Origin of the sequence: Actinomadura oligospora ATCC 43269 (genome assembly GCF_000518265.1) — a bacterium.
GTDB classification, from domain to species: domain Bacteria; phylum Actinomycetota; class Actinomycetes; order Streptosporangiales; family Streptosporangiaceae; genus Spirillospora; species Spirillospora oligospora.
Genome location: NZ_JADG01000013.1, coordinates 112,092 through 169,762, shown reverse-complemented (window position 1 = coordinate 169,762; position 57,671 = coordinate 112,092). Strand labels below are relative to the sequence as shown.

Genomic DNA, 57,671 nt, shown 5'->3' with positions numbered 1-57,671 from the left:
GCGTCGGCGCCGCGCGCAGGATCGCGCCGAGCGACTCGGCCATCTCGATGCGCGCGAGCGGCGCGCCCAGGCAGTAGTGGATGCCCAGGCCGAAGCTGATGTGCGGGTTCGGGTCGCGGCCCAGGTCGAGGGTGTCCGGGTCGTCGAAGACCTCGGGGTCGCGGTTCGCCGACGCGAACTGGAGGGCGACCTCCTGCCCACGCGGGATGGTCACACCGCCGACCTCGACGTCCTCGAGCACCCAGCGCTCGAACATCGGCGCGGGACCGTCGAAGCGCATCAGCTCCTCGACCGCGGTCGGGATGAGCGCGTGGTCGGCGCGCAGCCGCGCCAGCTCTCCGGGGTTGCGGAACAGCGACCACCAGCCGTTGCCGGTCGCGTTCACGGTCGCCTCGTGCCCGGCATTCAGCAGCAGGACGCAGGTGCCGATCAGCTCGTCCTCGGTGAGCCGGTCCCCTTCGTCGGCGACGCGCGCGAGCGCCGAGATCAGGTCGTCGCGCGGCTCCGCTGCGCGCGCACGCGCGAGCTCACGCAGATAGTCGGAGAAGTCGTTCGCGGCCTGGACGGCTTTCCGCTGCACCTCGTCCGGCGGGTTGAGCTCGTACATCCCGCAGATGTCCGCCGACCAGGGACGCAGCAGACCGCGGTCCTCCTCAGGGACGCCCAGCATCTCGGCGATCACGGTCACCGGCAGCGGCTCGGCCAGGTCGGCGAGCAGGTCGCCGCCGCCGCGCGCGACCAGATCGGCGGCCAGCTCCTCGGCCAGGCGGCGGATCGTCGGCCGCAGGCCCTCGACCATCCGGGCCGTGAACGCCTTGGACACCAGGCGGCGCAGCCGGGTGTGCGTGGGCGGCTCGACATCCAGCATCCCGGCGCGGACCAGGTCCCAGAACGGCTTCAGGAAGTCCGGCTCAGGCTGCTGCCCGAACTCCTCGTGCGTTCCGGTGTGCAGGTAGGAGCGGCCGAGACGGCGGTCCCGCAGCAGCGCGTCCACGTCGGCGTAGCGGCTGACCAGCCACTGGTCGGTCGCCGCGTCGAAGAACACGGGATGCTCCGCCCGCAACCGCTCGTACACCGGGTACGGGTTCGCGACGAACTCCACCGACCACGGGTCATAGAACATCTCACTCACGCTGGAACAATACGTCCACTTCAGCGGTGCTGGTCGGCGCGTCAGGCGCGCTGGTTCCGGCGGGTGGCCCAGTGGGTCGTGTCGCCGGACGCCGCGCGGGCGCTCCGGGCGCGCAGCGCCGTCGACTCGACGATCGCGCGCGCCTCCCCCAGGTCGCGGTCGGCCGCGGCCACCTGGACGAGTCCGGGCGGCGCGTCCACGTGGACGGTGCCGAGCTTCAGCAGCCGCTGGACCGGGTTCACCGTGAGCCGGACGCTCTGCGCGCGCGCATGAGCGATGATGTCCGTCCGGCGGCAGAGCCAGCCGTGCCTGGCGACGAAGATGACGTCGTCGGTTCCGGCGCCGTCCGCCCGGTCGACGGTCATTCCCCGCTGGGACGCGGGCAGCAGCGGGACGGCGTCGAAGTTCGTCCCCGGGAAGACCAGCGCGACCAGTTGCGCAACGACCGCCCTGGGCGCCGCGGGGAGCAGCGTGGACGACAGCGCCTGCCGCTCGCCCGCGTAACCCGCGACCGTGACGTCCAGCCGCGCCCAGCCCAGCCCGCGCCACACCGACGGCTCGACCACGCTGACCGCCTGCACGCGCCCCGGCGGGACGGTCTGCATCCGCGTCTCCAGCAACCCGTACCGGAGCCGCACGCCGTCCGGGGACACCGCGACCGTGAAGTTCGCGTACATCACCATCGGCGCGATCACCGCGCGGATCAGGCCGAGCAGCGCCGGAAGCGCCACCGCCAGCATCGCCGCCTCCTGGAAGGCGATCAGGAACACCAGCGAGGCGATCATCAGCAGGAACGTCGCGATCACCGGCAGCCGCAGCATCAGCCCGGCCAGCAGCGTCCCGAACGGCATCCGGTAGACGGGGCGCTCGGGCGCCTCCGGCGTCTGGCCCGGCAGCCCGGCTGCGCGCGCGAGCAGCTCGGCGCGCAGGTCGCCCGCGGCGCGGCGGCCGAGGTAGCGGAACGCGATCTCGCTCTGCCCGCCGCCCGCCAGCTCGACCCGGACCTCGGCGAGCGAGAACACCCGCGTGACCAGCGGACGGACGACGTCGATCGCCTGGATCCGGGACACCGGGATCCGCCGGACGCGCCGCCGCAGCAGCCCGTTCTCGACGACCAGGTCGTCCTCGTCGATCCGGAAGCGCAGCCCCAGCCAGCTCCACAGGCCCGTGCCCACCGCGCCCACGCCGACGACCAGCGAGACGATCAGGAACCGGAGCAGCACGACCGGGCTGAGCGACAGGGCCGCCCCGTCCTCCGTCCGCGTCATCAGCAGCGGGAACCCGAGCAGGACGAAGTAGACGATCATGATGGTGAAGGCGCGCAGCGGCGCGGTCGCCCAGTGCACCCGGTGCGTCCCCACCGAGAACCGGACGGGCGGCGGAGGCGGAGGCGGCGCGTACCCGTAGGGCGCCATCGGGTATCCCGGATACGCGTGCGGCGGCCCGTAGGGCGGACGCGGCGCATACCCCGGCCGAGGCGGATACCCGGCGGCCGGATAGACCGGCGGCATCCCGTACCCGGGACGCGGCGGCCCGTAGGGTATGGGCCCGGCAGGTGGCTGCATCCCGTACGGAGGCATGAACGTGGGCCGTGCCCGCGGCCCACCGGGCGGCGCGAACCCCGCCTGAGGCGTCCCCTGTGGCCCAGGAACCGCGAACCCAGGCGCCTGAGGCCCAGAGCCATAAGCCGCAGGAGGAGCTTGAGCCGCAGAAACCTGAGGCGCATGAGCTTGAGGGGCTGAAGCTTGGGGGCCCAGCCCCTGAGGGCCTGGAGCCTGCGAGCCGGGGGTTCGAGCCTCGGGCTGAGGCCCGGCGGCCTGCGCGCCCGGTCCCTGGGGACCGGAGGCGGGAGGCGCGTCCTGGGGGGTTCTGTCGGCGGGCGGCTCCTGGGGCGCGGTCACAGGCCCATGCTCCGTTCCTCGCCCTTGCGGGCGAGCCGGTCGCGGAGCAGGGCGGCCTCGGCGGCCGGGAGGCCCGGGATCACGGCGTCGGTCGCGGCGGCGGCCGTGTGCAGCCGGACGGTCGCAACGCCCATCCAGCGCTCCAGCAGGCCCGCCGTGACGTCCACGAACTGCATCCGCCCGTACGGGACGACGATCAGGCGGCGCACGAACACCCCGCTCGTCACGATCAGGTCGTCGCCACGTTCGGCGTACCCGTGCGCCCGGTACGCCACCTCGACGACGATCCAGGACACCACGAGGACGGCCAGCACGCCCGCGACCCACAGCAGCGCCGCGACCGTCCCGCCGCCGCGCCAGAGCAGGAACGCGCCGATCGCGGCGATCGGGATCGCTCTGACGAGCGCGGCGATCCGCCGATGCCACGGGTAGCGCGGCGAGATCCGGGACCACGCGAGCCCCGCGCCGGGCTCGAAGGCGTCCGCCGCCGGATACCCGGCCGCGCCCTCCTGCTGTTCAGCCACCGGATACAACGCGGCACCTCCGGCACCATTCGAAGGCGTCCCACCCTGGGGAGGCCGTCCGCCGTACGCGCCCTCACCGGCCTGCCCGAACGGCGCGGACGGGCCGGGCGGAGCGCCCTGCACCTGCTGCGCGGACGGCACGGGCGGCGCGCCCTGCGAACCGGGCGGCACACCGTGCGCATTCTGCGCGGGCAACACATTGTGCCCGTTCCTCGCACCTGCCGCGTCCGGGACAAGCGGGTCGGGACCGGGCGGCGGAACATCCCGCGGGCCGGACGGTTCGCCGGATGTCGGCTCTTCGTGGTGGCTTGGGTTCATTGCCCCCTAGTCAACCGGAAAGCGCACCCCCACCGCGAGCCACGCACCCCCAACACCCCGCACCACCACAAGCCACGCGCACCCACGCCACCGAGAGCCACGAACGCCCGCCGCCACGCCCCTTGCGAGCCGCTGCCCCCGCGCCACCGGGAGCCACGCACGCTCGTCGCCACACCCCTCACAAGCCAACGGCTCCCGCCCTCCCGCGTCTCATCCCCGCGTCCGGATTCGGCGCGTTCGGGTCCGGCGCGAAGGCGGCAGCCGTGGCACGATGAGGACCGTGACCACGCAGAGGACCGTCGGGATCGGGGCGGGCGCCAAGGAGCTGGCCACCGAGGACATGATCCTCAACATCGGCCCGCAGCATCCCTCCACGCACGGGGTGCTGCGCCTGCGCCTCACCCTGGACGGCGAGCGGATCGTCGCGGCCGAGCCGATCATCGGCTACATGCACCGCGGCGCGGAGAAGCTGTTCGAGGTCCGCGACTTCCGGCAGATCATCGTGCTGGCGAACCGGCACGACTGGCTCTCGGCGTTCTCGTCCGAGCTCGGCGTCGTGCTCGCCGTCGAGCGGATGCTCGGCATGGAGGTCCCGCGGCGCGCGGTCTGGGCGCGGACGCTGCTCGCCGAGCTGAACCGCGTCCTCAACCACCTGATGTTCCTCGGCTCCTACCCCCTCGAGGTGGGCGCGATCACGCCGATCTTCTACGCGTTCCGCGAGCGCGAGACGCTGCAGCACGTGATGGAGGAGATCTCCGGCGGGCGCATGCACTACATGTTCAACCGCGTCGGCGGCCTGAAGGAGGAGCTGCCCGCGGGCTGGACGACCCGGGCCCGCACCGCCGTCGCGGACGTCCGGACACGGATGTCCGACCTCTCCGACCTGATCCTGGGCAACGAGATCTTCCGCGCCCGCACCCGCGGCGTCGGGACGATCACCCGCGAGCAGGTCCTCCAGTTCGGCCTGTCCGGCCCGATCGCGCGCGCCGCGGGCGTGGACTTCGACCTGCGCCGGGACGAGCCGTACCTCGCCTACGACGAGCTGCCCGTCCGCGTCGTGACCCGCTCCGAGGGCGACTGCCTGGCCCGCTTCGAGTGCCTGCTCGACCAGGTGCACGCCTCGCTCGACCTCGCCGACGCCTGCCTGGACCGGCTCACCGACCTCCCCCCGGGCCCGATCAACCAGCGCCTCCCGAAGGTCCTGAAGGTCCCCGAGGGCCACACCTACGCCTGGACGGAGAACCCGCTCGGCCTCAACGGCTACTTCCTCGTCTCGCACGGCGAGAAGACGCCGTGGCGGCTGAAACTGCGCTCCGCCTCGTTCAACAACATCCAGGTGCTCGCCGAACTCCTGCCCGGCTGCCTGGTCGCGGACATGATCGCGATCCTCGGCTCAATGTTCTTCGTCGTCGGCGACATCGACAAGTAACCCGCCAACACCACACACCGCAGCTCAACCTCGACACCCCGCAACGCCCACCACGCTAATCCTCGTCACCCCGCCGGTGCCCCCTCCCCGCCCGCTTCCGAACCTGGCGAACGCGGATCGGCAACGACGCCGACGACCAGCGCGCCAACCCTCGCCCTCCATCGGTGCGGCCTTTCCAGCCGCTGCCAGACTGCGGAAAGCGGGTTGGGGACGGCCGCCCGCTGTCGACCGGTGGAACTCGGGGTTGGCGACGGCCGGGGGGGGACGACGGGGGTCAGGCGCGGGAGACGCCGTGGTCGCGGTGCTCCTCGTCCGGGTCCTTGGGGACGCGACAGGCGTACTCAAGGAAGAAGGCCGCGCCGACCAGGACCAGCGCGGCGAGGAAGGTGCCGATGCTGACGAAGAAGTCGTGGCGCGGGGTGGCCTTGTCGAGGTTGTCGCCGAGGCTGAGCGTGAAGCCGCCGAAGATGCCCGCGAGGACGGCGGCGGCATGGGCGCTGGCCTTGCCGAGCGCGGCCATCCGGGCAGCGACGATCGGCTCGACCGGCTTCAGGTTGCTGCCCGGTTTGCGGCGGATGCGGCGCAGCAGGTTCACGCCGGTGAACGCCTCACCGAGGGCGAGGAGCAGCAGCGTCGGGACGGCCGTCCACGGCAGCACCGGCAGCGAAACGTAGGCGGCGCGCAGCACCACCCAGGTGATCGCCGCAGGGACGACCACGAGGATGGCGAGCACAGCGGGACGGGACGGTCTCATGCAGGCGGCTGCAGGCTCAGATCGTCCCGGCGGCGCGCCGCGTCCGGGCCCCCCGTGCGCATCGCCTCCGCGGCGAGGTCGCCCACCCGGCCGTGGCCCGGCAGCAGCACGTCCGGCTCGATGTCGGCCCACGGCACCAGCACGAACGCCCGCTGGTGGGCGCGCGGGTGCGGGAGCGTGAGGTTCGGGTCGTCCATCTCGACGTCCCCGAAAATCACGATGTCGATGTCCAGGGTGCGCGGCCCCCACCGGACCTCGCGGACGCGGCGCATCGAGTTCTCGATGTTGAGGACCCGCTCGAGCAGGTTCTCCGGAGGCAGCCGGGTGTCGGCCACCAGCACGATGTTCAGGTAGTCGCCCTGCTCGGGGATCTCCTCACCGGGCGGGGCGTACGGCGCGGTCTCGTAGACCGGGGACAGGGCGACGAAGTCGAGTCCGGGCGCGTCGAACAGCGTGTCGACGGCCTCCTGGAGGTTGTCCAGGCGGTCGCCGAGGTTGCTGCCCAGCGAGAGGACGACGCGGTGCGTCACGAGCATGTGGCCGCCCGTGGCGGTCCGGTCGGGCATCTGGTCCGGTCGGTGGTCGGACGCTGTCATGGGCGACTCCTCCTGATCCTCACGGCGACGTCCGCGAAGGGGTGCGGCACCGGAGCGGCGGGTTTGTGCACGGTGACGTCGGCCTCGGCGACGTGCGGGTCCTCCAGACAGATCTTCGCGAGACGGTCGGCGAGCGTTTCGATCAGGTTGACGGGCTCCCCCTCGACCACGGCCACCAGCCTGCTCGCGAGTGATCCGTAGTCGACGGTACGCGAGAGGTCGTCGCCCTCTGCGGCCGGGCGGGTGTCCAGCCCCAGGGAGACGTCCACCACGAACTCCTGCCCCAGCTCACGCTCGGCGGGAAGGCATCCGTGACGGCCGCGGGCACGCAGCCCGCGCAGTTCGATCCGGTCCAGGCTCATTCTTCCTCTGCGGTGCTCAGGATGGGTGAACCGTGGTGGAGCAGCAGACGCCATCGCTCCCCGTCACGGACGAACACCTTGCTGGCGACGATGCTTCCTCCGGCGAGGAATCCCGCCTCGGTGTCCTCGTCCGCGGTGAGCACGTTCTCCTTGCACGTCACCACGGCCTGGTCGCCGTAAACGTCGATCTCCACGTCCGTCAGGACGAACTGGATGTAGGAGGTGTTCGCCATGATCAGCGCCCAGGAGCGCAGCACCTCGTCCCGGCCGCGCAGCATCGGCCAGCCCGGATGCACGCACACCAGAGCCCCGGCATGCTCGCCGTCCGCCCACACCTGCGACATCTGGTCGAAATCGCCGACCTCGAACGCGGTGTAGAACTCGGCGTTCGCCTCTTCGACCGCCTTGACGGCCCGCGTGTCCCCGCTCACCCGCGCCCCAAGCCGTCCACCCGCCCAAACCCGCCGCCGGAGAAGCGCCCGCCCCCAGCCCCACGGCCTCCTCCGAACCCGCCGCCGCCTCCGGAGACGGCCGATGCCTCGGGGCCGCCGCCTCCGAAAGCTCCGCCGGCCCCGCGCCGACTGTCGCCCCCGGAATCGCCGCGCCCTTCGGCAACGCCACCAGAGCCACGGCTGCCTTCGGAAGCCCCGCCCCTCTTGGAGCCGCCGCTCCCGGAAGCGCCGCTGCTCCCAGCGCCGCCACTTCCAGGAAGGCCGCTGCTCCTGGAGACGCCGCCGTCTCCAGGAAGGTCGCCGCCTTCCCAAGCGCGGTCGCCGCCTACGGAGAAGCTGCGCCCACCGCCTTCGTGACCGTCATCCACGCCACCATCGGGAACGGCATGCCCGCCTCTGCTCCGAGCGTCCTGCCCGTCGCCGGGAGCGGCCTGGCCGCCTCCTGCCGGGGCATCCTGCGCGGCAGCCGCGTGCCCACCACCCGACGGCGCGGAAGGGGCGGCGTGGGCGGTGATCGCGGCGGCCATGCGGACGGCGTCGGCGTTCGCGCGGACGCGGTGCACGCGGATGCACCAGGCGCCCGCCGCCGCGGCGAGCGCGGTGATCGCGACCGTGGCGTCGTCACGCTCGCGGACGGGACGGGGCGTGCCGTCCGGCGCGGCGAGGGCGCGGCCCACGAAACGTTTGCGGGACGCCCCGAACAGCACCGGGTAGCCGGTGCCGACGAGCGCGTCCATGTGCGCGAGCAGCGCCCAGTCGTGCTCGGCGTTCTTGGCGAAGCCCAACCCCGGGTCAAGGACGATCATGGACGGGTCGACGCCCTCGGCGAGCACCGCGTCCACCCGGCGCAGCAGCTCCTCGCGGACCTCGGTGACCACGTCGTCGTAGACGGCCCGGTCGTTCATCTCGGCGCTGTGACCGCGCCAGTGCATCACCACGTACGGCACCCGCGCCTGCGCGACCAGCCGGGTCATCGCCGGGTCGGCGAGCCCGCCGCTGACGTCGTTGACCAGCCGCGCCCCGGCCTCGACGGCGGCCTCGGCGACCTCGGCGCGCATGGTGTCGACGCTGACCGGGACGCCCGCCTCCGACAGCGCCGCGATCACCGGGACGACCCGGCGCAACTCCTCCTCGCGGGAGACGCGCTGCGCGCCCGGCCGGGTGGACTCACCGCCCACGTCCACCACGTCGGCGCCCTCGGCGACCAGCTCGAGCCCGTGCCGGATCGCCTTGTCGGCGTCAAACCAGTCGCCACCGTCCGAGAACGAGTCGGGTGTGACGTTCACCACACCCATGACGAGGCATCGCCCTGGCGCGGGCAGCCCCGGAACGACGGCACTGGTCATGTCCCCAACCCTATGCCCTCTTCCGGACACCCCCCGACCCCCGCCCCAACCTGTGGACAACCCGAAAGCGCCCGGCCTCCCAAGGGAAACCGGGCGCTCACAACGCGGGTTACGGCCCACGAAAAAAGCCTCGGCCGACATGGTCGAAAATCATGTCGGCCGAGGCGAACACTCAAGCCGATCCACCCGGCCCGAAGGCCGAGCCGCCCCGGCCGCGAGCCGGGACCATGGCCCGCGGACAGGCGGAAGGAGATCAGGTCAGGCCGGACGGCCCAGGATGAGGCTCATCGCCTCGGAGCGGGTCTGCGCGTACTCGCGGAAGTCGCCGCGGACGGCCGAGGTGACCGTCTTCGCACCGGGCTTGCGCACCCCGCGCATGGTCATGCACAGGTGCTCGGCCTCGATCACCACGATGACCCCGCGCGGCTCCAGGATCTCCATGATCGCGTCCGCGACCTGGCTGGTCAGCCGCTCCTGCACCTGCGGACGCCGGGCGTACACGTCCACCAGGCGCGCGAGCTTCGAGAGCCCCGTGATCTGGCCGGACTTGTTCGGCGTGTACCCCACGTGCGCGAGCCCGTGGAAGGGCACCAGGTGGTGCTCGCAGGTCGAGTAGACCTCGATGTCCTTGACCAGGACCATCTCGTCGTGGTCGGCCTCGAAGATCTTGTTCAGCGCGTCCTCCGGCTTCTGCCGGAGGCCCGCGAACTGCTCGGCGTACGCGCGCGCGACGCGGGCCGGGGTGTCACGGAGGCCGTCGCGGTCCGGGTCCTCCCCGATCGCGAACAGGATCTCGCGGACGGCCCGCTCGATACGCGCGTTGTCGAAACCGGTCGCGCGGTCGGCCAAGCCCTCCTCCAACGGCGACTCGGCGTCGCCGTTGGAGGAGAACCCGGTCGGGAACTGCTTGTCGGACAAGGCGATCAGCTCTCGCCCTGGTTCGGGTCGGACGGCTGCGCGACGGTGTCGCCCGCGCCGGAGCCCTGCCCGTTGTTCTGCGCCAGGTCGGCCGGAATGTCCTGCGGACCCATGAGCGCGAGCTCCTTGGGCGTCAGCACGGGCGGACGGTCCGACGGGAGGCGCTTGCCGTATCCGGTGTAGGAGTTCTGGTGCGGACGCTTCTGGATCGGGGCGAAGATGCGCAGCACCTCCTCCTTGGAGAGCGTCTCCTTCTCCATGAGGTTGACGACCAGGTCGTCCAGGACCTCCCGGTACTCGACCAGGATCTCCCAGGCGGTGTCGTGCGCGGTCTCGATGTACCGGCGCACCTCGTCGTCGATCGCGGACGCGATGTCCTCGGAGTAGTCGCGCTCGTGGCCCACGTCGCGGCCGAGGAAGACCTCGCCCTGACCGGTGCCGAACTTGCGCGCGCCGAGGCGCTCGCTCATGCCGTACTCGGTCACCATGTTGCGCGCGATCGAGGTGGCCTTCTCGATGTCGTTGGCCGCGCCCGTGGTCGGCTCGTGGAACACCAGCTCCTCGGCCGTCCGGCCGCCCAGCAGCATCGCCAGCTGGTCGGTCATCTCGGACCGGGTGCTGAGGAACTTGTCCTCCATCGGGAGGGTCATCGTGTAGCCGAGGGCCCGGCCGCGCGGCAGGATCGTCACCTTGTGCACGGGGTCGGCGTTCGGCAACGCGTGCGCCACGAGCGCGTGACCGCCCTCGTGGTAGGCGATGACCTTCTTCTCCTTCTCCGACATGACCCGGGTCTTGCGCTCCGGCCCGGCCATCACGCGGTCGATCGACTCCTCGAGGGTCTCCATGTCGATCAGCTTGCGGTCGAAGCGCGCGGTGAGCAGCGCGCCCTCGTTGATGACGTTGGCCAGGTCGGCGCCGGTGAAGCCCGGGGTGCGGCGCGCGATGACGTCGAGGTCGACGTCCGGGGCGAACGGCTTGCCCCGCCCGTGCACGCGCAGGATCCCCTTGCGGCCCTCGAGGTCGGGACGGTCGACGGTGACCTGCCGGTCGAACCGGCCCGGACGCAGGAGCGCCGGGTCCAGGATGTCCGGACGGTTGGTCGCGGCGATCAGGATGACGCCGCCCTTGACGTCGAAGCCGTCCATCTCGACGAGCAGCTGGTTCAGCGTCTGCTCGCGCTCGTCGTGGCCGCCGCCCAGGCCCGCACCACGGTGCCGGCCGACGGCGTCGATCTCGTCGATGAAGATGATGGACGGGGCGTTGGCCTTCGCCTGCTCGAACAGGTCGCGCACACGCGAGGCGCCGACACCGACGAACATCTCGACGAAGTCCGAACCGGAGATCGAGTAGAACGGCACGCCCGCCTCGCCCGCGACCGCGCGCGCGAGGAGCGTCTTGCCGGTTCCGGGCGGGCCGAACAGCAGCACGCCCTTGGGGATCTTGGCGCCGATGGCCTGGAACTTGGCCGGGTTCTGCAGGAAGTCCTTGATCTCGGTGAGCTCCTCCAGGGCCTCATCGGCCCCGGCGACGTCCGAGAAGGTGGTCTTCGGCGTGTCCTTGGTGATCAGCTTCGCCTTGGACTTGCCGAAGTTCATGACCCGGCTGCCGCCGCCCTGCATCTGGTTCATGATGAACAGGAAGATCAGCACGATGACCACGATGGGCAGCAGGCTGAACAACAGGTTCAGGATGAAGCTCTGCTTGGGGACGTCGACGGTGTAGCCGCCGTTCAGCGACCCGGAGTCGACCTGCTTCTGCAGCATGTTCTGGAGCTGGAGGCCCTGGCCGTCCACCCAGGACGCCTGCTGCCGCTTGTCACCGTCCTTGAGGGTGACCTCGATCCGCTGGTCCTTGTCGATGATCTTGGCGGACTTCACCTGCCCCGCGTTGATCTCCTGGACCACCTTGGAGGTGTCGACCTTCTCGAACGAGCGGCCGGGGTTGACGCCCCACATGACCAGGGCGACCAAGAGGCAGAACAGCAGGATCCACAGCAGCGGCCCGCGAAAATAGCGCTTCACGTCCATTTATCCGGTAACCCCTCCGGGCCCCGTCCCTCCTGACATTGCGATCCTCACCCGTTCCCGCGGGGACGGGCGCCCTCGCGAACCGGCTCCGAGCCGGGCGGGCGCTCACCATCGGCGAAACCCGCCGGTGCGGTCACCCTCACACACTCCCACGCCCGAAGGCTCGGGACACTGACGGTACACCGCGGAACACAGGGGACGCAGCCAGCGCCGATCCCCTGATCCCTTCGATATACCCGTCAACAAAGTCCACAACGTCCCGGGCGGCCCGCTTGTTCCAGACCGCTCGTCCGGCGGGTCAGTCCCCCGTGCCTCCATAGACATGCGGGGCCAGGGTGCCGACAAACGGCAGGTTCCGATACTTCTCCGAATAGTCCAGCCCGTAACCGACGACGAACTCGTTCGGGATGTCGAAGCCGAGGTAGCGGCAGTCGATCTCGGTGCGGACGGCCTCCGGCTTGCGCAGCAGCGCGCAGATCTCCAGCGACGCGGGCCCGCGTGAACGCAGGTTGCTGATCAGCCAGGACAGCGTCAGCCCCGAGTCGATGATGTCCTCGACGATCAGCACGTGCCGGTCGAGGATGTCGGTGTCGAGGTCCTTGAGGATCCGCACCACGCCGGACGACTTGGTGCCCGATCCGTAGGACGAGACCGCCATCCAGTCCATCGACGCGGGCGTGTGCAGGGCGCGCGCCAGGTCGGCCATGATCATCACAGCGCCCTTGAGCACGCCCACGAGCAGCAGGTCCTTGCCCGCGTAGTCGCCGTCGATCTGCGCGGCCAGCTCCCTGACCTTGGCCTGGAGGTCGTCCTCCGGGATCAGCACCTTGGAAAGGTCGGCGCCCAGGTCCTTCTCGTCCACAACCCCACCCTCATCGAGACGGTCACCCACGCGCACACGGAACGTGCGCGCACGTGTACGGCGCGGCGTCACGCCCGGCCGAACAGCAGCCTCCCATACCGCCGGTACGCGCGGATCCCCCCGGGGAGATCGACGTGCCGCTGCCCGCGCCAGCCCGTGACCAGCCGGTCCACATCATCAACGTGGACGGCCGCGAGCGTACCCGCTGGGCTGCCCGCCTCGATCGCCGCCGCCCGCAGGACGCGCGTGCGCACCGCCCGGTTCAGCCCTTCGAGAACCTCGACCGAAAGACCGTCCTCCCCGGGGACACATGCGCGCGCGAGAGCCTCGGCGGCGAGATCGTCCAGAGCGTCGGCGTCATCGCGCAGGAGCCGGGCCGTCCGCGCGAGCGCCTCGGCGACACCGGGCCCGAGAGTCCGCTCCAGGACGGGCAGCGCCTCCCGCCGGACGCGCACGCGCGCGTAGGACGGATCGTCGTTGTGCGGGTCGTCCCAGGGCTCCAGGCCGAGGGCCTCGCACGCGCGGCGCGTGGTGGCACGGTCCAGCTCGAGCAGTGGCCGTTCGTAACGAACCTCACACTGGCCGTAATGATCCCGTTCGTGTGACCCCTGACCGTTGTGGGCCTGCTTGTCGCGATCCAGGTGTCGCACGAAGGACGACGGCATTCCGGCCAGGGACCGCGCCCCTGACCCGCGCGCGAGCCCGAGCAGGACGGTCTCGGCCTGATCGTCACGCGTGTGACCGAGGAACACCGCGCCCGCGCGCAGCCGCCGCGCCGCCTGGTCGAGCGCCTCGTACCGGGCGACACGTGCCGCGTTCTCAGGCCCGCCCTCGGTGCCGACCGTGACCGCCACCGCGCCCGCGGGGTCGAGCCCCAGCGACGCCATGGCCAGGACGACCCGCTCGGATCGCTCAGCCGAGCCGTCCTGCAGGCCGTGGTCGACCGTCACGCCACCCGCCGGACGGCCCGAACGCGGCGCCTCGAACGCGAGCGCGGCGGCGAGCGCCAGCGAATCGGCTCCACCACTGCACGCGACCAGCGTCATCACACCCGGCGGCAGGCCGGCGAGCGCGCGCCGCACCGCCAGCCGCACCGCCGCCACCGCAGGATCAGGCCCCATGCGCCAACCAGTACCACGAGCCTCCGACGTTTCCGCGCGGACGGCCCACGCGGTGGCGGGTCAGGCCTCGTTCGCCTCGGGCGGCGGCGCGTCCAGCACGGGCGGGTCGAGGACGCGCCGCATCCACAGCGCGGGCTCCTTGATCTCCGCGTGCGTGGGAAGCGTCTCGGGCGACTCCCAGACCCGGTTGAACTGGGCCATTCCGACCTCGGTCACGACCCGCCGGACGAACCGGGAGCCCTCCGCGTACTGCTTCATCTTCAGGTCGATCCCGAGCAGCCGCCGGATCGTCCGGTCCAGCCGCGAGCTGCCCTCACGCCGCCCCTGGAACCGCTCGCGGATCTGCCGGACGGACGGCACGACCTCGGGCCCGACCGCGTCCATCACGTAGTCGCCGTGCCCCTCGACCAGCGTCATCACGGCCGTGAGGCGGTCGAGGATCTCGCGCTGCCCGGGCGTCTGGATCGCGTCGATGAGGTTGCCCTCGCCGCCGCGCACCGCGTCCGCCACCGCCTCGGCGGCGTCGCGCAGGCGGTCGAGCATCGCGCCGGGGTCGAGGTCGGACGCCAGCAGGAACTCGGTCATCTGGTCCTGGACGTACGAGCGCAGCCAGGGGACGCCGGTGAACTGCGCGCGGTGCGTCTCCTCGTGGAGGCACACCCACAGGCGGAAGTCACGCGTGTCCACCTCGAGCTCCTGCTCGACATAGACGATGTTGGGCGCGACCAGGGTGAGCCGTCCGGCGGGCGCCGCTCCGGACGGGTCCGGCGGCAGGAACAGCTCGTACTGCCCGAGCACGCGTCCGGCCATGTAGGCCAGGATCGCTCCGACCTGCATCCCTGTGACGCGCGAGCCGACGGCCTGCACGACGGTCCCGCCGGGGCCGCCGCTCAACAGGCCCGGACCGCGCTGCTCGGCCATGCGCTCCATCAGCGGCTCAAGGACGACCCGGAAACCGTCGACGTTCGCCCTGATCCAGCCCGGACGGTCGACGATCGTCGCGGGCGCGGGATCGGCCTCGATCGGAAGCCCGGTGAAGTCGCGCACGTGCCCGTGCGCGATGCGGGACAGCTCGCGCAGCTGCGCCACCACCTCGCGGGCCTCGGCGGGCTCGACCTGCGGTCCGGGCCGGACGAGCCGGGTCCCGGTCTGCACCGCGACGTTCCAGTCAATCATTGAGGCGCTCATGTCCACCCACCGTACGTTCGCGATCCGGCGCCGGAGCGCCCTGCACGTCCCGTTCAACGAACAGCCGTTCCGGTTTATCTCCCCCACCCCGCAAACGCTAAGCGCACGCGCCCCCGCGCAGGCATGAGGCGGATTCCACGCGTGCACGAGACCACATGCACGGGGGTCGGACATGCGAGGTTGAGCACGCCCAGTCAGTCATGCGGAGCTCCACGCGCACATGAAGACACGCAGAGATCTACGCGCACGAGGGCGCGTGAAGGTCACACGCATGGAGGCGCGTTCAGGTCCACGCCCATGGGAAGCAGGTGGAGATCTACCGCATAGGACGCACGTGGAGATCTGCGCGGATGAGGGTCAGCAGCCGCAGCCGGCCAGAATCGTGGCGAGTTGGTCGAGCTTGCCCGGATCCACGGAGGTCTTGCCGTCACCGGCCATGAAGGCGAACGCGAGCAGGCGCCCGTCGGCGTCGGTGGCGAGACCCGCGAGCGTGTTGACTCCCGACAGCGTTCCGGTCTTGGCCCTGATCACGCCCGCGCCCCCTGTGCTGCCCGGGGTCGTGTAGCGCGGCGGGGAGAGCGTCCCGGTGAACCCGGCGACCGGCATCCCGGTGATGGCCGCGCGCAGATCAGGGCGCTGCGGCGACGCGGCGAGGGCCGCGATACGCGCGAGCGCGAGAGGCGTGATCCGGTTCCGGGTGGACAGGCCGCTGCCGTCCGAGACGTCCACGCCGTCCGTAATGCCGAGACCGGCCAGAGTCTCGCGGACGGCGCGCGCGCCGCCTTCGAACGACGCGGGCAGCCCCTTCTTCATGGCGACCTGCCGCGCCATGGCCTCGGCCACGTCATTGTCGCTCTCGGTCATGGCGTGCTCGATGAGCGCGGAGATCGGAGGCGACTGCACCGCCCCGAGCTTCTGCGCACCTGCAGCGGCCGTGGCACGCCGTCCCGCCTTGGCCGACACTCCGAAACGCTTAAGCAACCGCGCGAACGTCTGAACGGCAGCGACCGGCGGATCCGGGACGCGGGGCTGCGCGTGCGCGCCAGGCCCGCCAACCCGCCCTTCGTCGACCGTCAAGGCCGTCATAGGAGCGACCTCGCCGTCCGGGATGTAGTTGCGCTTCCAACCTGGCGCTACACGCGAGCCCTGGTAGGCGGACGCGTCGTAGTCGACCCGGACCTGCCGCACCCCCGCGCGCGTGAGAGCCCCGGCGGTCTGCTTGGCCAGGTCCGCAAGCGACGCATACGTTGGACGGCCCGTCCCTGGCTTCTGCGGCTGCGCCGTCAGCGTGGTGTCGCCACCTCCCACGAGCACCACGCCGCCGTCCGCGCCACGAACCGTCCGGGTGGTGATCCTGTGCTGCGGCCCCAGCGCGGCGAGCGCCGCGACGGACGTGGCCAGCTTCGTCGTGGACGCGGGCGTGGCGGCCCGGTCGGCGCGCTGCGCGAACAGCGGCTGGCGCGTCGCCGCGTCGATCACGGCGGCGTTGATCCTCGGGCCGGGCTGATTCAGCACCGCCGACAGCCGCGCCGCCAGCGTGGAGGGGCTCGGAGACCGCGCCGCCAGTGGGTCGGCCGCCTTCAGGCCGCCCGACGTGGGCACCGCGTCGTGCGCCGCGACCGACGGCGGCTGCGGCGAGAGATGCCTGGCAGGTGTGAGTTTCACCACTGCGAGGGCGGCGACCACCGCGAAAACATTGAGCAGGGCCAGTGTGCCCACGGCGAGCGTCCGGGCACGTGTCACCACCGGGACGCCCCTCCCCAACTCAGCACTCACCAACGTGCGACATCCTTATAGTTGCGTCCTCGCCCGCGCGTGAGGACGCGCGCCACGATATAAGGGGCTGCGATCCTCGCCGCCCTCCCGCCAGGGATCGGGCGTGAGAACCAGGGGAGACCCTGCCGTACGGCCTTCGCCGCCACGGCACGTACAGACTAAGACCGCGACCACGCGGGAAGCGGAGGACATCTTGGAATTCGACGTCACCATCGAGATTCCGCGGGGCAGCCGGAACAAGTACGAGGTGGACCACGAGTCCGGCCGCATCCGGCTCGACCGCATGCTGTTCACCTCGACGCAGTACCCGGCCGACTACGGCTTCATCGAGGACACCCTCGGCGAGGACGGCGACCCGTTGGACGCCCTGGTCATCCTGCAGGAGCCGACCTTCCCCGGCTGCCTGATCAAGTGCCGCGCGGTCGGCATGTTCCGGATGACGGACGAGGCCGGCGGCGACGACAAGGTCCTGTGCGTCCCGTCGACCGACCCCCGCATGGAGCACCTGCGCGACATCCACCACGTGCCGGAGTTCGACCGCCTGGAGATCCAGCACTTCTTCGAGGTCTACAAGGACCTCGAGCCCGGCAAGTCCGTCGAGGGCGCGAACTGGGTCGGCCGGGTCGAGGCCGAGGTCGAGGTCGAGCGCTCCCGCAAGCGGTTCGCCGACCTGGGTCACTGACCGCCGGGGACGGCGGCCGCCGTCCCCGTTCCGCGTGGTCACGGCGTCATCCGGAGGGCCGGGTGGCGCCGATGAGGTCTCCGCGGTAGATGGAGGAGACCCGGACGCTGGCCCCGGTGTAGGGAGCCTCCACCATCCGCCCCCTCCCGATGAAGATCCCGACGTGGTGGATCGTGTCCGGATCCGACTTGTCCTTGGCGAAGAAGACCAGGTCCCCTGGCCTGAGCCTCCCGAGCGGCACGTGCGGGCCGGACGTCCACTGCGTGCCCGTCCAGTGGTCGAGCCGCACGCCCGCCTTGTTCCACGCGTACAGCGCGAGGCCCGAGCAGTCGAATCCGTGGATGCCGGAGCCCTGCTCGATGCCGTAGCTGGGCCCGCCCGCGGTGCCTCCACCCCACGAGTACGGCGTTCCCAGCCATTTGAGTGCCGCGCGCGCGGCGACGGCCCCCGTGCCGGACCCGACGGACGCCCCGACCTCCGCGCCCGCGCCTGAGGCGGCCCGTCGGGCCCTGGCCGCCTCGGCCGCCTCAAGTGCGGCCGCACGCTGTCGTGCGAGGTCGGCCGCGCGCGCACGAGCCGTCCCAAGGCTCTGCTCCAGAACCTTCTTCTGCTCGCCGATGCGCGCCACAACGGCCTTCTGCTGCTCCAGGATCTTCTGGGCGGCGGTCTTGGCGTCGACGGCCTGCCTGGTGGCGGTCTGCTGGTCCCGGTACGCCTGCGCGGCCTGACGCCGGAACACGTTCGCGACGATGCGGGACGCCTCGACCTGCTTGATGACCTCGGTACGCCTGCGCGCGAGGACCTCGACCATCCCCGCCCGGTCCATGAAGCCCTGCGGTCCGCCCTCGCCCGCGATGACCGCGGCCCAGGGGTTGACGCCGGTGTTCTGCCGGTAGGCGTCAGCGGCGAAGGACGCCAGCTGCCGCTGAGTTTCGTCATAGCGCTGCTGGGCGTCGGCGACCCGCCGTTGTGCCGCCTGAAACGCCTGCTGAGAACGCTCCAGCTTCACCTGTTCGCCGTTGTACCGCTCTACGGCGGCCTCGGCGGCGATGGCGAAGCGCTCCTGCTCACCATCCGCCTGGGCGAGCTGCGCCTTCGCGCGCCCGACCGCCTCGGCCTTCTTGCGCACGTCGTTCTTGCTCTTGGCGACGTCGTCGGCGCTGGGCGACGGCTTGTGGACGGCCCGCCCGACCGTGACCGCCGCCTGGGCTGACGTAGGGACGGCGGTCAGGCCGACCGCGATTCCGGTGGAGACGGCGACCAGCCGTACGGCGACATCACGAGAAGCCGTGGCGGTGACTGCGGCGTAGACGGCGGCATAGGCGGTCGCGCGTCGACGGGGTATCGGGGTGCACATTGACTGAAACACGGTCCTCCCCTGCCGATATTCACACTAAGCAAGCAGGAACTACTCACAGTAATTCTCTTGCGGCTCGATATGAACTTCCGCCACGGCTCCATCGGCGTTCCCTTGCGACGCGACAGGATCAGGAACCGGGGCAGGTTTCCCGCCCGAACGGTCGAGCGCCCCATGGGCGGATGGACGACGCGGAATCTGAAACCGGCGCGTCTCGGAGGTTCGCGGCGCATTCCCAACAGATCCGCATTCTTCCGGCCCGCTACGACGCCGTCGGCCGCGTCACGACGTTCTCGCCGCATCACGCGCCCGCGCCCGCGGCTGCGGCTGCGGCTGCGGCTGCGGCTGCGGCTGCGGCTGCGGCTGCGGCTGCGGCACGCGTTCGTGACCACATCACACGTTCGGCCGCATCACACGTTCTCTGCTGCATCACGACGCTGTGGGCCTCGGGGACGGTTCACTTCCCGTGGGTGAAGGCGACGAGGGCGGCGGCGACTCGGAGGCCGGTGGCGAGGTCGGCACTGTGGACGTTGACTGAGGCGGTGTCGGCGATGACTGTGGCGCGGATGGGCTGCTTCCCTCCGTGGGTGGCGCGCCAGGCGGGATGCCGGGCAACGGCCTCTGTCCGGGCGGCGCCGGAACGCGCCCGTATGGACCATTGGAGTCTGGGGCGCCGCCGAACTGGAACTGCCTCGCGCGTGCGGGCACAACGGGCGAAGGCCCCAAACCCGCTACACCGAGCGGATATGTGACCGACACCGGGATCGCATCATTGCTCCCGGACGAATCCCGCCCGCTTCGACCGTTGGCCTTAAGGTCGCGGGGGGCCAGCACTGTGGGATGGGGCACTACCCCGTCCGCTATGGCGTGCACTCCGCGTCCCACCTGCCCGGTCAGCGCCATGAAGGCCGCCAGAGTCCCTCCGGCAAGCACCATCAGGGCGGCAACAGCGGCTGCGGCGAGCCTCCCCGCGCGCGTGTGGGACCGACTCTCGGTCAGCGCGGACGCCGTGGAATCGGACGTGCCGCGACGCCTCGCCAATCGCCGCGCGAACACAGAACGGTGCGGCCAAATGGGAAATCCCTCAGCCGTGTAGTCCGTGACCCGCGTGGCGATGAACAGGCGATAGCCGACGAGTTCGGCATCGAGGAAACTGCCGAGCACTCGCTCGCGCAGGTCGTCCGGCAGAGGCGCCCAGGGCAGCAGCCGGAAGACCTTCGCCGCGGAGACGGCGCGCGGCTTGAAGGCCGCACAGCCCTCGCACTCATCTGCGTGCAGGACAAGCTGTTCTCGAAGCACCGGTGTGAGCTCGCCACGTCGCGCGCGCAGGAGCCAACCACGTTCAGCACACGCGAAGGGGCCTTGGTCGACCAGGATCTCCGCGACCAGCGCGGTCTCCAAATCGATGGCCGCGAGGTCGAGTTCCTCCTCGATCCGCTTTGCCGGCGTCCTCGTCACGCGCGCGATGCCTTCGACCGCCAGGCCATGCCGGACGTGCAGGTCAAGCAACTCGCGCTGCCTCCGCGTCAGGGCGAGGACGGCACGCCAGGCCAGAAGCCGCTGGTCTACGTCGTCCTGGTCATGGCTGGCGACGGGCAGATCCGGCGCGCGTTCCTGGTCCGGCTCACGGCGGTCGCACTCCAGCCTCGTGATGGCGTAGAGCCAGGGCCCGAAGAGCTCGGGATCGCTCAGCCGCTCGATCTGCGCCTCAGCCACGACGAACGCATCCCTGGCGGCGACTCGCGCCGCGTCCCGTTCACGCAGGCGCATCCAGCAGTAGGCGAAGAGCCGTTCGGCATAGGCGTCGTACACCGCGGCGGGTGCACCCAGGTCCCGCGCGCGCAGCGCCTCGACCAGGAGACGGTCATTCATAGAGAGAAAGCTAAAGGCTCCACCGGGCCATTAGCGTCAAATTCGCGAGTTCAGACACGTTCAGCAATCATCATCGGATGTAATTGTTCGCCGATTTGCGATTTGCCCACTATGGACTCTTTGTCGATGTTCGCCGACAGAAGGAGCACCCAAGATCGGAATCCACACTCTCAGGGTGGCGGATTTGACACTGTCATGATGACAGTGTCATCATCAGAGGGTGGACGAGACCTGGACCATCACCGAACTGGCGGAGCACGCGGCGGCCGCCCTGGCCGCCGACGGCGTCCCGCGGGTCAACGGACGCGTCCGCGATCTTCCCAACGAGCGGTTGATCCGCTGGTACACCAGCATCGGCCTGCTCGACCCGCCGCTCGGCCGCCGGGGCCGCACCGCCCTGTACGGCCCCCGGCACCTGCTCCAGCTCCTCGCCGTCAAGCGGCGCCAGGCCCTCGGCCGCTCGATCGCCGAGATCCAGGTCGAGCTGGCCGGGGCGCCCGACGCCCTGCTTCGCGGCATCGCGGCTCCCGACATCGAACCCGGCACCACCTCCCAAGCGGAGCACGGGCCGGCCGCAGCGGGCGGTGGCGCGGGGAACCGCACCGACGGCCACACCGGCACTGACGCCGGTCTTTCCGACGACACTGTCGAAATCGACATCGCCCGACCGCGTGACTCCTTCTGGACCGTGCAGCCCAGTGTCCGGTTCCACCGCGAACCGGCACTGGACACACCTCCGGCCGACGAACCCGTCCTCGTACAGGGAGTGCGGATCGCGCCCGGCGTCACCGTCATGGTCGAGACGCGACACCTGGACGAGGACGACCTCGCCGCCATCGCGGAATCGGCCGCACCACTGCTCGACACCCTCCGGCGTCGCGGCCTGCTCGGACCGGCCGGCCGCGACGACTCCCCCCAACGGCACTCTCCCGGGAGGCACCAGTGACCGTGCGCATCACCCAGCTCCCCGAACCCGCCGCCCCTCCGTCCCCGGACGGGGGGCTGGGCGCGCTCCGCACCGACAAGGGCAACCTGCCGCTCGACTCGGTCGACGTCCACGCGACCGTGCGCGGCCTCGCCGCATCGGTCACCGTGGAACAGGGGTTCCGTAACCCCTTCGACGTTCCGCTGGAAGCGACGTACGTCTTCCCGCTGCCCGACCGGGCCGCGGTCACCTCGCTGCGCATGGAGGCGGCCGACCGCGTGGTCGACGGCGTCCTCAAGGAGCGTGGCCAGGCCCGGCAGGAGTACGACGCCGCCATCGCCTCGGGCCGCCGCGCGGCCATCGCCGAAGAAGACCGTCCCGACGTGTTCACGATGCGCGTCGGCAACATCCTCCCCGGCGAACGCGTGACGGTCAGGATCGTCCTCACCCAGCCGCTCCCCTTCGAGACCGTCTCCGGCGGCTCGGGCGGAGAGGCGACCTTCCGCTTCCCGCTGGTGGTCGCGCCGCGCTACATCCCCGGCACGCCCCTCGACGACGAGGCCGCCGGGACGGGCGTCACCCCTGACACCGACGCCGTGCCCGACGCGTCCCGCATCACCCCGCCCGTCCTGCTGCCCGGCTTCCCGAACCCGGTCGCGCTCTCCCTCGCGGTCGACATCGACCCGGGCACCCTGCCCCTCAGCGAGATCCGCTCAGCACTGCACGTCGTCGCTGAAGACGCCGCCGAAGGGCAGACCGTCGTACGTCTGCACCCCGGCGAACGGCTGAACCGCGACTTCATCCTGCGCCTGGTGTTCGACACGCCCGCCACGGGCACCGCGTCGCTGACACTGACGCCGGACGTGGAGGGCGACGAGGGCACCTTCAGCCTGACCGTGCTGCCGCCCGCCGAGGACGGCCACACGCGCCCGCGCGACGTGGTGCTGGTACTCGACCGCTCGTACAGCATGCAGGGCTGGAAGATGGTCGCCGCCCGCCGCGCCGCGGCCCGCATCGTCGACACGTTCACGCCCGCCGACAACTTCGCGGTGCTGTCGTTCGACAACGTCGTGGAGTCCCCACCCGACCTCGGCCCTGGCCTCTCCCCCGGCACCGACCGCAACCGCTTCCGCGCCGTGGAGCACCTGGCGGTGCTGAACGCCCGCGGCGGCACCGAGATGCTCGCCCCGCTCGAGCAGGCGTGCCAGCTGCTGTCGCAGTCGGGTTCCGAGCGCGACCGCGTCCTGGTGCTGGTGACGGACGGCCAGATCGGCAACGAGGACCAGATCCTCAACCGGCTCCAGCGCGGCCTCCGCGGCGTGCGGGTGCACACCGTCGGCATCGACCGCGCCGTGAACGCCGGCTTCCTCAACCGGCTCGCGTCCGCCGGTGGCGGCCGATGCGAACTGGTCGAGTCCGAAGACCGGCTGGACGAGGCGATGGAGCGCGTCCACCAACAGGTGGGCGCACCCCTGATGACCGACCTGTCGCTGCGGCCGGACGGCCTCGACCTACTCAGCGACACGATCGCCCCGCACCGGTTGGGCGCGATCTTCCCCGGCGTCCCCTTGGTCGTGACTGGACGCTTCCGGGGCGCCCCCACCGGATCCGTCGTCCTGCATGGCAAGTCCCCGGATGGCTCGCCACGTGAACACCACGCGTCCGGCGTGAAGTCCGATGCCCCGATGGCATCGGCCCTGTGGGCGCGCGCGCACCTGCGCGACCTGGAAGACCGCTACGCAGTGACCGGCTCGACCGCGCTGGAAGACCGCATCCTCGAGACATCCCTCCGGTTCGGCGTACTGTGCCGCTTCACCGCGTTCGTCGCGGTCGACAGCCGCGTCGTCGCCGAAGGCCAGACCCCGCACCAGGTGACGCAGCCCGTCGAACTCCCCGATGGTTGGGCCGACTCCCCGCGCCTCGAGCCCCCCGAGACCTTCGTCGTCACGTCTGCTCCCGCCCCCGGAGGCTACGGCGCCATCCCCGCGTCCGCCGCCCTGCCCGATCCCAGCGGCCCTCCGCCGGCGCCGGCCGCCCCACGCGGCATGCCCGCCTCCCCTCTCAGGGGCAGCAGCCGCAGCGGCCGCCCCAGAGCGGGAGGCGGCCGCCTGATCGGGGGGACGGCACAAGGAGCCAGCCCCTCGGACAGTGACGAGGTCGACGTGCCCGACTTCCTGAAGGCCGAATCCGCGCCGCGTCCGCCGTTCCCCCCAGTCCCCCCGCCCCCTCCCCACCCTGGCCAGACAACGAGTGGGCCCGGCTCGGCCCCCGGTTCAGCACAGCCCGCGTCCGAGGACGGGCAACCCATGAAGCGCCGGTCGCGCTCACGTCAGCGGCGCGGGTCGGACCCCGCCGAACACACCCCCGGCACAACGTCCGCCGAGGTCGCCGGTCATCTGAAGGTCGAGCTCGACCGGATGCGCACGGTCCCCGAGGCCGACCGTCCGTCCCACCTCGACACCCGGCTCCTGCCCTTCCTGACCTGGCTGCTGTCCAGCGGCCTGGTCCTGACCCCACCCGTCCGCACGTCCCTGGACGACATCGCACAGAAGATTCGCGACCTCCGTGAACCGGCCAAGGAAGTCGCCCCGTCCCGAACCACCGAAGTCTGGCAACAGGCCCTGAGCACCCTGGAGGACCTCACGTCCAACACCCCAACCCCCCGCACCCCCTTCTGGAAGCGCCCGCAGTAACCCAACCGCCCGAACACAGGCCGAACTGGTGCAACGCGGGGCCGCGCCCGATGCCCCGCAAACCCCCAGCCCCGGCACCACCCAATGTCACTCGGCATGCGGCACCCGGCACCCGGCACCCGGCACCCGGCACCCGGCACCCGGCACCCGGCACCACGAGAGCACACCCGTACCGGTCCGCGCGTGCCCTCGCTCGCTCCCCGCAGCTCCTGCAGGGAGCGAGCGAGGTAGGCCACCCATGCGAGCCGACTACGGCCCGCCCCGAGGGCCGCCAGCGTCGCGGGTGTGCAGTGGCGGCGCGGGCGGCGTCGGCACAGGTCGACCGCACTGCATCGGGAGTCACTGCAGGTGGAGCGCCTCTGCCCGCGCAGCCTTGGGTGGTACGTGCGAAAAGGGCTGCGGGCCGTCGGTGCGTCCTCCCGTCCCTGGGCCCGGAAGGTCCGGCCAGAGTCGATGCAGACCGCCCCGGGCGGCATGCGTAAGCCCCGTCCTCGCACGCAAGCGCCGCTCAGCCCCCGCGGCGTCCTTGAGCTCACGAGCTGAGGAGGGAGGCACAAGGCTGGCGACTCGGATTGTCGCCAAGCCCATAAGAGCGCATCAGGGCCAACGCACGGACAGCCGGAGCGGCAGGGTGAACGGGCTACGCGCTTGAGCGCCAACAGCCCACACGGCCTCTTGAGAGCGCGCGGACGGGCGGCATGTGTGACGTGTGCGCTTGAGCGCCACAGTCCACGCGGCCTCTTGAGCACGTGGACGGGCGGCATGCGTGAGCGCGTGCGCGTGGTTGAGGCCTCAGCCCGTGCGCTGGGCGCGCACGGGCTGAGGTGGGTGGGGCTTTGTTCGGGGTGGCGTTGTGGGCGGGTTTGGGAGGGGTGGGGTGGGCGGTTAGGGCTTGGTGGGGGTAGGGGTGGTGGCTCGGGAGCGGGTGAGGTTGAGGAGGGGGATGAGGTTGAAGGCGAGGCCGACGAGGGCGACGCCGGTGACCAGGTTGAGGCCCGGGTGGAAGGGGGCGAAGCCCGCGGCGGGGTGGGAGTCGCTCGCGACCAGGGCGGTGACGCCGGCGAGGACGAGGGCGGCGCCCACCTGGCCGGAGGTCTGGACGAGGCCGGAGGCGAGGCCCTGTTCGGAGTCGTCGATGCCGTCGGTGGCCTGGGCCATGATCGAGGAGAAGCCGAAGGCGAAGCCGCCGCCGAGCAGGATCATCGTCGGGAGGATGGTGAACGCGTAGTGCGGCGTGTTCCCGGCGGTGGCGAGGAACCAGACGTAGCCGAGGGCGAGCGAGACCATCGAGCTGATGATCAGGCGTGAGGTGCCCCAGCGGTCGATCATGCGGCCGACGAACGGCGAGCCGAACGCGACGATGAGGCCGGCGGGCAGCAGGGCGAGCGCCATCTTCAGCGGCGACCAGTGCAGGACGTCCTGCAGGTACAGGGTCATCATGAACTGGAAGCTCATGTAGGACCCGAACAGGGCGATGACGCTGACGTTCGCGCGGACGATCGTGCCGACGCGCAGGATGCCGAGCCGGATCAGCGGGTGCGCGACGCGCTGCTCGGTGATCACGAAGCCGACCAGGAGCGCGGCCGCGACGACGATCGAGCCGACGGTCAGCGGGTCCAGCCAGCCGCGTTCGGGCGCGGTGACGACGGTGTAGACGGCCAGCAGCATCCCGGTGGTCAGGGTGACCGCGCCGACCAGGTCGTGGCCGCCCTCGGCGGCGGGCTTGTCCCGCGGGATGAGCGCGACGCCCACGGCCAGGGCGACGAGTGCCAGCGGGACGGGGGTCAGGAACGTCCAGCGCCAGCCGACGCTGGTGAGCAGCCCGCCCAGGATCAGGCCGGACGAGTAGCCGCTCGCGCCGAACACCGAGAAGACCGAGAGCGCCCGGTTGCGGGCGGGGCCCTCGTGGAAGGTGGTGGTCAGGATGGACAGGGCGGTCGGGGCGGTGAACGCGGCGGCCAGTCCCTTGACGAAGCGGGTCGCGATCAGCAGCGTCCCGTCGTTCACCAGGCCGCCGATCAGGGACGCGACGGCGAACACGCCGAGGGCGATGAGGAACACGCGGCGGCGTCCCAGCAGGTCGGCCGTGCGGCCGCCGAGCAGCAGGAGCCCGCCGTAGCCGAGGACGTAGCCGTTGACGATCCACTGGAGCGAGGTCGTGGAGAGCCCGAGCTCGGTGCCGATGGACGGCAGCGCCACGCCCACCATCGACACGTCCAGCCCGTCGAGGAACAGCACGGCGCACAGCACCGCGAGCACCCCCCACAGCCTGGGGGTCCAGCTCTGCTCGGCCGGGGTGTCCGGGGACGCCGGCGCTCCGGTCGCGGACGAAGAGGAGGTTTCGGTGATGGTCACGCCGGAGGACGATACATGCACGCGCATTCAATGTCCAAGCATTAATTTCCAACGAAATTAATTCGCGTGCATCAGATGCGCGCGACGGGTAGGATGCGCCGCATGGCACCCCACCCCGGCCTGGTCGACCAGTGGCGTTCCCTGGTGACCTGCTACAACACGGTCGCCTGTGCGCTCGACCGCGCGCTCCACGACGCCCACGGCCTGACCATGAGCGAGTTCGAGACCCTGGAACGCCTCGTGGAGGCCGGCTGCGAACAGCGGCGCGTCCAGGAGATCGCGGCGGAGATGTACCTCAGCCAGAGCGCCCTCTCCCGCACGATCGCCCGGCTGGAGAAGAACGGCCTGGTCGTCCGCGGGATGTGCGAGTCCGACCGGCGCGGCGTCTTCGTCACGCTCACCGACGAGGGCCGCAGCCGCCACGCCGCGGCCTCCGTCACCCACCGCGCGATCCTCGCCGAACACCTGACCCCGGCGGACGAACCGTCCGCCGCACTCGTCACCTAGGCGGACACATGGCGGACGGGACGACCCGGCTCGACATCGGCGTCACCAGATCCATGAAGATTCAGGCGGTGGCACTGGCCGCCGTCCTTTTCCCGGCGTTCGGCGGGCTGGCGTCCGGGCTGGGGCGGGGTTTCGGCCCTGCCGGATGGACGATCGGGCTGGTCATGTTCGCCGCGGTGGCCGTCCTGGTGATCACGGTCGCCATCAGGATGTTCCGCTACCGGGTCTGGCTGGAGGACGGCACGCTCGCCGTCCAGCAGGCGTTTCGGGTGCGCCGATTCGACCTCGCGGAGGCGGACGTCCTGCTGCAGTGGGCCGAGGCGCAGGAGCATCCGTCCGGCCCGCAGACCGGCGTGGTCGCGATGGACGTCCGGGAGCGGGGGCGCCAGCGCGGCCTGCGGGTGCGCCTGCTCGACTCACGCAACCGGCGGATCCCACCCGTCCAGTTCCTCGCCCTCGCGGACGCGATCGACGCCCGGGACGGATCGCCGCACGTCAGCGCGCTCAGTCTTCGTGAGGCGGCGTCCGCTGAGCCTTCCGGCGCGGCCTGACCGTCCGGCGGACGGCGACCGCCACCATCGCGACGAGGGCGATCGGCGTCAGCCAGAACGCCCACCGCTGGTCCAGGCTCATCAGCGCGCAGCCGGACAGCGCCACGGCGACGCCGATCCCGACGACGCGGCTCTCGAGCAGGTCGCCTTTCCGGAACGTCCAGAGTCCGGTGCCCAGCACGACCAGAACACCGATCGCGAGCGCGGCGAAGGCCGCTGCCAGAACCTGGTTCACCGGTCACCGCCGCCGATCGCGGGCCCGCCAGGCCAGAGGACGGCCAGGTCGGCGGGCGTGAGCGGATCCCGGTAGGCGGCACGGAGGACCGTCCGGGCCAACTCCGGATCATCCGCCTCGGCGAGATTCACGAACCAGTCGACACCCGCCGGATACGCCCACAGATACGACCGCAGCTGCGGATCCGCTCCCCGGTCGCTCAGCAGGTCGGAGATCGCCGCGTCCGACGTCCAGGGCAGGTCGCGCCGCGCCTGAGCGGCCAGTTCCCCGATCGACGCGCCATCGTTCAGCGCCAGGTGCAACCCGGCCCGGACGAGCTGGTTGTAATGATCGAACCGGACCCGCGTCCGCAGCATCGGATCGTCCGGCGCGACGAACAGCGGCAGCGCCTGGGCCAGCCCCTCCAGAAGGACCTGGTGCGGAGCGTGCACGGACATGAGCCGCACCCACGGCACGTCCTCCGCCGCGCACCGCGCCGACCAGCTGGCGCTCTGCAGGCCGTGCCCGAGCACCTCGTGCAGCGCGAACTGCCTGGCCGCGACCTCGCTGAACGTGATGTTGCGCAGGTTCAGCCGCAGTCGGACGCGGCTCCCCGCGCCGTCCAGCCAGTACGCCCAGTAGGCGTCCGCGTCGGCGTTCTCGATGGTCAGCTCGAACGGCGCGTCGCTCCCGGTGAGCTCGCGCACGACGTCCTCGAAGTCGTCGGCCGCGGCCCTGATCGCGTCCGGCGCGTCCGCGTTCGGGACGTGCCCCTCGACGGACCGCAGCTCACGCGCCGCGTCCGGCCCCCACGTCACGCCGATCCCGGCGAGCGCCTCGCGCGCGAGATCACGCCGATGCGCGACGTACTCGTCCGTCCAGCCGAGCGCCTCGCACCCCTGCGTCGCCCGGACGTACTCCCGCAGCGGCAGCCGCTCCCCCAGCAACGCGCCGAGGTAGGCGACATCGGCGTCCAGCCGGGAGGCCGTCCATCCGGACGCCCGTTCCCGCAGCTCGACCAGCCCGCGCCGCGCCGTGAGCCGATCCGCGACCAGCTCGCCCTCACCACCGGACGGCGCGCAGTCGAAATCGATGATCTCCGGCGCCCCACGCGACACCTCGTACGCATGCCAGCCCCGAAGCAGCGCCTCGGCCTCGTCCCGCAACCCGTCCACCGAACGAGGCTATCGACAACCCGGTCCCCTCCTGGCCACCTCCCGCCGCCTCCCCCTCCGATCACCGCACCCACTCGCTCAGAGGTCCACGCCGACGCAGTCCGAGTCGGGCGGCTTTTCGCCGGACCAGGCGAAGCGAAATCCGCCAAAGCCCGTACACCAAATAGTTCTTCCCCCTCGATGCCCGCCAAAGATGCGACGGCATCGGATAGCGCGAAACGCCAGGCGAAATCCCGACTCACAAGAGTCGACGGATCTGCACAGAAAAGTGGGAGCATGGCATTCAACCACCAGAGGAATTACTGGCTGACCAATGGCGGCAGCATGTGGGTGGCGGTGAAATTCGGTACAGCAGGAGGAGACGCCGGAGCCCAATGGATACAGGCGAGCGCCCTCCCGTACAACGCCTTCCCCACGTCTGGCGGCGTCGCCCAGCTTGAAACAGGCAGGTCCCAGAAGAGGTTGACCCACGCGAACAGCGGGGCGGAGTGGATCTATCTCGCCTTCGTCGAGATCACCTTCAGCCCAGGGTGAAACGCGACATGGTACGACCTTGACGGCGGAGGGAATTCGTAGCCATGATCAACAGGAACGTGCTCGTCATCAAGGACGCCGACGGGCACGATCACTGGCGCCCAGATCGACATCGTGACCTACACCATTCCCGCCGATCCACGCGTCAGTCGTCGGCCGGGCGAGAGCCCTGGCACCAAGCCACACGCCTCGCGCACCCGAGCCGGTCCGGCAGCCCGAACTGATCGCCTTGAGGGCCCGGAGCGTGCGTCACAGCCGTCATGCGGACAGGAGCCAACAGGGCCCACCAACCAGGCGCATCCGGGCCTGCACAGGCCAGAGGACGGGCCCGTCCGGCCGAACCGCTCTCCACGCCCGCAGCCGCCCAGGAGGCACTGTTAGCAGGGGAAGACAGCAAGAGGCCCCTCGCGATGATCGCGAGGGGCCTCTGAGCTGGAGCCGCCTATCGGAATCGAACCGATGACCTATTCATTACGAGTGAATCGCTCTGCCGACTGAGCTAAGGCGGCGTGCCGTAGAGGAGTCTAGCGCCTTCTCGGGGGTGTGTGGGAATCAGCGGCAGACGGTGCCCTTCTTGGGCGGGGTTCCGGTGACCAGGTAGTCGTCGGTGGCCGCGGTGATGCACTGGTTGCCCTGGAGGTAGGCGGTGTGGCCGTCGCCGTCGAGGGTGAGGAGGGTGCCGGAGGAGAGCTGGGAGGCCAGGCCCTGGGCCCACTTGTAGGGGGTGGCCGGGTCGCGGAGGGTGCCGATGACCAGGATCGGAGGGGCTCCCTTGGCGGTGATGGCCTGGGGCTTCTGCTTGGTCTGGACGGGCCAGTAAACGCAGGGGAGGCCGCCCCAGACGACGAAGGAGCCGAAGCGGGGGGCCGCCTGGGCTGCCTGGTCGGCGGCCTTCTTGTAGGTCGCGACGTCCGGCGGGTTCGGCTTGTCGACGCAGTTGACGGCCATGTTGGCGTCGGTCTGGTTGCTGTAGGTGCCGTCCGGCTTGCGTTCGACCATCTGGTCGGCGAGCGTCATCAGGAGGGTGCCGTCGCCGCGGGTCAGGGCGGCGGAGAGGGCCTGACGGAGGAAGGGCCAGGTCTCCTTGGCGTAGAGGGCGGTCGCGACGCCCATGGTCGCCCAGGACTCGGTGACCTGGCGGGCGTCGCGGGTGTTGCGGAGCGGGCTCTTGTCGACCTTGCGGAGGAGGTCGCCGATCTTGGCGACGGCGGCGTCCTTGGTGGTGCCGACCGGGCAGTCGCCCTGCCGGACGCAGTCGGCGGCGAACGCGTCGAGGGCCGTCTCGAAGCCCTTGGCCTGCTCGACCAGCAGGTCGGTGGACGAGGTGCGCGGGTCGATCGCGCCGTCCAGGACGAAGGCGCGGATCCTGGTGGGGAACTGCGCGGCGTAGGCGGCGCCGAGGTAGGTGCCGTAGGACGCGCCGTAGTAGGAGATCTTCTGGTCGCCCAGGGCGGCGCGGATGACGTCCATGTCGTGGGCGGCGTCGACGGTGCCGACGTGGGGCAGCTCGCCGCCCGCCCTGGTCCGGCAGGCGTCGGCGTACCGCTTGCTCTCGGACGCGAAGGCGTCCATTTCGCGCTGGTCGTCCGGGGAGGTGTCGGCGGCGAAGAAGCGGTCGAGGTCGGGGCCGCTCATGCAGCGGACGGGCGCGCTCTGGCCGACGCCGCGCGGGTCGAAGCCGACGATGTCGAAGCGCCTGCGCAGCTTGTCGCCGAAGGCGCGTCCGGTCTGCTTGACGAAGTCCACGCCCGAACCGCCGGGACCGCCCGGGTTGGTGAGCAACGAGCCGATCCGGTGGGACCTGTCCTCGGCGGGCAGCCTGACCAGGGCGAGCTTGATCTCCTTCTGGGACGGCTTGGCGTAGTCGAGCGGCACGCGGACGTTCGCGCACTCCATGCCGCCACCACAGGACGTCCAGCTCGCCTTCTGGCCGTAGAAGGCCTCCAGGCCGGGCGGGGCCTCCTGCTGGGACGCGGAGGCGCCGCCACCGCCACCGCCGCCGTCGCATCCGGTCGCGACCGTCAGCGTCAGCGCGGCGATCGCGCTCGTCCACCTCGCTGCCCGCACGTGATCTCCCCGTCGTCGCGGTTCGTACACCGCCGCCCACGCTACGGGCACGGGCACCGGTTGGGCCAGCGACGTCCCGACGAAATAGTCGGGGGTGTGACGCTGTTGCCCCGAACATGAGTGCAGAAGGCACGCAACGGACGCGGGTCCGCGTCGAGCAGAGCAACCGGCGGGTGCGGGCGTTCCTGGACGGGCACGTCGTGGCGGACACGGTCCGCCCGGTGCTGGTCTGGGAGGGCACCCACTTCCTGGCCTACTACGTCCCGGTCGAGGACGTCCGGGCCGAACTCGTGGAGAACGGCCCGGGACGGCGGTCGCCGAGCCGGGGCGAATCCACGTCCTACACGGTCAAGGTCGGCGACATCGAGGTCAAGGACGCGGCGCTCCGCTACCCGGACTCGCCCGTCGAGGAGCTGCGCGGCCTCGTCCGGCTGGACTGGGACGCCATGGACGCGTGGTTCGAGGAGGACGAGGAGATCTTCGTCCATCCGCGCAGCCCGCATCACCGGGTGGACGTCCTGCCGAGCTCGCGGCGGGTCCGGGTGGAGGTGGACGGGGTGACCGTCGCCGAGTCCGGCAGCCCGCGGATGCTGTTCGAGACCGGACTTCCGGTCCGGTACTACCTGCCGAAGACGCATGTCCGGATGGACCTGCTCGAGCACACCGACACCGCGACCGGCTGCCCGTACAAGGGCACGGCCGAGTACTGGTCGGTGCGCGTCGGCGACGCCGTCCACAAGGATTTCGCCTGGTCGTACCCGACGCCGCTGCCCGAGAGCCGCGACATCGCAGGGCTCGTCAGCTTCTACAACGAGAAGGTCGACATCTACGTGGACGGTGTTCTCCAGGAACGTCCGTAAACCCTCGCGTCAGGACGAGCGCGCGGACGTCCAGCGGGGATGTCGGCGTCCCGCCGAACACCGCGCCGAATGCGTGCGCGGTGTTCGGCGGGACGACGACAGTGTCGCCTTCCTCCGCGGTGAGGATCTCCTTATTCGCCGGGCTTGTCGCCGCCGCCTTCCGCGCTTCGGCCTTCGTCTGCAGGGCCTTGACGGTCGACGCCGTCCGCTAGACGGTCGGTGTCGATGCCGGTGCCGTACGCCTCGTCGTGCTGACGTCGCGGGGAGCAGACCGAGGCGGACGGGCAGGAACAGCGTCCGCCGCTCGTCAGCCGTACCGTGACCGTGTCGGACGGGACGTTCCGTCCGACGACCTGACCGTTGCCCTCAGGGGTCTCGACGCGCGAGCCGAGCCTGGGCATGCGCTCGTGCGCCTGCACGTAGAGCGGATGCTCGTACTTCAGGCAGCACATGAGGCGTCCACAGGCCCCGGCTATGCGAAGCGGGTTGACGGGGAGGTCCTGCTCCTTCGCCATACGGACGGAGACGGGTTCGAAGTCCTTGAGGAAGGTCGCACAGCACAGGTCGCGTCCACACGGGCCGATCCCGCCCTGTAGGCGCGCCTCGTCGCGCGGCCCGACCTGGCGTAGTTCCACGCGCGCGCGGATGTTGCGGGCCAGATCGCGGACGAGCGCCCGGAAGTCCACCCGGTGCGGCGCGGAGAAGTAGATCTTGAAGACGTTCTCGGTGTCGAGGAAGTCCACCCCGATCACCTTCATCGGCAGCTCGTGCTTGCGGATCAGCCGCTTGGCGATCGCGCGTCCCTCCGCCCGGCGGCGGCGGTTCGCGTCGTCCCTGGCCAGGTGCTCGTCGCCCGCGATCCCCGCGCAGACGGGCAGCCCGCCGATGTCCTCCGACACCCACTGCGGGGCCCAGACGCACTCGGCGACCTCGGGCTCGGTGTCGGTCGGCACGAGCACCCGGTCCCCCACCTTGGGCTCGTACGGACCAGGGTCGAGGTAGTAGAGCCGTCCGTATCTGGTGAAACTGACGGCCATCACCATGCCCACGGTTTCGCTCCGTTCGCCCGGTTCCGTGACCCACACCCTATGCGGTCCGAACTCCATCCGGTGTGAGCGGAATCACCCCCTGTGCAGGGGTTACCAGGCGACGTCGGAAAGATCGTCCCCGGGGACCGGGGTGCGCTCGTCGGGGCCGTAGAGGCTGCCGTCGTCGCCCGCGAGGAGGAGGTGGCCGCCGGAGCTGTCGGAGTCGAGGCGGCTGACCCCGCCCTTGCCCTGGTGCTCCCAGAGGACGCGTCCGGGGCGTCCGGTCGCGGTGGAGAACTGCTGGAGGGCCACGCGGGACGGCGACCCGACGCCGGCCACGATCGTCCGGCCGTCCGGGGTGAGGACGGCGGCCTCGGTGCCCGCGGGCAGCCGCAGCACGGGCTTGCTGAGCTTCAGGTCACCGGCCGGACCGGCCGTGTTCAGCGTCCTGACCTGCGGCGGAGCCGGGGCGGGCGGGGCGCCGCGGACACCCGCGCGCGGTTGCGGGCTCCACAGGAAGGACAGCGTGGGGCCCGCCCACGACAGGCTGCCGATCCGGGCCCCCGGCTTCGCCTTCCAGGTCTTGCGCGTCCCGGAGCGGGTGGACAGGACGTCCAGGGTGCCCGCGCCGCCCTTCCGGTAGGTGACGTAGGCGATGGTCGTGCCGTCCGGGGTGACCGCCATGTCCGAGGACGGGTTGGAAACGCCGGGAACGACCGCGCGAGGGATGTCGCTGAGCGTCGAGGGACGGCCGTCCTTGCCGAGGACGAGCCGGTGGAACATGACCTTGCGGGTCCCGTAGGACGCGACGACATAGGAGTCGCCCGGGCCCGCCGCGATGCGCTGGAAGCTGCGTCCCGCCGGGGCCGCCACGGGAAGGCCGACGTCACCCCCGGTCTTCACGTCCCGGACGACCACCGCGTCGCCGTCCCTCCGGACGCCGACGACGAACCGCGGTCTGCCGCCGCTGTTCTGGGTCGCGGCCGTCGACTTGGCGTTCGTCGCCGCCTTCTTCTTCGGCGACCACGGGTGCCGGTGGATGGTGTCGACGCCCGCTCCGATCACGAGCGCACCGACCACGGCCACGCCGATCGGGACCGCGTTCCGCCAGGTCGTGCCCACCCGCGCCTCCGTCTTCCCGTCAGCCATGCGCACTCCGCCCGCCGCCTTCCGCGGCCTCGTCGACGACACTGCTCTCCTGCGACAAACGGACATGATTACGGATTTGACGGCATCACGCGACACTGAAGGCTTCCTGAACGTCCACCCTGCTCACCGGGCGGGTCAGCGCAGGGCGAGGGCGGCCCGCGCGGCCTCGGCCGCGGAGGCGCTGTACGAACCCCCGAACAGGGCGACGTGGACGAGCAGGGGGTGGAGCTGATGGAGCGGCACGCGCTCGTGGCGGCCGTCCGCGAGCGGGAAAACCTCGTCGTAGGCGGCGAGGACGCGCTCCAGGGCGGGGCATCCGAACAGCGCGAGCATCGCGAGATCGGTCTCCCGGTGGCCGCCGTGCGCGGCCGGGTCGATCAGCGTCGCGCCGCCGCCCGTCCAGTGGACGTTCCCGGACCAGAGGTCCCCATGGATCCGCGCGGGCGGCTCGGGCGGCCCTGCCAGCTCCTCGATGTCCTCGATGACCTTCTCGATCAGCCGGATCTCGGTCCCGCTCAGGTGCCGGGCGCCCAGCCGCAGGAACGGCTCCAGCCGCCGCTGCGCGTACCAGCGGGGCCAGGATCGCCCGTCCGCGGTCTCGTCCGGGGTGTTGTCGAGCGGAAGATCGGCGATGTAGCCGTCCCAGGGCGCGCCGAACGCGCCGGGCGCGCCCGCGTGCATCGCGGCGAGCGCCCGCCCGAACCGCTCCGCCGCGTCCGCCGTCGGCGGCTCGGACGGCAGCCACGGCAGGACCAGCGTCCGCTCGTCCGCCGCCACGACCTCGGGCACGGGCACCCCGCTCCCGGCCTCCCCGAGCCAGCGCAGGCCCGCCGCCTCCGCCGCGAACACTCCCTCGGGGCCGCCCGTGTCGCCCTCGAGCGCTTTGACGAACACCTCGCGTCCCTCGCCGAGGACGACCCGGTGCAGCGACCACGCATGCCTCGTCCCGAGGTCGTGGACGTCCGCGACGCGCTCCCCGAGCAACTCCTCCAGCCGCTCACGCATCCCGCCGGGCCGCCCGCCGCGCACGAAACTCTCAGCGATCTTTCAGCGCGGCGCGGACCTCGTCGAGCAGACCGGGCATCGCCGCCTCGACCAGCCCCAAGACGTGATCGAAGTCGGCCCGCCCGCCGTAGTACGGGTCCGGAACATCGGCTCCGGTGGACGGGTCGGCCCCGGTGGACGGGTCGAACTCGCGCAGCAGGCGGATCTTCGCGGCGGACGCGGCGTCCGGGGCCATGCCGCGCAGGTCGGCCAGATGCCCGCCGTCCAGGGCGATGATCAGGTCGTACCGGCCGAACCAGTGCGGCTCGAACCGCCGCGCGACGTGCGCGGACGGGTATCCGGACCGGCGCAGCGCCGCCACCGTGCGCGAGTCGGCGCGATCGCCCGCGTGCCAGCCGTCCGTCCCGGAGCTGTCGACCTCGACGTCCAGGCCCTCCTCGCCCGCGTGGTGGCGGAACACCGCCTCGGCCATCGGGGAGCGGCAGATGTTCCCGGTGCAGACGAACGTGACGCGATACGGCATCCCCCCATCCTGCCCGTCCAGCGCGCCCCGTTCGCACCGGGTCCGTCCGCCCTGGGAAAACTCCTTGATCACCGGAGGGCCGCTGCGTCTACGCTGCGGGAACCACATCCAGGTCATGGAGGTCGACCAGCTCATGGAGTTCTTCTGCTACCACCGCGACCGGGTCGGCTCACTGCCGTTGCGCAAGGCGCTCCTCGAGGCGCACTGGTCCTACATGGACCGCTTCGGCGAGCAGATGATCGCGCGCGGGCCGGTGTTCGGCACCGAGGACGAGGACACGCTCTTCGGCAGCGTCCACATCGTGGACCTGCCCGACGCGGTCACCGCCCGCGCGTTCGCCTTCGACGAGCCCTGCTACCAGGCCGGCGCCTACCGTGACGTCCTGCTGCGCCGCTGGCACAACCGCCTGGGCCGCACCATGTGGGAGTTCCCCGGCGACCGCGACACCGGCGCCTACTTCTTCGTGCTCGGCCTCGGCGAGGGCGAACCCGTCGACGCCGACGTCCCGGCCGACCAGGACGACCTGGTCGCCTACGGCCCCCTCTACTCCGACGACGGGACCACCTGGGTGGGCACCGCCGCCCTCGTCCGGGCCACCGACGAGGCCGCCGCCCGCGCCGTCCTCACCACCGACCGCTACGCCGACATCGAAGTCCACGCCTGGACCTTCGGCGGCCGCCGCTGACCACGCCACACCCCTCCCGTCCCGTCCCACTGAACCCACGCCGCGCCGACCGTCACCGCGCACAGCGACGATGATCAACTGGCCGCCCGAGACCGGGCATCAGCTGCAGGTCCTGAGACCGAGGATCAACTGTCGCTCCTGACGCCGAGGAGCAGACGCTGGCCTGAGGCCGGAGATCAGTTGCCGGTGCGGAGGGCGAGGGTGAGGGACTCGACGGCGAGGAGGGGGTTGACGTTGGCGTCCAGGCGCTCGCGGCAGGCCATGATCGCGTCGAGGCGGCGGAGGGTGGACTCGGGGGTGCCGTTGCCCGCGGTGGCGCGGAGTTCCGGGTCGAGTTCGGTGTTGACGAGGTCGCTGGACGCGCCCATCTGGAGGGTCAGGACGTCGCGGTAGTAGGAGGCCAGGTCGAGGAGGGCGCGGTCGAGGGAGTCGCGCTTGACGCGGGTCGCGCGGGACTTCTGCTTGTCCTCCAGTTCCTTCAGCGCTCCGGCGGTGCCGCGGGGCATGCGGCCCTTGACGCTCTCGCCCAGGGCTTGGCGGAGCGCGGCGGTCTCGGCCTCGTTGAGCTCCTCGGTGGTCGCCTTCGCCTCGGCCTCGGCGGCTTTGACGAGGGCCTCGGCGGCCATCACCGCGGGGCCCACGCCGGTCAGGCGGCGCGGGATCGCCATGACCTCCGCGCGGCGCCTGCGGGCGTCGGCGTCGGTGGCGAGCCGCCGGGCCCGGCTGATGTGCCCCTGCGCGGCGCGCGCGGCGATCTCGGCCGTCACGGGGTCGACGCCGTCCCGCAGCACCAGGACGTCCGTCACGGCGGCGACCGGGGGCGTGCGGAGGGTGACCACGCGGCAGCGTGACCGGATGGTCATGAGCATGTCCTCCGGGGACGGCGTGCACAGCAGCCACACCGTCCGCGGCGGGGGTTCCTCGATCGCCTTCAGCAGCGCGTTGGCGGCGGCCTCGGTGGCGCGGTCGGCGTCCTCGAACAGGACGACCTGCCAGCGCCCCACGCTCGGCGACGACGAGGCCCGCAGCACCAGCTCGCGGGTCTCCTTCACGCCGTAGGAGAGCCCGGACGGCCGGATGATCTCGACGTCCGCGTGCGTGCCCTGCAGCACCTGGTGGCAGGACGCGCAGTGCCCGCACCCGCGCGGCGTCTCGGCGCACTGCAGCGCTGCCGCGAAGGCCCGCGCAGCCGCCGATCGTCCCGAGCCGGGCGGGCCCGTGAACAGCCACGCGTGCGCCATCTTGCCGCCGCCCGCAGCCCGGCCCCCGCCCGCCGCCCGTCCGCCTCCGGACGACGACCCATCGGACGCCGCCACGGCCGACCGCAGCTGCGCGATCACCGGATCCTGCCCCACCAGGTCGTCCCACACGCTCATGCACAGAAGGCTACGGCCTCACCTCCCCTCACGGCGCCGTCCCGCCCCATGCCTCACATCCACCCTGCCCCGGTGGCCAGGTCATCGCGAAGTTACCCACAGGTTGTGGATAACCATCGGCAAGTGGACGCCCCGGTCCCAAGGGACGACGCGAAAGCCCAATCGGACGCTCCGTGCGGCCATCCGATCAGGCGAGGCGAGGGCCAGGGCGAGGCGGGTGACGACCGGGCCGGTCGGTGGGAGCCGATGCCTGCTGAGGTCGACCGGGCGAGCCGGTGCGAGCCGGGTCAAGCCGATGCGAGCTGAGGCTCGACCGGCGCGAGCCAGACTCGGCCGTGCGAACCAGACTCGGCCGGGGCGGGCCGGACTCAGTCGGCGCGGGCCGGGCTCGGGCGGGCGGGACGGGTCAGTCGGTGATGGCGGGGAACGTGCTGGTGGCGTCTTCGGTGGAGGCGGGGATGGGGTCGGGGAGGATGTCGCGGATGCGGTCCTGGATCTCGCGGCGGATCTCGGACTCGGGACGGCTCGCGTCGAGGACGAGGTAGCGGTCCGGCTCGGCCTCGGCGAGGGCGCGGAAGCCGGACAGGACGCGCTCGTGGAACTCGTGGGGCTCGGACTCGATGCGGTCGGCCGGGCTGGAGAGGCGGTTCAGGCCCGTCTCCGGGGGGAGTTCGAGCAGGACGGTCAGGTCCGGGACGAGGCCGCCGGTGCCCCAGGAGTTCACGGCGGCGATCTCCTCGACCGGCTGCTGACGGCCGAACCCCTGGTAGGCCAGGGTCGAGTCGACGTAGCGGTCGCTGACGACGATCGCGCCCCGGTCCAGGGCGGGACGGATGACGTTGGCCACGTGGTCGGCGCGGTCGGCGGCGTAGAGGAGGGTCTCGGCGCGGGACGACAGGCCGGTGGTCTCGCGGTCCAGGAGGAGGGCGCGCAGGCGCATGCCGGTCTTGGTGGCGCCGGGCTCGCGGGTGGTGACGACCTCGTAGCCGTGGTCGCGGAGCCAGATCGCGGCGAGCCGGGACTGGGTGGTCTTGCCCGCGCCCTCGCCGCCCTCGAAGACGATGAAGACGCCGCGCTCGTGGGCGCGACGCGGGGTCGCGGCGGTCGCGGCGGCGGCGGACGGCGGGACGTACACCTCGCCGCGCAGGGCCGCCGCCAGGTCCGGGACGAGCGGGATGCCGGTCCGCTCGTCCAGCAGGCGGTAGGCGATCAGGCCCGCGACCAGCGCGATCACGGCGGTGGCCAGCAGCGCGGCGGACGATCCGGGGAAGTCGCGCCCGACGTGCCGCGTCCCGATCGCGCCCGCGCCGAGCGGGACGGCGATCGCCGCGATGACCAGCGTCAGGACGGTTCCGGTGCGGACGCGCAGCGGGTTGTCGGTGACGACGGCCTCGGCGGACGCCCAGGCGACACCGGCGGCGACGCCGAGGAACCCGGCGACGAACACGACGACGACCAGGTTCAGCCCGACCGCGATCACGGCCAGGAGCAGCGCGGACGCGATCGAGGAGAGTCCGAGGAGGCGGCGGCGGCTGAACGGGCGCAGCACGCGCGGCCCCGCGACCAGTCCGGACGCCAGGCCGACGGCGAGCGCGCAGAGGATCATCCCGTAGCCGGGGTCGCCGCCGCGCAGGGCGTGCGTGTGGACGCGGGCGACGGCCAGCACGGCTCCGACCGGGAGCGCGGACGCGGCGACGGCGAACCGCAGCCCCCGGATTCCGGACGGACCGAGCCGCCGGAACAGTGCGACCGGGGCGTCCGGAACCGGGCCGTCCGCACCCGGAAGCCCGCCGACGACGGACGTCACGATCGCCGACAGCGCGAAGACGACGGCGGCGACGTACAGCGCGAGGTGCACGCGGTCGTCGGAATTCAGCAGTTCGTCAGCGACCAGCGAGGTCAGGACGAACACGAGCGCGGCGACCGGCGCGACGCCGAAGACCGTCCGGGCCATGCGGCGCGCCGCGTGCCCCGTGGACGGCGCGTCGGCGACGGGCAGATCCGCGCGCGTCCTGCCGTCCCCGGTCTCGAACGCCCGCGTCCGGTCGTCTGTCGCACCCGCCCCGGCCGTACGCGTCCCGGCCTCGTGCGCGCGCGGGTCGGAGTCGCCCTCGGGCCACGCCAGCGCCCGAGCGGACGACGAGGCGGCGGCGGCCCACAGGACGCCCAGGAACGAGACCAGGACGGTCGCCACGGACGTCCAGATCAGCGGACGCAGCGACGAGATCAGCAGATCGGCCATCGGGACCGACAGGACCAGGACGGCCCGCAGCGCGTCGGTGAACAACAGCGTCGAACGGCGGTCGAGACGCGCGGCGAGGGCCGCCGCGGCGCCCGGCAGGAGCAGCACCGGCAGCAGCCAGAGCAACAAAACGATCTCGACTGCGCGAGCACGCCCGGCGAACGAGGCATCGGTCGCCGCCGCGTATCCCATCGCGGTGAGCGCGGGCAGGGTCAGCCAGTGACCGAGCCCCGACACGCCGAGGGCCGTCCGGAGCCGCCGGAAGGCCGCAGGCGGGGCGCCGGCCGCGAAAGCGCTGGTCGGAGGCCCCGCCGGACGAGCTGACGTGGCGGCCCCCGACCGCGGCGACGAGGCGGCGTCCGACGGGCCGGGAACACGCGAACTGGTCATAGCGGTCAGGGTATCGGCGCGCCCACCCCTAGGAGCTCGACTTGGCCGACGAACGCTTGCGCGGCGTCGTGGTCTTCTTGGTCGTGGTGGTCTTCTTCTTGCCGCCACCCGCCGCGACCTTCTCGCGGCGCTCCGCGAGCAGCTCGGCCGCCCGCTGGATGGTGATCGACTCGACCTCGTCGCCCTTGCGCAGGGACGCGTTGGTCTCGCCGTCGGTCACGTACGGGCCGAACCGGCCCTCCTTGACCACCACCGGCTTGCCGCTGGCCGGGTCGTCGCCGAGCTCGCGCAGCGGCGCCGCGGCGGCGGCACGTCCGCGTCCACGCGCCTTGGGCTGGGCGAACAGCTCCTTGGCCTGCTCGAGGGTGACCGTGAACAGGTCGTCCTCCGAGCCGAGCGAGCGGCTGTCGGTGCCCTTCTTGATGTAGGGCCCGAACCGTCCGTTCTGCGCGGTGACGGGCTCGCCGTCCAGCTCGCCGAGGGTGCGCGGCAGCGAGAGCAGCTTCAGCGCGTCCTCGAGCGTGATCGTGTCGAGCGACATCGACTTGAACAGCGACGACGTGCGCGGCTTCGGCGCCTCCGCGGCCTTCTTGGTGCGCTTCTTCTTCTCGCCCTCCGCCGCGGGGGCCGGGGCCGGGGGCTCCGGGACGATCTCGGTGACGTACGGCCCGAACCGTCCCGACTTGGCGACGATCATGTTGCCGGTCGCCGGGTCGGGGCCGAGCTCGCGGTCGCCGGACGGCTGGGCGAACAGCTCCTCGGCCTTCTCCGCGGTGAGCTCGTCGGGCGCGATGTCCTCGGGGATGTTGACGCGGGCGCCGTCGCGGTCGAGGTACGGCCCGTACCGGCCGACCCGGATCATGATGTCGGTGCCCTTGATCGGGAACGACGAGATGCCCTTGGCGTCGATGTCGCCGATGTCGCCGACCAGGTCCTTCAGGCCCTCGTTGCCCTGCTCGCCGTCCCCGAAGTAGAACCGGGTGAGCCAGCGGACGCGCTCGGCCTCGCCGCGCGCGATCTCGTCGAGACCGTCCTCCATGTGCGCGGTGAAGTCGTAGTCGACCAGGTTGCCGAAGTGCTGCTCCAGCAGGTTGACCACGGCGAACGCCAGGAAGGACGGCACCAGCGCGGTGCCCTTCTTGAACACGTAGCCGCGGTCGAGGATCGTCCCGATGATCGAGGCGTAGGTGGACGGCCGCCCGATCTCGCGGTCCTCCAGCTCCTTGACCAGCGACGCCTCGGTGTACCGGGCGGGCGGACGGGTCGAGTGGCCCTCGGCGTCCATCGCCGTCGCCGACAGCGGGTCGCCCTGCGTCAGCGTCGGAAGGCGGCGCTCCTGGTCGTCGCGGTCGGTGGACGGGTCGTCCGCGCCCTCGACGTAGGCCTTGAGGAAACCGTGGAACGTGATCGTCTTGCCGGTCGCGCCGAACTCGGCGACCTCGTTCGCGGTGGACGCGCCGGTGACGCGGATCGACACCGACTGGCCCGCCGCGTCCTTCATCTGGGACGCGATCGTGCGCTTCCAGATCAGCTCGTACAGCCGGAACTGATCACCGGACAGGCGAGTCTCACCGGGCGTACGGAAACTCTCACCGGCCGGGCGGACCGCCTCGTGCGCCTCCTGCGCGTTCTTGACCTTGGAGGTGTAGACGCGCGGACGGTCCGGGACGTACTCGCCGCCGAACAACGTCGCGGCCTGCCGCCGGGCGGCGCCGATCGCGGTCTCCGACAGCGTGATCGAGTCGGTTCGCATGTAGGTGATGAAGCCGTTCTCGTACAGCTTCTGGGCGACCGACATCGTGTACTTGGCGGAGAAGCCCAGCTTGCGGCTGGCCTCCTGCTGCAGCGTCGTCGTCCGGAACGGCGGGTACGGCTTGCGCGTGTACGGCTTGGACTCGACGGACTTGACCTCGAAGGGCCGTCCGGCGAGCCGTCCCGCCAGGCCGCGCGCGTTCTCCTCGTCCAGGTGCAGGACGTCGCGGGTCTTCAGCGTCCCCTCGGACGTGAAGTCGCGGCCCTGCGCGACGCGCTTGCCGTCGACGGCGACCAGCCCGGCCTTGAACAGGTGCGGGTCGACGCCCTTGCCGGTGTCGAACTCGGCCTGGATGTCCCAGTAGTGCGCGGAGACGAACGCGATGCGCTCCCGCTCCCGCTCCACGACCAGCCGCGTCGCCACGGACTGCACCCGGCCCGCCGACAGCTTCGGCATGACCTTCTTCCACAGGACCGGGCTGACCTCGTAGCCGTACAGCCGGTCGAGGATGCGCCGGGTCTCCTGGGCGTCCACCAGGCGCAGGTTCAGCTCGCGCGGATTCGCCGCGGCCTGCCGGATCGCGTCCTTGGTGATCTCGTTGAAGGTCATCCGGTGCACCGGGACCTTCGGCTTGAGGACCTCCTGGAGGTGCCAGGCGATCGCCTCGCCCTCCCGGTCCTCGTCTGTCGCGAGGAAGAGCTCGTCGGCCTCTTCCAGAAGCTTCTTGAGCTTGGCGACCTGTGTCCGCTTGTCGGCGTTGACCACGTACAACGGCTCGAAGCCGTGCTCGACGTTCACGCCGAGCTTGGCCCACGACTCGCCCTTGTACCGGGCCGGCACCTCGGCGGCGCTCCCGGGAAGATCCCGGATATGGCCGATACTGGACTCCACGACGTAGCCACGGCCCAGGTACCCGGCGATCGTCTTCGCCTTCGCAGGCGACTCGACGATCACCAGGCGGGTGCCACCATCGGCCCCGGACCGGCCACCCCTCGCAGTGCCGTTCTTGGCTGGCACAGTCGCTCCAACCTCGCTGTCTGGTCTCTACTCACCGCCGTTGTGACGACTTCGCCACAACGCTTCCCGACGACGCTTCCATGCCCGGGGGACCCCGCCGCGCCTTCCCGTCCGGGGAACCCCCGCCACCCCACGGCCGCCGTGAAACTCCCACAGGATGACACGTCGCCGCCGGGGCTGCGGACAGGGACGCCACCCGAGCCGCTTCCGGACCCGTCTCCCACGCCACCGCCGAAGCCGTCGCCGGCCGGACGTCCGCAGGACACCGCCGGGTCATAATGAGGGGCAATGGTGGAGTACACCTACCTCGTTCTCCGACTGCCGCGCGGCACCACACGTGACACCGCCCGGCAGATCCTCACCGAGCACGCCGAACACGGCGGCTGGGAGCTCGACCGGCTGCGCCTCTACCCCGACGGTAGCCGCCGGATCCAACTGCGTCGCAAGATCATTCGCCAGGTGCGCACCTTCTAGGCGTCCGGCCCGGCGCTGTTTCCGCAGGCCAGGCGGGTCGCCCTCCGGCGTCACACCCTTTGACTCCCTCTGCGCACTCCGTCCGGAGCGTAGCACTAAGTACGAATCCTTTGACGCCCGGTAATCATAATCGCGTCCGCCCCCGTTCATCGCGTCTCCCGCGTCCCCTCCGCCGCGCGCCACGCCGTCCGGCGCGTCACGCCCCTCGATCCCGCCCTCGAACACGTCCCTCGGACGCGCCCCCGGTCGCATCGCTCCCCCACGTCCTCGGTCGCGTCCCTCGGTCACGTCCCCTACCCGGACGAGTCTCTCCGCGTACCACGACGACAAAACCGCCCGTGTGAGACCTCACTCCCCATTCCGGGATAACGACCCCGCCTCGCGGCAAGCCCTTCCGGACCCCGGCGACACCACCGGGAACGGGAACCTTTCTTGAACAGGGCTTTGCCCGCCCCAGACCGCGCCTCCGGGACGGGCAAAGCGTCTGTGCGGTCCGGAGGCGGGCGGCTCGTCCGAGGGCGAAACCTCGGAAACTGCCCGTCCGGACGCGGACGCGCTTGTGGACGGGAGCCGGAGCCCCCGTCCACGAGCGGTCAGGCCCGCCGGAAGAGGCGGACGCGGCGGCCCAGCGACAGCACGCCGGACAGCGCCGTCAGCACCGCGGCGGCGCCCAGGACCCAGGTGGAGTCCGCGTGGGTGCCGCTGGTGACCGACTCCTCGGCGGCCGTCTTCCGGACGTGCGTCAGGTCCGTGGCCTGCGTGAGGTCCTTCACCTGGGTGAGGCCCTTCAGCTGGGTGAGGTCCTTGACCGGGGCCTTGTCCGTCACGCCGCCGATCTGCGGGGTGTTGAGGTCGCCGGACACGGGCAGCGCGTCCGCGACGGGCAGCTTGACGCCGGTCAGCCGGGACACGGCGTCACCCGACACGTGGGTGCTGCGCCGGGCGGACGGGACGGGCAGGCCCGGCAGCGCCACCGGAGCGGCGGGCAGGCCGCGGGTCAGCGCGCCGACCTGCGGGACGGCCGACCCGGACGGGGCGAACGGCGTCCGCGCGGCCCCCAGCGGCAGCCGCACGGGCAGCTGGCCGGTCTGGACGGGCAGCTGCGACAGGCCGGGGACCGTCGGAACCGGCCCGCCCCGGGTGCGGCTGCGCGACAGCGGCGTCCCCAGCGAGGCCGGGGCGGCGGGCAGCTGCGACAGGCCCGGAAGCGCCGTCAGCTTGGACGCGCCCGGAACGGACGGAACCCCCGACGGCACCGGCAGCCCGGCCGTGGAAGGCAGCGCCTTCCGAAGCGGAAGCCCGGACCCCAGCGGCAGGTTGGACGCCACGGGCAGGCCCGAGACGACCGGCAGGCCAGACTTGCCCGCCGCCCCGGCCTTGGTCAGCGAACCCGGCTTGGTCAGCGAACCCGGCTTGCTCGGCGAGACCGGCTTGCTCGGCGAGACCGGCTTCGCCGGCAGGCCGGACGTCAGCGGAAGGCTGGAGACCAGCGGCAGCTTGGACGTCGACGGCAGGCTCGACACCAGCGGAAGCCCGGATGTGGACGGCAGGCCCGACATGACCGGCAGACCCGACTTGCCCGGGAGCGTGGACGCCAACGGGAGACCCGACTTCGCCGGGAGCGTGGACGCCAGCGGCAGGCCCGAGCGGGAGCGGAGGGCGGACCCGACCGGCAGTCCGGCCTTGCCGGAGCCGGGGCGGAGCCCGGAGACCAGCGGAAGGCTGGACAGGTTGCCCGCGACCGGGAGCTTCGGCAGGGCGGGCAGGGCCGAACCGGGGTTGACCGGCAGCGAGCCCGCGCCGAGACCGGATCCGGGGCCCGTGCGCGGGAGGCCCGGCATCGGCGCGGGGACAGGACGCCGCGCGTCGGTGTTCGCCCGGCTGTACGGGGTGTAGCCGCCGCCGGGGCCGTCCGTGTGCGTGTGCGCGCCCGAGCCCTTCGGGCCGAACACCGTGGCGGTGCCGTCACATGCGGCGTTCGCCTCGCCGAGGATGGCGACGGCGTTGCCGCAGACGCTCACGGGTGCGGAGATCGGCAGGTTCACCTGGTCGCCCGCGAGCACGCCGCCCTCCCCGGACGTGTGCTGGCCGCCGCCCGAGCTGCTGCGCACGTGGGCGCCGCCCGCGCAGTGCGCGCCCGCCTCGCCGAGCACGCCGACCGCGTTGCCGCAGACGCTCACCGGCGCGGAGACCGGCGCGTTGATCTGGTTCCCGCCGAGGACGCTGCCGTCGCCGTTGGTCGTCTGCCGCCCCGACCCGTGGCCGCCGTTCCGGACGGACGCACCGCCGTGGCAGGAGGCGTGCGCGTTGCCGACGCTGTTGCCGCAGGCGCTGATCGGAAGGCTGATCGGGGCGTCCACCTGGTTGCCGCCGCCGACGCTGCCGTTGCCGGACGTCCGCTGCCCGGCGCCGGTGTGGCCACCGTTCTTGACGGCCGCGCCGCCCCTGCATCCGGCGTGGGCCTCGCCGAGCACGCCCGCCGCGTTGCCGCAGACGTCGATCGGCGCGGACACCGGCGCGTGGGCCTGGTTGCCCGCGAGCACGCCGCCCTTGCCGCGGGTCTTCTGCCCGTCCGCGCCGCTGTTGTGGACGGACGCGCCGCCCACGCAACGCGCCTCGGACACGCCGAGGATCGCGATCGCGTTCCCGCACGCGTCCACCGGGAGGGAGATCGGCGCGTCCACCTGGTCGCCGGAGCCGACGCCGCCCTCGCCGGACGTGGTCTGTCCGCCGCCGTTCGGGCCGTGTCCGGAGCGTCCGCTGCCGCCCGTCCTGTCGTGACCGCCCTTGCCGCTGTCCTTCTTGCCGTGTCCGCGACCGGGCTTGTGGTGCTTGCCACCCGGACGGCCGTGGTGGTGGCCGCCGGGGGCGCCGTCCGGCCCGTTGTGGACGGTCGCGCCGCCCTTGCAGCCCGCGTCGGCCTCGCCGAGGATCGCGACGGCGTTGCCGCAGGCGTTGACGGGCGCGGAGACGGGGGCGTGCACCTGGTTCCCGGACAGCACTCCGCCGCGTCCGGAGGTCTTCTGCCCGCCGCCGTCCGGGCCGTTGTGGACGGTCGCGCCGCCCCTCTCACGGCCCTTCGCGTGGCCCGCGACGGCGACCGCGTTGCCGCCGATGTCGACCGGCGCGGAGACCGGCGCGTTGATCTGGTTGCCGCCGAGCACGCTGCCGGTGCCGTCGGTGGTGTCGGCCAGCGCAGCGGTGGGGATGACGCTGGCGCCCAGTGCCACAAAGCTCGCGGTGAGAGCGGCGGCACGAGCGGTACCCATGGCCCACGTTCGCATGATGCTCCGTTCGAGGATCTTCGTTGGTGAAGGTCGGACTGCTTGCCGCGGCGCGCGGACCGTGCCGCGCCTGCCGCGTCTCCCTGCGGAACCGTCCGCCCCGTCCGCCGGCCGGTGTCCGGTCCGCGGGTTCGGACCGGCGGACGGCGCGTCCACGGCCGCTGGGAGGGCAGGCGTGCGGAACGCTCGTCCGGGCCGGACGGTCGGTGTCGGTTTCGCCGGGGTTCTGTCGAGCTCGGCGGCCGCCTGGGCGGGCTCACGCCCGCGCCGGGGACGCGTCGCTCGATCGGGGGGTGACGTGCCGCTCGCGGCGGCCACGTCCCGGCGCGACCCGAGCCGCTCGGGCCGGGCGCCGGAGATCAGTGATCAGTCAGGGGCGAACGAGGGCTCGTCCGCCGCGCCGCGCACGGCCGGCGGGACCTCGTTCAGGGCCCGGAGAAGCACCGCGCCCGGACGGCGGGGCGTCCAGGAGCGGCGGAGAAGCGTCCCGCCGAACCCGCCGAACAGGACGGGACCGGCCGCGGGGGCCGAGGCCCCGGTGGCCTGCGCCGGAGCGGGGGCGGGAACCGGTGCGACCGGCTTGTCCGGGCCGCGCCAGACCGTCCGCGAGGCACTCCTGCGGACGTGGGCGCGGGCGGCCTTGGCGAAGCCCGTGCCGTTCGCCGCGATGCGCCGCGTGATGGCGCTGGGGCGGGCCGGGGCCGTCCGGCCGGGACGTTCCGCGGGCGTGACGACGATCTCGCCTTCCGCCCCCGGACGGTCACCGTTCGTCGCCCGCCCCGGGATGTTCTGAGCGGGCGGCACGGACGGACGCGGCGTCGGCGTGATGTTCGGCACCGGGTGGCCGGGCAGCGGAACGACCGTCCGGCCGTGGGGCACAGCGGCGAGCGCTGCGGGAACCGGAGCCCGGCCCCTGAGCACCGCCGACGCGCCCTGGACGATTCCGCCGGGCGCACGCAGCAGCCCGGCGGCACTCGCCGGGACGACCGCCGCCCCCTGCGGAGACGCGGTCGCCATGCCCTGGTGGGACGCGGTGTCAGCGAACGCCTGGGCGGCCCCGCCGATCAGCCAGCCCGCGACGACGAGCCCGGCCAGCAGGAGGAGCCGGTGGACCGCCCGGACGGCGACCACGCGACGCAGCACGGCGGTGACCGCCGATGTCCGCGCCGCGCTGTGGTCCACGAGCTCCTCCTGCCAGGGTCACCCCGTCCAGACACGACTTCCGGACGACGCAAAGAGCGGGTCAAGCCGCTCTCTACGAATGGTGACCGTAGCACCACGGAGCGCACGGACGTCCCCCATTCCGCGCACTTCCGCGGGAATTCTCAGGAGCGATCAAGGAAGTCGTCGAGAACGCGCACGCCGAAGCGCAGTCCGTCCACCGGAACGCGCTCGTCGACGCCATGGAACATTCCGGAAAAATCCAATTCCGGGGGGAGTCGAAGGGGCGCGAAGCCGAAGCAGCGCATGCCGAGGCGGGCGAACGCCTTGGCGTCCGTCCCGCCGCTCAGGCAGTACGGGACGGGCAGCGCGCCCGAGTCCTCCGAGATCAGGGCCGCCTCCATGGCCGCGACCAGCGCGCCGTCGTACTCGGTCTCGACGGCCTGGTCGTGATGCACGAATTCACGGCGGACGTCCGGTCCGAGCAATTCGTCCACGGTCGAGAAGAAATCATCCTCGTAACCGGGCAGGAAACGTCCGTCCACCTGGGCGGTCGCGCTCTGCGGAATGACATTCGTCTTGTATCCGGCGTCGAGCCGGGTGGGATTCAGCGTGTGCCGCAGCGTCGCGCCGATCATCCGCGCCAGCGGGCCGATCTCCGCGAGGCACCGCTCAGGGTTCTCCGGGTCGAACTCCACCCCGTACGCCAGGCACGCCCGCTCCAGGAACGCCCGGACGGTCTTGGTGAGCCGGATCGGGAACTCGTGCCGTCCGAGCCGTCCGACGGCCTCCGCGACGGCCGTCACCGCGTTGTCCGGATGCACCATGGACCCGTGGCCGGCCGTCCCGTCGGCGGTCAGCCGCATCCACGCGAGGCCCTTCTCCGCCGTCTCGATCAGGTACATCCGCTTGTCGCCGGGCACGGTCAGGCTGAACCCGCCGACCTCCCCGACGGCCTCACTGCACCCGGCGAACAGCTCCGGATGCTCCTTGACGAGCCACTGGGCTCCCCACGTCCCGCCGGCCTCCTCGTCCGCGAGGAAGGCCAGCACCACGTCCCGCGGAGGCCGCCGCCCCTCCCGCAGCCGCTGCCGGACGACGGCGAGCATCATCGCGTCCATGTCCTTCATGTCCACGGCCCCGCGGCCCCAGACGCACCCGTCGGCGATCTCCCCGCCGAACGGGTCGTGCGTCCAGTCCTCCGCCTGGGCCGGGACGACGTCCAGATGCCCGTGGAGCAGCAGCGCGTCCCGCGTGGGGTCCTCCCCCTCGATCCTCGCCACGACGCTCGCCCGTCCGGGATGCGACTCGAAGACCCGGGGCCGCAGCCCGACCTCCTCGAGCTGCCCGACGACGTACTCCGCCGCCTCCCGCTCCCCCGGCCCCGAGTGATCACCCGGGTTGCTCGTATCGATCCGGATCAGCTCCTGGCAGATCCGGACGACCTCGTCCTCGGCACCCGGCAGACCCACGACAACCACCCTCATCCGTGCTCGCGCCTACCCGACCATGGTGCCCCCACGATCGACTTCGCCGCGACTCCCGACCTTTGGTACAGTGAAGCCCGCCGCTGCAGCCGAGAGCTGCGGCGCCACACCGGTCCGGGTGGCGGAATAGGCAGACGCGCTAGCTTGAGGTGCTAGTGCCCTTTACGGGGCATGGGGGTTCAAGTCCCCCCTCGGACACCGAATTACCCCATGAAGGGGTGTGGGCCCGGTTCGAACTGGTCGAGGAGATCGGTTTGGATCGGGCCTTGTGCGTTGTCGGCGTGGGCGAGCGTCCAGGTGGCGGTGTCGCAGACGATGGTCAGGAGTTCGTCGCGCAGGTGATCGGCGATCTCGGGCGGGCGTCCGGGGAGGTGCTCACCGAGGGCGGTGAGCATGCGGTCCTCGCGTATGTAGAGATTCCTCGGCCGGTGTGATGGTCGGGGCTTGGCGCTGTTGTGGCCGTGGCGGCAGCGGTAGCCGGGGTGGTCGTTGACCCAGTGCGCGTCCATGCGCCGCCCACGGACGCGACAGCGCATCAGGCCTGCGAGCAGGTACTCACGCACGGTGCCGTCCTTGGCCGGACGAGCAGTGCGGATGGCCTGGGCGGCGACGAAGTCCTCCTCGCTGACCAGAGGCGCATGCGCGATCTTCTGGGATGTCGGGCGGTGAGCAGGTCGGCGGCCCGAGGGCGCTTCGCCCACGGAATTCGCCCACGGAAGCCGTCGCGAACATCCCACGTCGAAGAAGTCCGCCACGATCGTTCCGTGTCCGATGATCAGCGTCTCGGCCATCTCTCGTTGCCAGCTGTGAGACGTCTGTTGGTCCTGGAAGTCCGCCGTGGTGGTCGCCCGTCGCCGCCGTGGAGCCGTCATCGTTCAGCGGGTGGCGAAGCGGGCCTTGACCCAGGCGAGGATGTCGGGCATCGCGCCGTCGTCGATGCCGGTCGCGGTTCCGTAGGTGTCGTGCTCCAGGCCGTCGTAGGCGCGGTAGGTGACCTGGGAGCCCGCTCTGCGGAGTCCGGCGGCGACCTTGGCGTTGACCGATGCGGGGGTGACGGTGTCCGCGCCGCCCTGTAGGAACAGCACCGGGCCGGCGACTCGCTCGTGGCCGAGGCTGTTGTCGCGCAGATATCGGGTGAAGCGCGGGTCGCCGGAGTAGTCCGGTTGGACCAGCGCCGCCCCGGTCAGATCCGTGTACACCGCGGTGGTCACGCCCAGGCAGCCCGTCCGGGCGGCGTCCAGGCGACTCAGGGCGGCCGGGGTCAGCAGTCGTCCGACGTCGATCTTCGGGTTGCCGTAGGCGGCACCCTGGGCCAGCAGCGGAGCGAATCCGCCGTACGGGACGGTCGTGGCGACATGGGCGGCGAGCGTGGGCAGATCGGCGGCGGGCGAGGTGACGACGGCCCCCCGGTAGCCCGGCTCTGGGCGCTTCAGCTGGCGTTCGGCGAAGCCCAAGGCCGCGCCGCCGCCTTGGGAGTGCCCCCACAGCACCCAGCCACGTGCCAGACCTGGCACGGCCTGGCGCGCGGACCGCACCGCCCCGGCGATGTCCTCGGCCTCAGCGGTCTTGTTCACCAGTTCCGGATGACCGGTCGTCCCCAGACCCGCGTAGTCCGGGGCGACGACGACGTACCCCTGCTCCAGGAAGCGGACCATCTGGTCGCCGTGGTAGAGGTCGCGCATCAGCGACGGCGCACAGTCGACCCCGATGCCGCTGGCTCCGTGTGCGTCGACCACGACACGCCAGCCGCCCACCGGGCGCGGCCGGTCATGCGGCACCAGGACGACGCCGGAGACCGCCACGTCGCGGCCCCGGGAGTCACGGGAGTGGTACAGCACCCGGACGGCCTTGACCGGCTTGTTCTCCACCACGTAGTCGGAGGTGGTCTCCGCGCGGATCAGGGTCCCGCTCGGTGCCCACGGCAGTGGGCGGGGTGCATCGTAGAAGGCGGTGCGCGGCAGGGTGTTCTGCCGCTGGGCCGCCCAGGCCCAGCCGATCTGGCAGGCCTGATCGCAGCCGTCGGCATACCCGCCCGTGGCGGGCACGGTGGCCAGGACGGCACCGACCGCGGTGGCTGCGGAGAGCAGGCGGCCTCTGGTCCGGAAGGCACGACGGGCAGATTTCACAGGAGGCTCCTGCCATCGACCAGCTTTCCGCTGGGCCCGTAGACGAAATCGGCGGTGTCCGCGATGAACTCCACCGGGAAGCCCAGTTCGATCGTGCTGGCCTCGTCCAACCGGGTCACCGCCTCTTCGGGCAGTTCCAGATCGACCGCCGCGAGATTGTCGGTCAACTGCTCCAGGTTGCGGGCGCCGAGGATCGGGTGGACCCAGGGCCGGTGCGCTCGCGTCCACGCGATGGCGACCTGCGATGAGGACACACCGAGTTCGTCGGCCACGGCGTCCACCGTCCGCGCGATGGCCAGGTCCCGTTCGGAGACGGCGGCCCGGTCGACTCGGGAGGGACCGTCGGCGCCGGTCCGGGTGAACTTGCCCGCCAGGACGCCGGCGGCCAGCGGCGACCACGCGGCCACCGACAGTTCCAGAGCCGCGGCCATCGGCAGCAGCTCCCGCTCGATGTCGCGCTTGAGGAGGCTGTAGGGCAACTGGAGCCCCGCGAACGGCGTCCACCCGCGGAACTCCGCGATGGTGTTCGCACGGGCGACGAGCCAGGCAGGCGCATCGGAGATCCCGGTGTACAGCACCTTGCCCGCCCGTACGAGATCGTCGAGAGCCCGCATAGTCTCCTCGATCGGCGTGTTGGGGTCCCAGATGTGCGCCCACAGCAGGTCGATGTAGTCGGTGCCGAGCCGTTGCAGGCTGGCCTCGACCGAACGGACCAGGTTCTTGCGGTGGTTGCCGCCGGCGTTGGGGTCGGTGCCGTCCATGGTCACGGTGTATTTGGTGGACAGCACGAAGCGGTCGCGGTCGGTGCCGAGCAGCTCCCCGACGATCTGTTCGCTGCTGCCCTCGGTGTACCGATTGGCGGTGTCGATCACATTCCCGCCCGCTTCGGCGTAGGCGGTGAACATCTTCCGGCACTCCTCGACGGAGGCGCCCCATCCCCAGTCCTGTCCGAAGGTCATCGCGCCCAGGAACGCTTCGGAGACTCGTAGCCCGGTGCGGCCCAGCAGTCGGTAACGCATCACATGCTCTTTTCGAAGAAGGACACGGCCCGGTCGATGGCCGGCAGTACGTAACGGTCGTCGTCGTACAACTCGATGTGGTTGCTGGTGTCGAGCAGCAGCAGCTCCTTGGGTTCGGGCGCCGTCGCGAAGGCGGCCTCGGCGTCGGCCACGGGAATGGCCTGGTCGCCGCGGCCGTGCACAATCACCAAGGGAGCGGTGACCAGCGGAAGGTAGGAGTCGACGTCCAGCGTCAGCTCCTGCAGCACCGACAGCGCGGTGCAGCGGTTCTCCCACCCGGGCCAGGCCCCGCGCCCGGTCCCGTAGTACTCGAACGGCTCCGGGCCGGGGTTCCCGGCGGGCATGCCTTCGGGGTTGACCGCGGGCCAGTACTCGATCTCCCCGGTGTCGGACTGCCGCTGCGCTATCTGTGCGAACTGGGCCATCAGAACCGCGAAGTTCTCCGCGCCGAAGCGGTCATGGATCAGCTTGGGGCTGTTGTAGGCGGCCGCGATCAGCGCGACGGCCTTGACCCGGGGGTCGAATGCGGCGAGCTGGATCGCGTAGATCCCGCCCAGGCACACCCCGCACAGCGCGATCCTCTCCGAGTCGACCTCCGGCCGGGCGGCCAGGAAGCCGATCGCGTTCCGCAGGTCGGACACCTTCGCGGAGGCGTCTTCGTGCTGGCGCGGTTCACCTTCGCTGCCGCCCCAGTTGCGGTGGTCGAAGGCCAGGGCCACGTATCCGCGCCGCGCGAACCAATCCGCGTAGTAGCCGGTGACCTGTTCCTTCACCCCGGAGAACGGCCCGGTCAGCACCACCGCCCCCCGCTCGGCCCCAGGCTCGGGCAGGTAGAGGTCACCGGCCAGCCGGTAGCCGTCGCTGCTGAACTCGACCTTCTCTATCGGCATCACGAATCCCCTTACGCTCGGGCGTGCACAAATGGTGTTTTTGTGCCGCGGCTTACTGCGGAGAAGATTCACAGATCCGGCAGGTGGCTCGATAGCGTGTGCGTCATCTGTCGGGGTGTGAATTTTTCATGGGGATCCCGGACGGGCGGCCTCCCGCCACTTCCTGCCGGCGGTGGCCTCCGGCCTCAGATCCAGCCCGCCTCGGTGGCGATCCTGATGGCGTCGACGCGGTTCCGGGCGTCCAGTTTCGCCATGCCCGACGTGAGGTAGTTACGGACGGTCCCCGGGGTGAGAAAGAGCTGTTCGGCGATCTCCCCGGGGGAGGCGCCCGTGGCCGACATGCGCAGGACCATCGTCTCCCGTTGCGACAGGGGGCTTGCCGGCGCTTCCAGCGCGGCGGCCGTGAGCGCCGGGTCCAGCACCCGGCCGCCTGAGGCGACGGTCCTGATCGCACCCGCCAGCTCGGCGGGCCGTACGTCCTTGGGCAGGAACCCCGCGACCTGAGCGGCGAGTGCCCGCCGGAGCTGGCCCGGCCGGTTGAGACCGGTGAGGATCAGCACGCGGCAGCCGGGCAGCCGCCCGCGGAGCCGTTCGGCGGCGGCCAGGCCGTCCACCTCGGGCAGGTCGATGTCGAGCACGGCCACGTCAGGCCGAACATCCAACGCAGTGGGCACGATGAGCGCGCCAGAGGCGAGCTCCGCGACCACCTGGAGGTCGTCTTCCATGGACAGCAGTTCCACCAGCGCCGAACGCAGCAGCGCCACGTCCTCGGCGAGCAGAATCCTGATCACGCCGAACAGTATCTCGGCAGCAGGAGCCCGGCGACGCCAGGGGAGGTGGCGAAGAGCAGGTGGTACGGGGAGGTCAGAGCCATTAATGTGAACTTGCCGACATTCTGTGATGTCAGTGGCCATAGAGGACGCGGGTGCTGGGGATGTCGGTTGCTGCGACGATGGAAGACGACCCGGTAGTCGACGGTTCCGGCGGCACCGGGGATTCGCAGTTGCGGTTGGTGCGGCTGATGATGTGGACCGCGCTCGGCCTGATCATGGCCATCCGGCTGCTGTCGGCGTTGGATGAAGGGCTGGCGTGGTCGGTCGCGTTCGTCACGATGGCTCCCTATCCGCCGCTGGTGGCGCTGCTGGCCGGGCCGCATCGCCGCCGGGTCCGGGACGCCCTGCTGGCGGTCCTGATGATGCTGTACGCGGTGCCGTTCGCCGTCGCGGGCACGCACTGGGACTGGATGCCCTGGCCGCTGGCGGTCGCGGCGCTGTGCTCCTTCCGGGGAAGAGTGGCCTGGCCGCTGTTCGGGCTCATCCTGGTCGCCACGGACGTGGCCGGACTGTGGACCGACGACGCGCTGTCGGCGAGCATGAGGATGCTGCAGACCGCCGATGACGGTCTGATCATCTTCGGGCTGTACGCCCTGGTGGTGATGGTGGCCAGGCTCGACGCGGCCCGCGGGCATCTGGCACGCCTGGAACTGCTGCGCGAACGGCTACGGGTCGACGGTGAACTGCGCACGGTGGCCGGCGCTCACCTGCGGGCCGTCCTGGCGCAGCTGACACAAGCCGTCGACGCCGAACCGGAGATCGCGCGGGACCGGCTCGGCGCGGCCGTCGAGACCGTCCGGCAGGCGCTGACCGACATCCGTGCGACGGCCGCCGACTACCGCCTCCCGCCCGCCCGGCCGGCGCCGATCGAGTCGCCGAAGGTGGCGCGCCTCACGCTGGCCGCAGTGTTCGCCTGTGATGCGTCGCTCCAATGGGTCGGCGCGGCCATGATCCGGCCATGGACACTGCTGCTGCTGGTGCCGCTGAGCTGCGCGGCCGGGGTGGTTCTGCTGTTGATGAAGCCGTCACGCAAGCAGATGATCCTCCTCGGTGTGCTGGTGGGTCTCCCGGCCATGCCGTTCAGCTACCTGGTGATGGAACTCAGCGGCATCGCCAACCTGTGGGCCTTCTTCCTGGGCCTGGTGCTCATCCGCATGCGGCCACCACGCTCTCTGATGATCACTGGTGTGGTGGTGGCGCTGTACGTCGCGCTCAACTTCTCCTTGTCGCCGGCGCCCAACCTGGCGGGGGTGGCGGGGTTCCTGGTGAGCCTGGCCATCCTCACCTGGGTCTCCTACGGCCTGATCCGGCTGTCGAACCTCGTGGTCCTACTGCGCCAGGCCGAGCGGGACCTGACCCGCGAAGCCCTCATCCGCGAGCGCACCCGCATCGCCCGCGACCTGCACGACCTGCTGTCCTTCAGCCTGTCGGCAGTGGTGCTCCGGGGAGAGCTGTGCGACCGGCTGATGGAGGCCGACCCGGTCCGCGCCCGCACCGAGCTGGCCGCGCTGCCCGACCTGGTCGAGCGCGCACTGACCGAACTCGAGTCAGTGGCCCACGCGGCGGTGGGGCTGCGCCTGGCCCAGGAGCTGTCCGCGGCGCACGCCGTCCTGAAGGCCGCCGGGATACAGGCCGCCGCCACCGTCGAGACCGGCACCCTGCCGCCCGAGGTGGAGGCCGCGGTCGCCGCGGTGTTGCGCGAGGCGGTCACCAACGTCGTACGACACAGCACCGCTCGCACCTGCCGCATCACCGTCACCCCGGAAGGCGACACGGTCCGGCTCCGCGTCGTCAACGACGGAGCCGCCGAACCCCCACCCGCGACTCCGAGCCCGGGTCCCGGCGGATCGGGGTTGAGGGGCTTGGCCGAACGCACCGGGGGGCGGCTCACCGCCGGAGCACGAGCGGGTGGTCGTTTCGAGCTGGTCGCCGAGTTCGACTCCTAGAAGTGCTTTGTTAGGTGGTGTCATATCTGGTCGGGCAGGCGCATGTGGTCGGCGCGGAAGATCTGACGCAACCGTTCGACGTCCTGCTCGACCTGGCGGGCTCGGCCCGCGCGTTCGAGTGCCGCGCGGATCTGGCCGCGGGTGAGGGACGCGGCGCGCGTTGGGGTGAGCGCCAGGGCCAGTGGGACGCGGGCCTCGGCCTTGGTGATGCCGCCGTTGCGCAGGTGGGCGAACCCGCGGCCTCGCCCCCCCATAGCAAAGTGGGAGAAGTTTCGACTTCTCCCGCTTTGTTGCGTTTTCGGTGGCGGACGCCCTGTAATTCAATCTGCCCGGGAGCGGAACGACAAGGCCGACCCGACCTGCGCCACGCTTGCCCGCTGCAACTCGTTCCGGGCGGGGTCGCCGAGACCCCCGCGAAAGCCCGCATCTTGCGCGCCGCGGTTGGCGTGGCCCCTGTCACACGCAGATTCGTTGTTGGCGTCGCCAACAGGGGACTATCGCCCCTTGCGGCACCCGCTATCCCGCCTGAGCCTGGAGGTAAGGGGGGAGAAACATGGTGTTCACTGATCGAATTGACGCGGGCCGGCGCTTGGCGGCCCGGCTTCGCCATCTGAGAGGCCAGGACCTGGTGGTCGTGGGGCTTCCGCGAGGAGGGGTTCCCGTCGCCGCGGAGGTGGCCCGCGCGTTGGACGCGCCCCTGGATGTCATCGTGGTCCGGAAGCTGGGGGCGCCGTTCCAGCCGGAGCTGGGCATGGGGGCGATCGGCCAGGACGGCGTACGGATCA

The 57,671-nt window shown here is 71.5% G+C and carries 47 protein-coding genes, 2 tRNA genes and 1 pseudogene (2 of these 50 cut by a window edge); 13 read left to right on the top strand and 37 right to left on the bottom strand.

Going from position 1 to position 57,671, the window contains the following annotated elements; genetic code table 11:
* From P696_RS0122795 to P696_RS54755, 3 genes are all read right to left on the bottom strand, one after another.
* Window positions 1–1,123, bottom strand: the 5' portion of a protein-coding gene (locus tag P696_RS0122795) for a cytochrome P450 (RefSeq protein WP_026414152.1). Its footprint begins 77 nt before the window's first position; only the first 1,123 of its 1,200 coding nucleotides appear in the window; it begins with the start codon at window positions 1,121–1,123; the stop codon falls past the left edge of the window.
* A 50-nt stretch (window positions 1,124–1,173) separates the two neighbouring features.
* Window positions 1,174–2,547, bottom strand: a complete 1,374-nt coding sequence (locus P696_RS47410) for a PH domain-containing protein (protein WP_245627784.1) — start codon at window positions 2,545–2,547, stop codon at window positions 1,174–1,176.
* Between the two features lie 482 nt (window positions 2,548–3,029).
* Window positions 3,030–3,752, bottom strand: coding sequence for a PH domain-containing protein (locus P696_RS54755; RefSeq protein WP_245627775.1), 723 nt, complete (start codon window positions 3,750–3,752; stop codon window positions 3,030–3,032).
* Window positions 3,753–4,146: 394 nt separating this feature from the next.
* Here P696_RS54755 and P696_RS0122780 point away from each other — a divergent pair, with 394 nt between their 5' ends.
* Entirely contained in the window at window positions 4,147–5,304 is a 1,158-nt protein-coding gene (locus tag P696_RS0122780; protein WP_034486294.1) for an NADH-quinone oxidoreductase subunit D, read from the top strand.
* 274 nt (window positions 5,305–5,578) lie between these two features.
* Here P696_RS0122780 and P696_RS0122775 read toward each other — a convergent pair whose 3' ends face one another.
* The 11 genes and pseudogenes from P696_RS0122775 to dacB all read right to left on the bottom strand — a co-directional run bounded on the left by P696_RS0122775 (window position 5,579) and on the right by dacB (window position 16,706).
* Window positions 5,579–6,037, bottom strand: a complete 459-nt coding sequence (locus P696_RS0122775) for a DUF3180 domain-containing protein (RefSeq protein WP_342669032.1) — start codon at window positions 6,035–6,037, stop codon at window positions 5,579–5,581.
* 17 nt (window positions 6,038–6,054) lie between these two features.
* A complete protein-coding gene (gene folK / locus P696_RS0122770; RefSeq protein ID WP_026414148.1) occupies window positions 6,055–6,654 on the bottom strand; it encodes a 2-amino-4-hydroxy-6-hydroxymethyldihydropteridine diphosphokinase in 600 nt (199 codons plus the stop codon).
* Window positions 6,651–7,016, bottom strand: a complete 366-nt coding sequence (gene folB / locus P696_RS0122765; protein WP_026414147.1) for a dihydroneopterin aldolase — start codon at window positions 7,014–7,016, stop codon at window positions 6,651–6,653. Before folB ends, folK begins: the two co-directional genes overlap by 4 nt.
* The gene (locus tag P696_RS0122760; protein ID WP_026414146.1) at window positions 7,013–7,447 is read right to left on the bottom strand and encodes a nuclear transport factor 2 family protein; all 435 of its coding nucleotides are present in this window, start codon (window positions 7,445–7,447) and stop codon (window positions 7,013–7,015) included. Before P696_RS0122760 ends, folB begins: the two co-directional genes overlap by 4 nt.
* 536 nt (window positions 7,448–7,983) lie before the next feature.
* Window positions 7,984–8,814 (bottom strand): annotated as a pseudogene (gene folP / locus P696_RS47405) (dihydropteroate synthase); the annotation flags it as partial.
* A gap of 258 nt (window positions 8,815–9,072) precedes the next feature.
* Entirely contained in the window at window positions 9,073–9,675 is a 603-nt protein-coding gene (folE, locus tag P696_RS0122750; protein WP_026414145.1) for a GTP cyclohydrolase I FolE, read from the bottom strand.
* 62 nt (window positions 9,676–9,737) lie between these two features.
* Complete coding sequence (ftsH, locus tag P696_RS0122745) at window positions 9,738–11,759, bottom strand: ATP-dependent zinc metalloprotease FtsH (RefSeq protein WP_026414144.1); 2,022 nt, start codon at window positions 11,757–11,759, stop codon at window positions 9,738–9,740.
* Between the two features lie 298 nt (window positions 11,760–12,057).
* Entirely contained in the window at window positions 12,058–12,621 is a 564-nt protein-coding gene (gene hpt / locus P696_RS0122740) for a hypoxanthine phosphoribosyltransferase (protein ID WP_026414143.1), read from the bottom strand.
* Between the two features lie 68 nt (window positions 12,622–12,689).
* On the bottom strand, window positions 12,690–13,742 hold the full coding sequence (gene tilS / locus P696_RS47400) for a tRNA lysidine(34) synthetase TilS (protein ID WP_034486293.1): 1,053 nt from the start codon (window positions 13,740–13,742) through the stop codon (window positions 12,690–12,692).
* A 60-nt stretch (window positions 13,743–13,802) separates the two neighbouring features.
* On the bottom strand, window positions 13,803–14,918 hold the full coding sequence (locus P696_RS0122725; RefSeq protein WP_026414141.1) for a zinc-dependent metalloprotease: 1,116 nt from the start codon (window positions 14,916–14,918) through the stop codon (window positions 13,803–13,805).
* A gap of 369 nt (window positions 14,919–15,287) precedes the next feature.
* Window positions 15,288–16,706: a D-alanyl-D-alanine carboxypeptidase/D-alanyl-D-alanine endopeptidase gene (gene dacB / locus P696_RS0122720; RefSeq protein WP_245627774.1), complete on the bottom strand. Its 1,419-nt coding sequence runs from the start codon at window positions 16,704–16,706 to the stop codon at window positions 15,288–15,290.
* Window positions 16,707–16,899: 193 nt separating this feature from the next.
* Here dacB and P696_RS0122715 point away from each other — a divergent pair, with 193 nt between their 5' ends.
* On the top strand, window positions 16,900–17,388 hold the full coding sequence (locus P696_RS0122715; RefSeq protein WP_026414139.1) for an inorganic diphosphatase: 489 nt from the start codon (window positions 16,900–16,902) through the stop codon (window positions 17,386–17,388).
* Between the two features lie 46 nt (window positions 17,389–17,434).
* Here the strand turns inward: P696_RS0122715 and P696_RS0122710 are convergent, their stop codons facing one another.
* Together P696_RS0122710 and P696_RS52825 are read right to left on the bottom strand one after the other, a co-directional pair.
* A complete protein-coding gene (locus tag P696_RS0122710; protein WP_084337983.1) occupies window positions 17,435–18,745 on the bottom strand; it encodes an NlpC/P60 family protein in 1,311 nt (436 codons plus the stop codon).
* Between the two features lie 429 nt (window positions 18,746–19,174).
* Window positions 19,175–20,617, bottom strand: a complete 1,443-nt coding sequence (locus P696_RS52825) for a sigma-70 family RNA polymerase sigma factor (protein WP_026414137.1) — start codon at window positions 20,615–20,617, stop codon at window positions 19,175–19,177.
* Window positions 20,618–20,837: 220 nt separating this feature from the next.
* Between P696_RS52825 and P696_RS58295 the strand changes: the two genes are divergently transcribed.
* A complete protein-coding gene (locus tag P696_RS58295) occupies window positions 20,838–21,563 on the top strand; it encodes a MerR family transcriptional regulator (RefSeq protein WP_026414136.1) in 726 nt (241 codons plus the stop codon).
* Window positions 21,560–24,235 carry a VIT domain-containing protein gene (locus tag P696_RS0122695; RefSeq protein ID WP_026414135.1) on the top strand — a complete coding sequence of 892 codons (2,676 nt, stop codon included), beginning with the start codon at window positions 21,560–21,562 and terminating at the stop codon, window positions 24,233–24,235. The genes P696_RS58295 and P696_RS0122695 overlap by 4 nt, the downstream gene beginning before the upstream one ends.
* A gap of 885 nt (window positions 24,236–25,120) precedes the next feature.
* Here the strand turns inward: P696_RS0122695 and P696_RS0122690 are convergent.
* Window positions 25,121–26,590, bottom strand: coding sequence for an MFS transporter (locus P696_RS0122690; protein ID WP_026414134.1), 1,470 nt, complete (start codon window positions 26,588–26,590; stop codon window positions 25,121–25,123).
* A 102-nt stretch (window positions 26,591–26,692) separates the two neighbouring features.
* On the opposite strand from P696_RS0122690, the gene P696_RS0122685 reads away from it, so the two are divergent.
* Entirely contained in the window at window positions 26,693–27,097 is a 405-nt protein-coding gene (locus P696_RS0122685; RefSeq protein ID WP_026414133.1) for a MarR family winged helix-turn-helix transcriptional regulator, read from the top strand.
* Window positions 27,098–27,105: 8 nt separating this feature from the next.
* Window positions 27,106–27,648: a hypothetical protein gene (locus P696_RS0122680; RefSeq protein ID WP_026414132.1), complete on the top strand. Its 543-nt coding sequence runs from the start codon at window positions 27,106–27,108 to the stop codon at window positions 27,646–27,648.
* On the opposite strand, the gene P696_RS0122675 is transcribed toward P696_RS0122680, so the two are convergent.
* Together P696_RS0122675 and P696_RS0122670 are read right to left on the bottom strand one after the other, a co-directional pair.
* Window positions 27,602–27,883 carry a hypothetical protein gene (locus tag P696_RS0122675; RefSeq protein ID WP_026414131.1) on the bottom strand — a complete coding sequence of 94 codons (282 nt, stop codon included), beginning with the start codon at window positions 27,881–27,883 and terminating at the stop codon, window positions 27,602–27,604. The genes P696_RS0122680 and P696_RS0122675 overlap by 47 nt on opposite strands.
* Complete coding sequence (locus P696_RS0122670; protein ID WP_245627773.1) at window positions 27,880–29,037, bottom strand: hypothetical protein; 1,158 nt, start codon at window positions 29,035–29,037, stop codon at window positions 27,880–27,882. The genes P696_RS0122675 and P696_RS0122670 overlap by 4 nt, the downstream gene beginning before the upstream one ends.
* Window positions 29,038–29,313: 276 nt before the next feature.
* Here P696_RS0122670 and P696_RS47390 point away from each other — a divergent pair, with 276 nt between their 5' ends.
* The gene (locus P696_RS47390; protein WP_051468013.1) at window positions 29,314–29,571 is read left to right on the top strand and encodes a hypothetical protein; all 258 of its coding nucleotides are present in this window, start codon (window positions 29,314–29,316) and stop codon (window positions 29,569–29,571) included.
* 433 nt (window positions 29,572–30,004) lie between these two features.
* Here the strand turns inward: P696_RS47390 and P696_RS0122660 are convergent.
* Together P696_RS0122660 and P696_RS0122655 are read right to left on the bottom strand one after the other, a co-directional pair.
* Window positions 30,005–30,080 (bottom strand) — tRNA-Thr (locus P696_RS0122660).
* Window positions 30,081–30,123: 43 nt separating this feature from the next.
* Entirely contained in the window at window positions 30,124–31,638 is a 1,515-nt protein-coding gene (locus P696_RS0122655; RefSeq protein WP_026414129.1) for an alpha/beta hydrolase, read from the bottom strand.
* A gap of 116 nt (window positions 31,639–31,754) precedes the next feature.
* Here P696_RS0122655 and P696_RS0122650 point away from each other — a divergent pair, with 116 nt between their 5' ends.
* Window positions 31,755–32,498, top strand: coding sequence for a DUF427 domain-containing protein (locus P696_RS0122650; protein WP_026414128.1), 744 nt, complete (start codon window positions 31,755–31,757; stop codon window positions 32,496–32,498).
* 131 nt (window positions 32,499–32,629) lie between these two features.
* Here the strand turns inward: P696_RS0122650 and P696_RS47385 are convergent, their stop codons facing one another.
* The 4 genes from P696_RS47385 to P696_RS0122630 all read right to left on the bottom strand — a co-directional run bounded on the left by P696_RS47385 (window position 32,630) and on the right by P696_RS0122630 (window position 36,203).
* Window positions 32,630–33,541 carry a PSP1 domain-containing protein gene (locus tag P696_RS47385; RefSeq protein WP_084338020.1) on the bottom strand — a complete coding sequence of 304 codons (912 nt, stop codon included), beginning with the start codon at window positions 33,539–33,541 and terminating at the stop codon, window positions 32,630–32,632.
* 96 nt (window positions 33,542–33,637) lie between these two features.
* A complete protein-coding gene (locus P696_RS0122640) occupies window positions 33,638–34,675 on the bottom strand; it encodes a PD40 domain-containing protein (protein ID WP_026414127.1) in 1,038 nt (345 codons plus the stop codon).
* Window positions 34,676–34,810: 135 nt separating this feature from the next.
* Window positions 34,811–35,680: a fructosamine kinase family protein gene (locus P696_RS0122635; protein ID WP_034486291.1), complete on the bottom strand. Its 870-nt coding sequence runs from the start codon at window positions 35,678–35,680 to the stop codon at window positions 34,811–34,813.
* A 31-nt stretch (window positions 35,681–35,711) separates the two neighbouring features.
* On the bottom strand, window positions 35,712–36,203 hold the full coding sequence (locus P696_RS0122630) for a low molecular weight protein-tyrosine-phosphatase (RefSeq protein ID WP_026414125.1): 492 nt from the start codon (window positions 36,201–36,203) through the stop codon (window positions 35,712–35,714).
* Window positions 36,204–36,267: 64 nt separating this feature from the next.
* Between P696_RS0122630 and P696_RS0122625 the strand changes: the two genes are divergently transcribed.
* The gene (locus P696_RS0122625; RefSeq protein WP_245627772.1) at window positions 36,268–36,888 is read left to right on the top strand and encodes a YciI family protein; all 621 of its coding nucleotides are present in this window, start codon (window positions 36,268–36,270) and stop codon (window positions 36,886–36,888) included.
* 176 nt (window positions 36,889–37,064) lie between these two features.
* Here the strand turns inward: P696_RS0122625 and P696_RS0122620 are convergent, their stop codons facing one another.
* The 3 genes from P696_RS0122620 to topA all read right to left on the bottom strand — a co-directional run bounded on the left by P696_RS0122620 (window position 37,065) and on the right by topA (window position 43,666).
* Window positions 37,065–38,264, bottom strand: coding sequence for a DNA polymerase III subunit delta' (locus tag P696_RS0122620; RefSeq protein WP_026414123.1), 1,200 nt, complete (start codon window positions 38,262–38,264; stop codon window positions 37,065–37,067).
* Window positions 38,265–38,670: 406 nt separating this feature from the next.
* The gene (gene tmk, locus P696_RS47380) at window positions 38,671–40,896 is read right to left on the bottom strand and encodes a dTMP kinase (protein WP_245627771.1); all 2,226 of its coding nucleotides are present in this window, start codon (window positions 40,894–40,896) and stop codon (window positions 38,671–38,673) included.
* Window positions 40,897–40,924: 28 nt separating this feature from the next.
* A complete protein-coding gene (topA, locus tag P696_RS0122610; RefSeq protein ID WP_026414122.1) occupies window positions 40,925–43,666 on the bottom strand; it encodes a type I DNA topoisomerase in 2,742 nt (913 codons plus the stop codon).
* A 288-nt stretch (window positions 43,667–43,954) separates the two neighbouring features.
* On the opposite strand from topA, the gene P696_RS0122605 reads away from it, so the two are divergent.
* A complete protein-coding gene (locus tag P696_RS0122605) occupies window positions 43,955–44,140 on the top strand; it encodes a DUF5703 family protein (protein ID WP_026414121.1) in 186 nt (61 codons plus the stop codon).
* 593 nt (window positions 44,141–44,733) lie between these two features.
* On the opposite strand, the gene P696_RS0122600 is transcribed toward P696_RS0122605, so the two are convergent.
* The 3 genes from P696_RS0122600 to P696_RS0122590 form a co-directional block, all read right to left on the bottom strand.
* On the bottom strand, window positions 44,734–47,409 hold the full coding sequence (locus P696_RS0122600) for a chaplin family protein (protein WP_170026553.1): 2,676 nt from the start codon (window positions 47,407–47,409) through the stop codon (window positions 44,734–44,736).
* Window positions 47,410–47,790: 381 nt separating this feature from the next.
* Window positions 47,791–48,606, bottom strand: coding sequence for a hypothetical protein (locus tag P696_RS0122595; RefSeq protein WP_026414119.1), 816 nt, complete (start codon window positions 48,604–48,606; stop codon window positions 47,791–47,793).
* A 143-nt stretch (window positions 48,607–48,749) separates the two neighbouring features.
* Window positions 48,750–50,057, bottom strand: coding sequence for a M20/M25/M40 family metallo-hydrolase (locus P696_RS0122590; protein ID WP_425394161.1), 1,308 nt, complete (start codon window positions 50,055–50,057; stop codon window positions 48,750–48,752).
* A gap of 127 nt (window positions 50,058–50,184) precedes the next feature.
* Here P696_RS0122590 and P696_RS0122585 point away from each other — a divergent pair.
* A tRNA-Leu gene (locus tag P696_RS0122585) sits at window positions 50,185–50,270 on the top strand.
* A gap of 5 nt (window positions 50,271–50,275) precedes the next feature.
* Here the strand turns inward: P696_RS0122585 and P696_RS52820 are convergent.
* From P696_RS52820 to P696_RS0122560, 5 genes are all read right to left on the bottom strand, one after another.
* Complete coding sequence (locus P696_RS52820) at window positions 50,276–50,863, bottom strand: recombinase zinc ribbon domain-containing protein (protein WP_026414117.1); 588 nt, start codon at window positions 50,861–50,863, stop codon at window positions 50,276–50,278.
* Window positions 50,864–50,947: 84 nt separating this feature from the next.
* Window positions 50,948–52,198 carry an alpha/beta fold hydrolase gene (locus P696_RS52815; protein WP_026414116.1) on the bottom strand — a complete coding sequence of 417 codons (1,251 nt, stop codon included), beginning with the start codon at window positions 52,196–52,198 and terminating at the stop codon, window positions 50,948–50,950.
* Window positions 52,195–53,157, bottom strand: a complete 963-nt coding sequence (locus tag P696_RS0122570; RefSeq protein WP_342669034.1) for an aldo/keto reductase — start codon at window positions 53,155–53,157, stop codon at window positions 52,195–52,197. The genes P696_RS52815 and P696_RS0122570 overlap by 4 nt, the downstream gene beginning before the upstream one ends.
* A 59-nt stretch (window positions 53,158–53,216) precedes the next feature.
* Window positions 53,217–54,107, bottom strand: a complete 891-nt coding sequence (locus tag P696_RS0122565) for an alpha/beta hydrolase (protein WP_026414114.1) — start codon at window positions 54,105–54,107, stop codon at window positions 53,217–53,219.
* Window positions 54,108–54,292: 185 nt separating this feature from the next.
* The gene (locus tag P696_RS0122560) at window positions 54,293–54,898 is read right to left on the bottom strand and encodes a response regulator transcription factor (protein WP_026414113.1); all 606 of its coding nucleotides are present in this window, start codon (window positions 54,896–54,898) and stop codon (window positions 54,293–54,295) included.
* A 221-nt stretch (window positions 54,899–55,119) separates the two neighbouring features.
* On the opposite strand from P696_RS0122560, the gene P696_RS52810 reads away from it, so the two are divergent.
* Window positions 55,120–56,886, top strand: a complete 1,767-nt coding sequence (locus P696_RS52810; RefSeq protein ID WP_245627782.1) for a sensor histidine kinase — start codon at window positions 55,120–55,122, stop codon at window positions 56,884–56,886.
* Window positions 56,887–56,906: 20 nt separating this feature from the next.
* Here the strand turns inward: P696_RS52810 and P696_RS0122550 are convergent, their stop codons facing one another.
* Window positions 56,907–57,140: a hypothetical protein gene (locus P696_RS0122550; RefSeq protein ID WP_026414112.1), complete on the bottom strand. Its 234-nt coding sequence runs from the start codon at window positions 57,138–57,140 to the stop codon at window positions 56,907–56,909.
* 299 nt (window positions 57,141–57,439) lie between these two features.
* Between P696_RS0122550 and P696_RS0122545 the strand changes: the two genes are divergently transcribed.
* Window positions 57,440–57,671 carry the beginning of a phosphoribosyltransferase gene (locus P696_RS0122545; protein ID WP_026414111.1) on the top strand. 1,094 nt of this gene lie beyond the right edge of the window, so only the first 232 of its 1,326 coding nucleotides appear in the window; its start codon is at window positions 57,440–57,442; its stop codon lies off the right edge, out of view.

Coding starts and splice junctions, on each gene's coding strand:
- P696_RS52820 (WP_026414117.1), bottom strand. CDS start 50,863: ATGGCCGAGACGCTGATCATCGGACACGGAACGATCGTGGCGGACTTC.
- P696_RS0122685 (WP_026414133.1), top strand. CDS start 26,693: ATGGCACCCCACCCCGGCCTGGTCGACCAGTGGCGTTCCCTGGTGACC.
- P696_RS0122635 (WP_034486291.1), bottom strand. CDS start 35,680: ATGCGTGAGCGGCTGGAGGAGTTGCTCGGGGAGCGCGTCGCGGACGTC.
- P696_RS47410 (WP_245627784.1), bottom strand. CDS start 2,547: ATGGCGCCCTACGGGTACGCGCCGCCTCCGCCTCCGCCGCCCGTCCGG.
- P696_RS0122710 (WP_084337983.1), bottom strand. CDS start 18,745: ATGTGCACCCCGATACCCCGTCGACGCGCGACCGCCTATGCCGCCGTC.
- P696_RS0122605 (WP_026414121.1), top strand. CDS start 43,955: ATGGTGGAGTACACCTACCTCGTTCTCCGACTGCCGCGCGGCACCACA.
- tmk (WP_245627771.1), bottom strand. CDS start 40,896: ATGACCAGTTCGCGTGTTCCCGGCCCGTCGGACGCCGCCTCGTCGCCG.
- P696_RS52825 (WP_026414137.1), bottom strand. CDS start 20,617: ATGAATGACCGTCTCCTGGTCGAGGCGCTGCGCGCGCGGGACCTGGGT.
- tilS (WP_034486293.1), bottom strand. CDS start 13,742: ATGGGGCCTGATCCTGCGGTGGCGGCGGTGCGGCTGGCGGTGCGGCGC.
- P696_RS0122620 (WP_026414123.1), bottom strand. CDS start 38,264: ATGAGCGTGTGGGACGACCTGGTGGGGCAGGATCCGGTGATCGCGCAG.
- ftsH (WP_026414144.1), bottom strand. CDS start 11,759: ATGGACGTGAAGCGCTATTTTCGCGGGCCGCTGCTGTGGATCCTGCTG.
- P696_RS0122630 (WP_026414125.1), bottom strand. CDS start 36,203: ATGCCGTATCGCGTCACGTTCGTCTGCACCGGGAACATCTGCCGCTCC.
- P696_RS0122550 (WP_026414112.1), bottom strand. CDS start 57,140: ATGGGGGGGCGAGGCCGCGGGTTCGCCCACCTGCGCAACGGCGGCATC.
- folK (WP_026414148.1), bottom strand. CDS start 6,654: ATGACAGCGTCCGACCACCGACCGGACCAGATGCCCGACCGGACCGCC.
- P696_RS0122780 (WP_034486294.1), top strand. CDS start 4,147: ATGAGGACCGTGACCACGCAGAGGACCGTCGGGATCGGGGCGGGCGCC.
- P696_RS0122725 (WP_026414141.1), bottom strand. CDS start 14,918: ATGATTGACTGGAACGTCGCGGTGCAGACCGGGACCCGGCTCGTCCGG.
- P696_RS0122680 (WP_026414132.1), top strand. CDS start 27,106: ATGGCGGACGGGACGACCCGGCTCGACATCGGCGTCACCAGATCCATG.
- P696_RS47390 (WP_051468013.1), top strand. CDS start 29,314: ATGGCATTCAACCACCAGAGGAATTACTGGCTGACCAATGGCGGCAGC.
- P696_RS0122600 (WP_170026553.1), bottom strand. CDS start 47,409: ATGGGTACCGCTCGTGCCGCCGCTCTCACCGCGAGCTTTGTGGCACTG.
- P696_RS0122650 (WP_026414128.1), top strand. CDS start 31,755: ATGAGTGCAGAAGGCACGCAACGGACGCGGGTCCGCGTCGAGCAGAGC.
- P696_RS0122565 (WP_026414114.1), bottom strand. CDS start 54,107: ATGCCGATAGAGAAGGTCGAGTTCAGCAGCGACGGCTACCGGCTGGCC.
- folB (WP_026414147.1), bottom strand. CDS start 7,016: ATGAGCCTGGACCGGATCGAACTGCGCGGGCTGCGTGCCCGCGGCCGT.
- P696_RS0122640 (WP_026414127.1), bottom strand. CDS start 34,675: ATGGCTGACGGGAAGACGGAGGCGCGGGTGGGCACGACCTGGCGGAAC.
- P696_RS0122570 (WP_342669034.1), bottom strand. CDS start 53,157: ATGACCTTCGGACAGGACTGGGGATGGGGCGCCTCCGTCGAGGAGTGC.
- P696_RS47385 (WP_084338020.1), bottom strand. CDS start 33,541: ATGGTGATGGCCGTCAGTTTCACCAGATACGGACGGCTCTACTACCTC.